A 57,671-nucleotide genomic window follows, 5' to 3' on the forward strand; every position below is an offset into this window, starting at 1 on the left:
CGCTAATCGCACCGCTGGTCTACGCGGTGCCTGTGCAATTGCTCGCCTACCATGTGGCGGTCGCAAAAGGCACCGATGTCGATCAACCCCGCAATCTCGCAAAATCGGTAACGGTGGAATAATCATGGCAACTAACCCCTCCCTCGTTTCCGTCGAGTCCGCCAGCGGCAAGTTCCAGCAGACCGTTAGGGTCGGCAAACATGTCTTTCTGGCTGATGAGCCCGAGTCCTTCGGTGGCACCGATAGCGGGCCTTCGCCTTATGATCTGCTGCTTGCGGCACTGGGAAGTTGCACGTCGATGACCATGAAAATGTACGCCGACCGCAAGGGCATCCCGCTCGAAGGCGTGCATATCGTTCTCGAGCATAGTCGGGAACATGTTGAAGACTGCGAAAGCTGTAACAATGATGACAACCGGATTGATGTAATTGATCGTTCGATCGTCCTTCGAGGCGACCTGACCGACGAGCAACGCGGAAAACTGCTCGAAATTGCGGAAAAATGCCCGGTTCACCGGACGCTGGAAAATCGCATCGATATTCACACGCTGGAAGTGCGCGAATGACTGATATTGCAGGCGGTTGCCACTGTGGCGCGGTGCGTTTCGAGGGGGCGGTTGAAAATGCGCCCGAGATGCTCGACTGCAATTGCTCGATCTGCGCCCGGACCGGCTTTCTGCATCTGATCGTGCCGCATCAGGATTTTACGCTGCTGAAAGGCGAGGGCGACCTTTCCAGCTACAGGTTCGGCAGCGGGCAGGCCGAGCATCTTTTTTGCAAACATTGCGGCGTCAAAAGCTTCTATCAACCGCGCTCCCATCCGGATGGCTGGAGCGTAAATTACCATTGTGTGGATGATGGTCATGACCTGAAGCCGACGATCAGAAAATTTGATGGCCGGAACTGGGAAAAATCCAAAGCCGGATTGTAGCGGCATCGCCGAAATGTAAAGGGCCCGCTGGTTTGTTCCAACGGGCCCTTTTCCAATCGGTCAAATCAATTTAGCCGAGATCGAAGCGACCCGCACTCATTACCTTCGTCCATGCCGCGACGAAATCTTCCACGAATTTCCGTTCATGGCCATCTTCGGCATAGACCTCGGCGACAGACCGTAGTTGCGAGTTCGATCCGAACACCAGATCGGTCCGCGTCGCGCGCCATTTTTCGTCGCCCTTCAAGCGGCATTTGCCGATGAACAACTCGTCGCCCGACTCGTCCACGACTTCCCAGACCGTGCCCATCTCGAGCAGATTGACGAAAAAGTCGTTGGTCAGCTGACCGGGGCGATCTGTGAAAATGCCTTCGGTCGGTGCGCTCGAATGGTTGGCTCCGAGTACACGCAGCCCGCCAACAAGAACCGTCATTTCGGGAATGGAAAGATCGAGCAGATTGGCACGATCGACCAGCATATCCTCGGTCTTCACGCTCGCCTTGGTCTGCAGATAATTGCGAAAACCATCGGCAAAGGGTTCAAGCGGTTCGAAGCTTTCGGCATCGGTATGCTCGTCCGTCGCATCGCCGCGACCGGTGGTGACCGGAACGCTGATGTCGAAGCCGGCATCCTGCGCGGCCTTCTCGACCGCAGCGCTACCCGCAATCACGATCGCATCGGCCATTGAAAGCGAGCCGCGCAGTTCGTCAATTTTTGACAATACCCGGGCCAGTTCTTCGGGATCATTGGCTTTCCAGTCCTTTTGCGGGGCCAGCCGAACCCGAGCACCATTGGCTCCGCCACGATGATCGCTCTTGCGATAGGTGGAGGCCGATGCCCAGGCTGCCTTGACCAGCTCAGGAACCGAAAGTCCGCTGTCGAGTATGTTGGACTTGAACGTAGAGACATCGCTGTCGGATGCCTGTGTTCCAGCCGGAACGGGGTCCTGCCAGATCAGGTCCTCGGCGGGCACCTCGGGGCCAAGATAACGGACCTTGGGTCCCATATCGCGATGGGTCAGTTTGAACCATGCGCGAGCGAAGGCATCGTCCAGCGCCGCCTGATCATCGCGGAAACGCTCGGAAATCTTGCGATAGTCCGGATCGCGCTTCAGCGCCATATCGGCGGTCGTCATCATCGTCGGAACCTTCTTGGACGGGTCACGGGCATCGGGCGCCATATCCTCGGGGTCCGGATTGACCGGCTGCCATTGCTTGGCGCCTGCAGGGCTTTCGACCAGCTCATAATCATATTTGAACAACAGCCGGAAATAGTCACCGCCCCATTGGGTCGGGTTCGGTGTCCAGGCCCCCTCGAGGCCAGAAGTGGTAATATGTCCCTCTCGGATCTGCTCGGGGTCGGTAGCCCAGCCAAAGCCCATCAGATGCAAGTCGCCGGATTCCGGGTCACCGCTCAACTGGTCGGGCGGGACCGCGCCGTGGCATTTGCCGAAAGCATGACCGCCGGCGGTCAGCGCGACGGTTTCCTCATCATTCATCGCCATGCGCAAGAAGGTTTCCTTCATATCGCGCGCCATGCCTTCTGGGTCGTGCGGATTGCCGCCTGGCCCTTCCGGGTTGACGTAGATCAGACCCATCTGAATCGCCGCTAGCGGGTTTTCCATTGCCTTGCCTTCGTCGGGATTGATGCGCGTCGGAACGCCTTCATTGACCCATTGTTCTTCCGAACCCCAGTAGACATCGGTTTCCGGAGCGTAGACGTCCTTACGACCACCACCGAAGCCGAACACCGGACCGCCCATCGACTCAATCGCGACATTACCGGTGAGGACGAACAGATCAGCCCAGCTGATGTTCTCGCCATATTTCTTCTTGATCGGCCAGAGCAGGCGCCTCGCCTTGTCGAGATTGCCGTTATCGGGCCAGCTGTTGAGCGGAGCAAAGCGCTGCTGTCCGCTGGATGCGCCGCCGCGACCGTCGCCAGTACGATAGGTGCCGGCCGCGTGCCACGCCATGCGGATGAAGAACGGACCATAATGGCCATAATCTGCTGGCCACCAGGGCTGGCTGTCGGTCATCAAGGCGGTGAGGTCATCTTTCAATGCCTGATAATCCAGTGACTTGAACGCCTGAACATAGTCGAAGTCGGGTCCCATCGGATCGGGGGACGCGCCATTTTGCGTGAGGATTTCGAGCTGGAGGGAATCTGGCCACCAATCGCGATTCTGCCTGCCGAGCAGGGCGCGAACCCCGCCACCAGAGCTCATCGGGCAACCTTCGGGGGAACCGGTTGTTTTCATGTCCATGTGAGTATCTCCTATGATTTTGCGTCATATCTTCCGTTGACGGCTGATATGCGCTTATAGCGGAGATCGGCGCGCGGATTAAACGAATTGTCCCTGTCTGTGTGATCACTATTGTCGATAATGCCCGACTATGCGGCGTGCTGCGCGCTACGCAGCACCACGATTGACCACCTTCATGAAGCGGCATATAAGACCATCCCAATGCGGAGGCGGCCAGTCGGGTCGCCTTTTCTATTTTGTTTAGGTCCAGTTGTTGGAAGGAAAGTAAAATGACGATTACCCCGCTCATGCCCGTATATCCCCGGTGTGGTTTTCGTCCGGTGCGAGGCGAGGGCGCCTGGCTCATTTCCGAAGACGGTAGCCGTGCGCTTGATTTCGCCAGCGGCATCGCGGTCAATCTGCTCGGGCACGGCCATCCGCATCTGACCAAGGCAATCCAGGATCAGGCCGCAACCCTGATGCATGTCTCTAATCTTTACGGCAGCCCGCAAGGCGAGAAATTCGCCCAGCGTCTGGTCGACACGACTTTTGCCGACACGGTGTTCTTCACCAACAGCGGCGCGGAAGCGGTTGAGTGCGCGATCAAGACCGCGCGCGCCTACCATCAATCGACAGGCAGTGACCGCTTCGAAATCATCACCTTCAAGAACGCCTTCCATGGCCGGACGATGGCGACGATCTCGGCTTCCAATCAGGAAAAGATGCACCACGGTTTCTCGCCGCTTCTCGCTGGCTTCAAATATGTCGAATTTGACGATCTGGCGGCTGCTGAAGCGGCGATCACCGACAAGACGGCTGCATTTCTCGTCGAACCGATTCAGGGCGAGGGCGGTGTCCGTCCTGCTTCGGACGCGTTTATGAAGGGTCTTCGCGATCTCGCCGACAAGCACGGCATATTGCTGGCACTGGACGAAGTGCAATGCGGTGTCGCGCGCACCGGCGCGCTCTATGCCTATGAACTCTATGGCATCAAGCCTGATATTGTCGCGACCGCCAAGGGTATCGGCGGCGGTTTTCCGCTTGGCGCCTGTTTGGCGACCGAGGATGCGGCCCGGGGCATGGTGCCGGGAACTCATGGCTCCACTTATGGCGGCAATCCGCTGGCAATGGCCGCCGGAAATGCGGTCTGGGACGTGGTCGCCAATGACGAATTTCTGGAAAATGTCCGGAAGACCGGCGAAAAACTGCGCGCAGCAATCGAACAATTTATCGGCAATTATCCCAATCTGTTCATCGGCGTTCGCGGCAAGGGCCTGATGCTCGGCATCATGATGACGCAGGAAGCGCGCAGCTTCGTCGCCCATCTCCGTGACAATCATGGTCTGCTGACCGTGGCAGCCGGGGACAATACATTGCGGATATTGCCGCCGCTGAATATTGAAGACAGCCACATTGCGACGTTCATCGAGAAACTGTCTGCCGCCGCGGCTGACTATGTGGCTCCAGCATCATGAGCCGGCATTTTCTGAACCTTTCTGACGCCGGTGGTGATGCTATCGCGGCGATGATTTCCGACGCAATTGACCGTAAGGCGGCTCGCGCCGGCTTTCCCAAGGGCAAGCCAGATACTGACAAGCCATTGGCCGATCATGTGCTGGCAATGATTTTCGAAAAGAGCAGTACCCGGACCCGGGTGTCGTTCGATATTGCCATCCGACAGCTTGGCGGTTCGAGCATCGTTATGGACAGCGGTGGTATGCAACTCGGTCGCGGTGAGACCGTTTCCGACACTGCCAAGGTTCTGTCCCGCATGTGCGACGCGATCATGATCCGTACCGACGACCACGGAAAAATCGAGGACATGGCCAAAAACGCCAGTGTTCCGGTGATCAACGGCCTGACCGATCTGTCGCATCCGTGCCAGATTGTCGCCGATCTCCTGACTTTGGTCGAGCACGGCAAATCACTGCCAGGCCTTGAAATCGCATGGCTGGGTGACGGCAACAATGTGCTCAACAGTATCGTCGAAGCCGCTGGACTGATGAAATATAATGTCCGGATCGGTTGTCCCGAGGGCTATGATCCAGATCCGAAATTTATCGAGAAGGCAAAGGCTGCCGGCGCGAGCATCTCGATTCATCGGGACGAAAATGAAGCTGTCGCGGGCGCGGACGTTGTCGTGGCCGATACGTGGGTGTCGATGGGCCAGGAGCATGTCGAAGCTAAGCTTGCGGCGATGATGCCTTATCAGGTCAATGATGTGATGATGGAGCAAGCCAAACCCGACGCCTTGTTCCTGCACTGTCTGCCCGCACATCGCGGTGAAGAAGTCATGCCTTCGGTCATTGATGGCCCGCAATCGGTGGTCTGGGACGAAGCGGAAAACCGAATTCATGCGCAGAAATCTGTTTTGCGCTGGTGTTTTGGCCAGATCTGATGGCGGAAATGGCACCAATCGACAGTATCTTGTCCTTCTCGATCCCTGCGAAACATTGTCGTGGGCGTGTCGTCCGGCTCGGCCCGGTCCTCGATGATATTCTCGGCGCGCATGATTACCCGCCAGCAATCCGCGATATTCTGGCGGAAGCGGTTTGTCTGACCGCGATGTTGGGCGCGTTGTTGAAGGATGAAGATGCACAACTGACCTTGCAGGCGCAAACCGAAGCCGGCGTGATCAATCTGCTGGCCTGTGACTATAAGGATGGCGCTCTGCGTGGCTATGTCGAGTTTGACCGGGAACGGCTTGCGTCGCAACCAGTGGAACCGAGCCTGATGGCATTGTTCGGGAAAGGCTATCTGGCAATTACCTTCGATCAGCCGGCACCGCGTGGCCGCAATCAGGGTATCGTGCCGCTGGAAGGAGCAAGCCTCGCTGAGGCAGTGCAAAATTATTTTTTCCAGTCAGAGCAGATTCCGACGCTGATCCGCGTTGCGATCGACGAGAGCGACGGCAAGGTCGTCGCTGGTGGTTTGTTGGTCCAACATCTCCCCGACGGTGAGGATGGCCGCGAACGGCTTCATGTCCGCCTCGACCACCCCGAATGGGAGCATGTCGAGATCATGGGTGGCAGCGTCAAGCCTACAGAACTGACCGAACCCGCGCTGCCTTTGGAAGAGATTTTATGGCGCCTGTTTAGCGAGAGCGACGAGGTGAGGCTTTTGAGCGGTAAACCGTGCGTTAAGGGATGCCGTTGTAATGAAGATCATATCCGGGACGTAATTGCTCGTTTCCCGAAAGAAGATAAGGACGATATGGTCGACGAACAGGGGAATATCGCAATAGACTGCGCTTTCTGCAGCAAGACATTCACGATTACGGGCGCTAGCCTGAATAATTGAGTGTTGTCGGAAATGTGGCAAATAGCCGCATTTGTCGAAAACTTCCTATCGGTTGCCATATTTCGTGACAATATGGGCCGTAATTCATAATTATTTCAGAACTGGCAGACGACTTTTAACGCAACCAATATGACAGGAGAATATCAATGAAAGGCTTGAAACTGATCAAAATCATCAGCGCAACAGCCGCCGTCCTGTCGGGGTTTGCGGTTGCCGCTCCCGCACAGACACCGGGCATGGCTTTGCTCGACGGGTTGATGCAGGGGGAATGGACCCTGAAAGAACGCGGTTCTCGCGCACCGGGTAAGAAAGTATGTCTGGGAAATCCCGAATTGCTGCTGCAGATCCAGCACGGCAATGCAAATTGTACACGCTATGTTATCGAAAATGGCCCGAAGAAGCTTCGCGTGAGCTATAAATGTGGCGGTGCCGGATATGGTGTTACCCAAATCAAACATGAATCCAGCAGCTTGGTGCAGATATCCACACAGGGCATCAGCAATGGCGATCCCTTTACAATCGAACTTGAGGGCCGCCGCACTGGCAGTTGCTAGGTTCGGACCCTAGCAGCGATTTGCGCGCAAAACTTGCACCGCGCCAGCAAGGCGATTAGCGGAGCGCATCATGACTTCCGAATCGAAAAAAGCGATCATATTATTGTCCGGTGGACTGGATTCGATGGTGTCTGCGGCAATCGCCGCAGAGCAGGGCTATCGGCTGATTGCGCTGACCGTGGACTATAACCAGCGCCATAAGATCGAGCTCGAATCCGCGCAGAAAATCGCAGAGAAGCTTGGCGTGGACGAACATATCATCCTGCCGCTTGATCTCAGCCGCTTCGGCGGATCGGCGCTGACCGCCGATATTGATGTACCAAAAACCGGTGTAGCCGATGACATCCCGGTGACTTATGTGCCGGCCCGTAACCTGATTTTCCTGTCGCTGACACTCGGCCTGGCGGAAGCAAGAGATGCACGGGATATTTTTATCGGGGTAAATGCACTGGATTATTCCGGTTATCCAGATTGCCGGCCTGAGTTTATCGAGGGGTTCGAGAGACTCGCCGATCTGGCGACCAAGGCTGGTGATCAAGGGAGCGGCTTCACCATCCAGACTCCGCTGCAGCACATGACCAAGGCGGATATTGCCAGAGAAGCGATTCGGCTCGATCTCGATCCCGCCTGGAGCTGGTCCTGTTATGACCCTGCGCCCGGAAATCTGCCGTGTGGTCTCTGTGACAGCTGTCGTTTGCGGCAAAAAGGCTTCGAAGAGGCCGGGATCGTCGATACCACCCGTTATGTGACTTTATGAGCTACGCGGTCAAAGAACGGTTTCTGACCCTTCAGGGCGAAGGCGTGCACGCCGGACGCCGGGCGGTCTTTGTCCGTTTCGCCGGATGCAATCTCTGGTCGGGGCTGGAACGGGATCGCGCGGCGGCAATCTGCCAGTTTTGCGACACTGATTTTGTCGGCATGGACGGCGAAGGCGGCGGTCGTTTCAAGACGGCGGACGCTCTTGCCAAGGCAGCGGCAGACACATGGGGTAGCGAGAGGGACTCCCGATTCATCGTTCTAACCGGCGGCGAGCCGATGTTGCAGGTCGATCAGCCTCTGATCGACGCGCTTCACGCCGAAGGTTTTTTCATTGCTATCGAATCGAACGGGACGCTGGCCGTTCCCCGTACGATCGACTGGATCTGTATCAGCCCGAAAGCGCAAAGCGAGACGGTTCAACATTCGGGTGATGAGCTGAAGCTCGTATGGCCGCAGGCCGATAGTAACTGGCGGGCGATGGAAAACTGGGACTTCGCCAATCTTCTGCTGCAGCCGATGGACGCGCGCGGCGATGACGATGTTAGCAAGGCCAATCTCGAACAGGCCATTGCATTTGTGCAGGCCCATCCGAAATGGCGCTTGTCATTACAGACTCACAAGATTCTCGGCCTGGCCTGAGCGGCCCGAACTTTTATTCGTCCGGTTCTTCCGTTGATTCTTCTCCGGCCGTCGATGTTTCGTCTGCTGCCTTGTCCGCCGAATCACCTTCTTCCTCTCCGGTAGCATCGGTGCTCTTGATCGTGTCGACATCAACCATTTCGTCGCTGATCGTACCGTCGATGACATCAACATCGTCCATCTGGGTCTCGGTGACTTCGCCCGCCTCAGGTGCTTCGTTGCCGGAACAGGCGGAAATGGTCAGCGCTACGGCCGAAACTGCGGCAAATTTGACGAATTTGGTCATGATAGATCCTCTTGTTTTCAATATATATAGCGACTTAGCATAGGCTCCAGTCAGGCCTGATCAATCGCTTTCAGGAAACCGCCGACCGTTTTTTGCAACGCTTCGTCAAACTCCTGAAGACTTACCGCGATACCCAGTTGGGCAAGGCTAGTTACCGGAAATTCACTGATCCCGCAGGGGATGATACCGCCAAAATGGCTGAGGTCGGGGTCAATATTGACCGAAAAACCATGCATTGTGACCCATTTGCGGATGCGGATGCCGATCGCGCCAATCTTGGCTTCCTGTCCATCCGGTGTATCGCACCAGATGCCGACGCGGCCTTCGACCGCTCGCGCGGCGACGCCGAATTCAGCCAGTGCTGCGATCACCCAGGCTTCCATTGCATGGACATATCCGCGAACGTCCGAATTGCGCTTCTTCAGATCGAGAATGACATAGCCGACCCGCTGACCCGGCCCGTGATAGGTATGTCGGCCTCCGCGGCCCGTATCATAGACCGGAAAGGACTGGCTGAGGAGTTCCGCCGGATCGGAGCTGGTGCCGGCGGTATATAGTGGAGGATGTTCGAGCAGCCAGATCAGTTCCTTGTCGTTTCCGGCCTGGACAGTCGCGTTGCGTCGTTCCATTTCGGCCAGGGCTTCGGGATATTCAACCTGTTCAGGCGAAATACGCCATTCGATATCAAGGGGAGCGTTCATAATATTTTCGTGCACTTTTGCTGACCTGGTGGCAAGGGCTGGTAATCGAGAAATGGACCCGGGAATGAAAATGACAAAGCTGAATTATATGCAATGCTGGAATGGTGCGATGGCTCTGCTCGGCGCGCATAAAGAAGCAATTCTCGCGATTGCCGGGGTGTTTCTGTTTCTCCCGACCTTTTTATTCGCCCAGTTTATCCAGCAGCCGGTTCTGACCGGCGACGAGGATGCCAATGCCTTGCTGGCCGTCTATTCGGTCTATTTCAGCGAGAATGCCCTGCCAATCATGTTGTCCAATCTGGTAATCAGCTTCGGCGGCCTGGCGATCTATTTCACCCTGGCGCCATCGCGCGACCACACCGTCGCCGACAACCTGATGGCGGCGTTGAAGGTCTTTTTAATCTATCTCGTCGCCAATCTACTGACTGGCTTGCTGACGTTGATGGGCTTTTTCTTCCTCATCCTGCCCGGTCTGTACCTAGCGAGCCGGTTCGCACTGGTGCCGATCGTGATCGTCGATCAGGCCGAGCGAAATCCGATCGAAGCGCTAAGGAAAAGCTGGTCATTGACCCAGAATAACGGCTTTTCCATTCTGCTCTTCATCCTGATCATCGCAATTGTGGGTACAATCGCCGTTGGCGCGCTTCAGGCGGTTACCGGTATCGTTACCGGGCTGGCGACCAGCGGCGCTGGCTGGCCATTCATCGAAAATCTGGTGGCTTCGCTAACCGGGACGGCTTTTCAGCTGGTGCTCGCGGTCGTCGTCATGTCCGTCTATCTTGAACTGGCCGGCAAGAAGCGTGACGTCCGGGAAATCTTCAACTGAGTATAGGCACATGCGGTGCAGCGGTTCTGGGCAAATGGCCGGTCAGTCGCGGATCCGGCATCAAATCGAACTGCTGCTTGAATACCCGGAAGCCATTTTGCCGGTAAAAGGGCAGGGCTCGCGGTGAATCCTGCGTGCAAGTGTGTAGCCAGACGCGTTTGATATCGTCTCGCCAGGCCATTCTCAGTGCCTGACCCATCATCCAGTGACCGTGCCCCTTGCCGTTCATCGAGGCAACCAGGCCAAAAAAGCCAATCTCGCATTGCCCTGTCACCCGGAAGTCGAGCTCGATAAAGCCGACCGGCGTGTCACCTTCTCGGACGATATGGATTTCGGTAGCCGGATGATGCAAGATTTCCTCAACTGTATCTGTGTCCATCAGCAATCGAGATGTCCACAGCCATGGTTCCCCGACCGCCCGAAATAATGCCAGATAATCCGCAACCGGTGGCTCGAACCACCGTTCCAGCGTAAGGCCTGAACCGGACGCAGTAAGGACCGGCTTGTCCAGCATTTCGAGATGGGTGATGATCGTCGGAACATGGCCCTTCGGAACATCCTGGGGCAGGTTGTCCGCGCTATCTACACCCATTTGGCTTCTGGCGGCAGGCTCATCAATATCGCATCGACATTGCCACCGGTCTTGAGGCCAAAGGCCGTGCCGCGATCGTAGACCAGATTAAACTCGGCATAGCGCCCGCGCCAGACCAGCTGTTCCTGCTTGTCTTCCTCGCTCCACTCCATGCCCATCCGCTTGCGCACCAGTTTCGGGAATATATCAAGAAACGCTCGCCCCACATCCTGGGTGAAGGCAAAATGCCGGTCGAAATCCTTTTCGTGGTCCAACTCGATATGATCGTAGAATATCCCGCCGACCCCGCGGTGAACCTGCCGGTGCGGAATGTAGAAATAGTCATCGGCCCATTTCTTGAACCGGGGATAATATTCCGGGTTATGCGCAGCGCAAGCCGAGCGCAACCGGGCGTGAAATTGCTCGGTATCTTCTTCATTGGGAATGGCGGGATTGAGATCCGCACCGCCGCCGAACCAGCGTTTGGTGGTGCACAGGAAGCGGGTGTTCATATGAACGTTGGGGACATGGGGATTCGCCATATGCGCGACCAGACTAACGCCGGTCGCAAAGAATCGTGGATCATCTTTCGCGCCGTTGATCTGTCCGGCAAATTCGTCGCTGAACACGCCGTCTACGGTGGAAATATTGACGCCGACCTTCTCGAAAATCTTGCCTTTCATCAATCCCTGCATGCCGCCGCCGCCGGGGCTACCGTCAGGATTTTGGCGATCCCAGGGAATATAATCAAAAGTGGCGTCGCTACCGGCTTCCACTTCGATCTTTTCGAATTCGGCACATATTTGGTCGCGCAGTTCCTTGAACCACGTCTGGGCTGCTAGTTGTTGGTCGTCCAATTTTGTCGTCATTTCGGAAATTGTCCTGTTTGTCTAAGAGCTTCCCCCAAGGCCATGCCAGCCGAAACCGCCAGATTCAAGCTGCGCATCCCGGCCTTCATCGGGATCGTGATTCGCCCATCGCATTGATCATGTATAGTCAGGGGAACTCCTGATCCTTCCGAACCGAACAATAATATATCGGATTTCCGATAGTCGAATCCGATATGCGGCTGCTCAGCCCTGCTGGAAAGCAGGATAATCCTAGCATTGCGGCTTTTTACGCTTTGATAAAATGCATCCCAGTCGGCATGGCGTGTATATTCAACATGCTCGAAATAATCCATTCCGGCACGTTTAAGACTGCGATCGCTAAACGGAAATCCACAGGGTTCAATTATATCGACGGGCACGTCTAAACATGCACAAGTCCTTAATATTGTTCCTAAATTTCCCGCAATCTCGGGCTGATATAATGCTATCCTCATCAAGCCCTCACCATGTGCGACAAGGGAATGTTAGGTCAATCGAAAATTCACTGTTGGCAAACCCTATCCTTCGCGGCTATCAGGCGCGCAATTCACTGCCTGTTCACGCTGTTGGTAAGCAGCATCGAACGTTCGGGCAGTCGGGGGTCATAATTATCAATAGGGCTTGTTTGCATGGCAACGGTTGAAACAGCTGAAACGGCAGTCGCAGAAGATGGCGGCGTTCGCCGCCGGGATTTTATCAATATCGCAGCGGTAAGCTTCGCGGGTGCGGGGGCTGTCGCCACCGTTTTTCCGCTGGTCAACCAGATGAACCCGAGCGCGGACGTTCTCGCTCTGGCATCGATCGAAGTCGATATTTCGGCCATTGAAACCGGTCAGTCGATCAAGACCAGTTGGCGCAAGCAACCGATTTTCATCCGCAATTTGACGGCAGAAGAAATTGCCGAAGCCAATGCGGTGAACGTTTCCGAACTGCGCGATCCACAGACACTGGCCGAGCGGACAACCGCTGGTAAAGAAAACTGGCTGATTACTCTGGGTGTTTGCACCCACCTCGGTTGTGTGCCGCTCGGCGCCGCTCAAGGGGAAGTAAAGGGTGAGTATGGCGGATATTTCTGCCCTTGCCACGGTTCGCATTATGATACGGCCGCACGCATTCGCAAAGGCCCGGCACCAAGCAATCTTGAAGTGCCGTTGCATGAATTCCTATCAGACACCGTCGTGAAAATCGGCTAAAGGACAGATAAAAATGAGCTTTCCTTGGGCAAAACAATATACACCAACAACCGAATTCGGTCAGTGGATGGACAAGCAGCTTCCGCTGCCCCGTTTCGTTTATAATAGCGTAGGCGCTGGTTATCCCGCGCCACGCAATTTGAACTATATGTGGAACTTCGGTTCGTTGGCCGGCCTGTTCCTGGTCATCCAGATCGTTACCGGTATCATTTTGGCCATGCATTATGCGGCCAATTCCGAAATCGCTTTTGACTCGGTCGAGCATATCATGCGCGACGTGAACAGCGGTTGGATGATCCGCTATGCCCATGCCAATGGCGCAAGCTTCTTCTTCATCGCTCTCTATATGCATATCGCTCGCGGCCTCTATTACGGTTCGTACAAGGCCCCCCGCGAAATGCTGTGGCTGCTCGGCGTCGTGATCTATCTGTTGGCTATGGCCACCGGATTTCTGGGCTATGTGCTTCCATGGGGACAAATGAGCTTCTGGGGGGCCAAGGTGATTACCGGCCTGTTTGAAGCCATTCCGTTCATCGGCAAGCCTATACAAGAGCTGCTGCTCGGTGGTTTTGCACCTGATAATGCCGCATTGAACCGCTTTTTCTCGCTGCACTATCTGTTGCCATTCGTGATTGTTGGTGTCGTCATCATGCACATCTGGGCATTGCACATTCCGGGTTCCAACAACCCGACCGGTGTCGATATCAAGGGACCGCAGGATACGGTTCCATTCCACCCTTATTATACCGCGAAAGATGGTTGGACAGCTGGTCTTGCTTTGATCTTCTTCACCATATTGATGTTCTTCATGCCAAACGCACTTGGGCATGCGGACAACTATATCCCCGCCAACCCGCTTTCCACTCCGGCGCATATCGTTCCGGAATGGTATTTCTGGCCCTGGTACGCCATCCTGCGCGCCTTCACCTTCGACTTCCTCTTCATTCCTGCGAAATTGCTCGGTGTGTTGGCGATGTTCTCCGCAATCCTGGTATGGTTCTTCCTGCCTTGGCTGGACAAATCTCCCGTACGGTCGGGCAGCTTCCGGCCGAAGTTCAAGGTGTTTTACATCATCCTTGTGATTGACGTCTTGATACTCGGATATTGTGGCGGTGCACCGGCTGCAGAGCCATTCGTAATGATCAGCCAATTGGCAGCGGCTTATTATTTCGCGCATTTCCTTATCATTTTGCCACTGTTGTCGCGGTTGGAAAAACCTGAGCCGTTGCCGAACAGTATCACTGAATCGGTGACCGGCAAGCCACTCACAACTGCCAGTTAAGTATTAGGGACCCGTCGCAATGGTAAGAATTATCGGAATCTTGATTGGCTTGTTTTTCTCAGGCTGGCTCTTGGTCTCATTCGGAATGGGGGCAGTAGAATATGTCACTAACCCACCCGTCGAAACTGCCGAGCATGAGTTTCACAAAGAAGCGAAGGATATCTCCTTCACATCCGACGGCCCGCTAGGTAAATTTGATCGCCAGCAACTGCAGCGCGGCTTTCAGGTGTACAAGGAAGTTTGTGCAGCTTGTCACTCGCTCCGTCTGGTAGCCTTCCGCAATCTGGAAGAAATTGGCTATAATGAAGACGAAGTGAAGGCGATTGCAGCCAATTGGGCGATCCAGACTCCGGATATCGATCCGGCGACCGGTGAAATGTCGAGCCGTCCGCCACTGGCTGCAGACAAATTCCCCAAGCCTTTCGCTAATAATGTTGCTGCCGGCGCTGCGAATAACAACGCCATTCCACCTGACCTGTCCTTGATCACCAAGGCACGGGAAGGCGGAGCACCATATGTCTATTCCTTGCTGACCGGCTATCAGGCTCCACCAGCGAACCTGCCCAAGGCCAACCAGCCGGGACCAGGTCTGCATTATAATCCTTATTTCGCGAACCTGAACCTTGCGATGGCACCACCACTGGCGGCTGCGGATATGGTTAGCTACTCCGATGGCACCAAGGCCAGTATCGAACAGATGGCAGAAGATGTTTCCGCCTTCCTGATCTGGAGCGCCGAACCCAAGCTGGAAGAACGCCATCAAGCTGGCTGGGCGGTTCTCGCATTCCTGCTGATCGCAACCATCCTGGCCTATCTGTCCTACCGGACGATCTGGGCTGATGTGAAAGCCGAAAAGAAAAAGAAATCATCTGAAGCCTAGTTTCGGCAGGTTCCACTAAATTGAAAAAGCCCGCTTCATGCGGGCTTTTTCATGTCTGAACTCTGCTAGTGCGCCAAAACCGAATTGATCGCCTTCTTCCAGCCTTTAAGGCGACTACGTCTGGTTTTTAGATCGATATCCGGTTCGTGGACATCCAGCCCCGATATCATCACCGAAGCTGCTTCGAGTGACTCGTAGATTCCGCAGCCCACAGCCGCAAGCATTGCTGCGCCCAGCGCCGTGGTCTCGAAGAACCCTGGTCGTTCGACCGAAATATTCAGTATATCTGCCAGATCCTGGACCATCCAGTCATTGGCAACCATTCCGCCATCGATCCTGAGGTTTTGCCAGTCGACGCCGTCGGCGGAAAATGCGGTTTTCAGATCATGACATTGATAGGCCATTGATTCGAGCGCAGCGCGCGCAATATGCGCCTTTTTGGACGAGAAGCTGAGGCCGGAGATGGTTGCGGTAGCCTCTGCCCGCCAATGGGGTGCGCCGAGGCCAGACAGGGCAGGAACCAAATAGACCCCGCCATTATCGTCGACCGAGCGGGCCAGTTCCTCGCTCTCGCCGGCATATTTGAGCAAGCCGACATCGTCGCGCAGCCATTGCATCAGGCTCCCTGCTACAAATACCGAGCCCTCGAGCGCGTAGATACGTTTACCCTGATGCTGATATAATATCGTCGATAAGAGTCGATTTTCCGACCGGGGTGCTGTGTCTCCGCTGTTGGTCAAGATGAAGGCGCCGGTTCCGAATGTGGCTTTTGTCTGACCCACTTCCAGGCAGGCCTGACCGATGGTGGCCGCCTGTTGATCGCCAGCCGAACCGCAAATGGCGATCGAACCACCGAACAGGTCCACCGCAGTGGTCCCGAGATCTCCGGCACAGTCGACAATCTGCGGGAGCGCCTGCCGCGGGATGTCGAATAGCGCGAGCAGCTCGTCATCCCAGTCCTCCCCGTCCAGCGCCATCAGCATGGTTCTGCTGGCATTGCTGGCGTCGGTCAGATGCTGTCCACCGGTCAACCGGTAGATAAGATAGGATTCGATAGTGCCGAACGCCAGATTATCCCCCGCCGCGCGTATTTCTGGCCAGTTTTCCAGCATCCAGCCGATTTTGCTACCCGAGAAATAGGGATCGAGCAGCAAGCCGGTCTTTTGCTGGATCATCGGTTCGAGGCCCTCGGCTTTCAGAGCGTCACATTTGCCAGCCGTCCGGCGATCCTGCCAGACGATCGCCCTGGCTAGCGGCTCGCCACTCCTTTTATCCCAAGCAACGACGGTTTCGCGCTGATTGGTGATTCCGATCGCCGCAATTTTGTCGGCACCACCGGCCTTCTCGATCATTTTTTGACAGCAGCTCAGGGTTTTTTCCCAGATTTCAGCGGCATCATGCTCGACCAAGCCCGGAGCCGGATAATACTGCTGCAACGCCTCCTGCTGTGACCCGTGCAATTTCCCGTCGGCACCAAACAGCATCGCTCGCGTCGAAGTCGTTCCTTCATCGATCACCAAAATCTGCTGTGGCACCATCATTCGCTCCCTTATTTCGAACCTTGCTATAAGCTGGCCTGCAAAAGGCAAGCGAAAGCCATGCAAAACTCTGCGATGTTGCGATGCAACATTGCACGAATCTCAGGTTTCTCTATGACTGGCGTGATGTATGATCTGGCTATTATTGGCGGCGGCATAAACGGCGTCGGGATTGCGCGCGACGCAGCGGGCAGGGGACTGAAGGTCTTGCTGGTCGAGCGCGACGACCTCGCCTCGCACACTTCGTCGGCGAGCACGAAACTGGTCCACGGCGGCCTGCGCTATCTCGAGCATTACGAGTTCAATCTCGTCCGCAAGGCGCTGAAGGAGCGGGAGGTTCTGCTCCGCGCCGCTCCCCATATCATCTGGCCGATGCGCTTTGTACTACCGGTTGACAAGGGCATGCGGCCCGCCTGGTTGCTGCGCCTTGGCCTGTTTCTCTACGACCATCTCGGCGGTCGCGACATCTTGCCGGGCACCAAGGGTGTGAACCTGCACAGGGACCATCGCGGTGATCCGCTGCAAAAGCGGCTCAAGAAAGGATTCGCTTATTCTGACTGCTGGGTAGAGGACGCGCGTCTGGTATCGCTCACTGCCCGTGATGCAGCCGAACGGGGTGCCGACATCCGGACCCTGGCGGAATGCGTCGCTCTGGATCGTGGAGCCGATCACTGGAATCTGGACATCCGTCAAAATGGTGCGGTTAAAGCCGAGCAGGCCAGGGTACTGGTCAACGCAGCCGGCCCGTGGGTCGATCCGGTAACCACCATGTATGACCAGAGTGCCAATGCGGCGAAGCTACGCTTGGTCAAGGGCAGCCATATTGTCGTCAAACGCAAATATGAAGGCGACCACAGCTATATCTTCCAGAACCGTGATGGCCGGATCATTTTCGCCATTCCCTACGAGGGCGACTACACTCTGGTCGGCACCACAGACCAGCCGTGGAGTTATGCCGAGGGCCCGGCCAAGATCAGCGATAGCGAAATCGACTATCTATGTGCCGCCGCCAGCGAATATTTCGAGGATCCGGTGGCACGCGATGACATCGTCTGGACCTATTCCGGTGTCCGCCCGCTGTTCGACGATCACAGCCGGACAGCTGCAACCGTCACCCGGGATTTTGTGTTTGACTATGACAATGAAAATGGAGCTCCGGTGCTCTCGATCTTTGGCGGCAAGATAACCACCTATCGCGTACTCGCCCTGCAAGCGATCCGGACCTTGTCGGAAGCCCTGGATGTAGACGGGGACGACTGGACCGAGGAATCGCATTTGCCCGGCGGCGATTTTGCCCCGGATCGTTTTGAAGCGCTGGTCGATCAATATGCTAGCCAGTGGGATTTTCTCGAGCGGTCGGTCTTGCGCCGCCTGGTCAGAGCCTATGGCACAGACACCGCTTTGATTCTCGACGGCGTCAAAGGCGCGGAAGGTCTGGGCCAGGAATTTGGTTCGGGTCTTTACGAAATCGAAGTCCAGTGGCTGATCGACCGTGAATTTGCCTGCTCGGCAGATGACGTGCTGTGGCGGCGGTCGAAACTCGGATTGCATATGAGCGAGACCGAGAAGCAGGGCGTTGCACTCTGGTTTGATCAACGGAAGCAGCGAGCAAAGCCCGAAATCAACCTTTCCTGATTGACGCACCACAAAAGCGGTGGCAATAGCGGGCCATCCGGTTGATCCGGACATGCGGGTGTAGCTCAATGGTAGAGCAGAAGCCTTCCAAGCTTACGACGAGGGTTCGATTCCCTTCACCCGCTCCAATATTTCTTCATAAAAAATCTGATATTTTTCCCTTAATCATATGATTTATAAGGAAGTTTTTGCGCACTCTCTTTCTGGAGAGGTCATAACCTAATATAGTAAATTAAAAATAGCTCTTAAATTTATGTTTTTAAATAATTATATTGCTAAATATTTCGGGCCGAATATTCAAAACGGAGCGTGTTGACCGTGTTGATGGTGGGAGTCTGGGATTTTGCAGCCACCAATATCCGCGATCGTGGGCTCAAAAAATTGAAACCCTGAAAAATGTTGGACCGCATTAGGCTGACCGCTGGAAAATCATGCCATGGTCGATTGTACGGCTGAGTCAGCTTTCAGCGTATCCGGTTACAGTTTTCTGCATCTACGTTGAACTAAATGGCGTTTTTCTGGGAAAAACCCGCATTATTGCGCCAATAACCCTGACATATCGCCCGATCTAAGCTCTATGGGCTAGGCTTGGCGAGGGGCCAGAAAAGACTATTTCGAACAATATCTATGCTGTCTTTGACGATATTGTCGGAAGTGCAATCTTCTTGTCACCGAATCGAACAGTGAATATCCGGCTAAATCCGGCTAAATCCGGAAATTTGGAATATCTATCGTTTCAGTCAGAACGCTAGATTTCAGCTAGATATAGATCGTTTATAGCGCTGATCAAAGTTGCAGTTAGCAAATCGCCCCGGTCGTCCCTGACCCCGGCTATATGTCTCCAATTTCTACTCGCGTCATCCCGTGATCATCGCCTCACACCGCCGATTTAGCCTCGATCGAGCCTAACCATAAACTTATGTTTTCAGACAATGGGATTATTGTTTTCAATATATATGTTTCTTGTCCCGATTTTGACCGGTTGTAGTCGAACTTGACGACGTTAAAGCCAAATCGTCGAAACTGGCGGTTTCTGAGATTGGATGTTCGACCGAAATATCGTAAATGTACCACCGAAAATGAATATTAATGAGAACATTGCATTTCATTCCCGCCACATCGATGTCAGTTCCTTCCGATGATTTTTCCGGTTCGTGCAGACCGGCAAAATAGCTCGGTTCTGCTCACGAGCAGAATGTTATTGTTTGCAGTTTTCCCTGCTTTTTAGCCAAAAGTAGGACCCATAACCAACTCGAAAGATCAAGACCATTTGTGCAGAATGTTATTGTCTGACGCGCGCTAAACGGCCTAAATATAAAGTTGCTGTTTGCATCTGAAGGCATCTGTAACGGTAGGTGCTCTGTAAAACGTCACATTAGGGGCATTCTGGGCGAAGTCGCTCTCCAGCTAAGCATAATGTTATTGTTCATCGCGCTATTTGCCGACCGAATTGAGCAAAAAGGTGGGCAAACCTGATCATATCGCAAATTTCGAGGGGCGGCGCACTGGATGCGTTCCGAAATTGGGGAGTTTTGCCGGAATTGCCGGTTCATCTTGCGCCCGGATGAACGGTGATCAGCTTTCGTTACAATTTGCGACAATTTTTGTCTGTTCTGACAAAGTTCAGCGACAAGTGTCTATTAGAAAGACATTCATGACGGAAAGACAGACCGTCTCCCTGAACTGGAATATGAGGAACATGAATATGAAAAAAGCAATTTTGATCTCGAGCGCTACCGCTTTGTTGATGGCCGGCGGAATCGCCGTTGCTGCTCCGGGTGACCGCGGCATGCGCGCAGATACCGATGGCGACGGCGCGATAAGCCGGGCGGAGATGACCGCATCGCTGAACGCCCGTTTCACCAAAATGGATGTCAATGGCGACGGCCAGCTTTCCAAGGAAGATCGTGATGCCAAAAAAGCCGAGCGTTTTGCCAAAATGGACGCCAATGGCGACGGTGAACTGACCGAAGCGGAAATGACCGCAGCTCGTGCGGCACGCAAGTCCGAGCGCTTTGCCCGGGCCGATACCGATGGCAACGGCAAGTTGAGCCAGGCGGAAGCCCAGGCAAAGCACGGCAAGCGCGGCGGTAAAGACATGCGCGGAAAACGTGGCGGTCGTGGTGGCATGGGAATGATGCGCGGTGCCGATACCAATGGTGATCAGATGATCAGCAAGGCAGAATTTACCGCGGCTGCAATCGCCCGCTTTGACAGGGCCGATGTCAATAATGATGGCAAGGTCACCAAAGAAGAGCGCCAGGCAGCTCACAAGGCCAATAAAGGTCAACGGAATAAAAGAGGCGGTTAATCCCTGAACCACTCTTTTGCGAACGGATCGTCAGCCATCTCCCCCTTCTCCCCCAAATTGGCTGGCGGTCCGTTCCTTTTTGCATTTCCTGTGATAGGCTGATCCGATGGTGAACAAGACACATATATTGCTAGTCGACGATGAAGCATCGTTGCGGGAACCTTTGGCAGAATATCTGGTCAAACAGGGCTACAAGATACAGCAGGCGGCCGATGCCAGCATCGCGCGATCGCTGCTCAATGCTTATGACTTCGACATAATATTGCTCGATATCATGATGCCCGGGGAAGACGGGCTCAGTTTGTGCCGCTATGTCACCGACAAAACCGACGTGCCGGTCATCTTCATCAGTGCAAAGACCGAAGAGACCGAGCGGATTATCGGCCTTGAGCTCGGTGCTGACGACTATATCACCAAGCCGTTCAGCCCGCGGGAACTGGTGGCACGGATCAAGGTCATTTTGCGCCGCGCCGAGAAGGGCGGAGCAAGGAATAACGGCACGACCGGAGGAGCCTATCAATTTTCGGGATGGACGCTCAAATGCGACAAGCGCAGTCTGATCGATGCAGAAGGCGTGAATGTTTCGCTTTCGACCGGTGAATATCAGATGCTTCTGGCGCTGGTCTCGCGCGCAGGCCAGATACTCAACCGCGACCAGTTGCTGGACATCACCCAAGGTCGTGAGGCCCATGCCTTCGATCGCGCGGTTGATAACCAGATCAGCCGGCTCCGGCGCAAGATCGAAGCCGACCCCAAAAACCCGGAAATCATCAAGACCGTATGGGGTGGCGGTTATATGCTCGCCGGTGAGGTGAAATCGCTGTGAGGCGTCTTTGGCCCAATAGTCTGGTCGGTCAGCTGCTGCTGATCGTCGCGTTGATGCTGCTGGTTGCACAGGGCGTAAACAGCTATCTTCTCTATCGCGGAGCGCAAAATCAGAATCTGGCTGAAGCCTCGACGTCAGCAGTCACCCGGATTGCATTTGCTCTCGAGCGGCAATCGATGAATCGTCGCGATGATCGAGGCGGAGCAATGGCTGGGCGGCGTGGAGGGCGACTGAAATATAGTCCGGAAAGTGCGGTTACCGAGGATATGAAGCGCTTGCCGGAACTCGAAGCGCGGGCAGGTCAGGCCTTTGCCAATATGGGAATCGGATTCTCCGATATTCGCGCATCGGCGGTCAGGCAGTTGACGACAGACATGACCGGCTATGCGATCGGATCAAATCGCGGAAAGTGGCGCGACAACCCGATCAACAGATCAATGGGGGGCAGGGCACTGCCACTCGAAACGAAGGGTTTTGTCATTATCTCTGCCCAGCAGGACGATGGTCAATGGATCAGCGTCGCTTCCGCCGTTCACGAGCGTAAACCCCTGCTGATCAGAACCTTGCTGTTTCAGACGATGATTATCTATCTGCTGATGATGATTCCGCTGATCCTCCTGGGACGATACATCTCGCGACCCTTGAAAACGCTCACCGCAAAGGCGCGTTCTTTTCAACCCGGCGAAACGCAGGCTTTGGCCGAGCAGGGGCCACCGGACACCCGGGAATTGATTCGCGCTTTCAATGACATGAGTGGTCGTGTCAGCAATATGCTCAACGAAAAAAATGTCATGCTCGGAGCTATCGGTCACGATCTGCGGACGCCGCTGGCTGCGCTGCGGGTCAGGGTTGAAAATGTCGATGATGACATCGAGCGCGGAAGGATGGTCGCAGGCATCGAAGATATGGATCAGATGTTGGACGATATCCTCTCGCTTGCACGGCTCGGCAGGTCGACGGAACCGTCGGATCCGGTCGATATCCGGTCGCTGATTGAAACCGTGGTCGATGAGTTCACCGATCTTGGTCATGACGTTCATTATCAACGCGGCGAGAGGCAAATCGCGGCTGTAAGGGAGACGCTGATTCGCCGAGCGCTGCGAAATCTGATCGGAAATTCGATTCTCTACGGCAAAGCTGCGGATATCTCTGTGGAAAAGTCTGGCAATAAGCTGATGATAATTGTCGATGACGATGGGCCGGGCATCCCCGAAGAAAAAATAGATGCGATGTTTGAACCGTTCCTGCGTGGCGAAGAATCGCGCAATCGCGCAACCGGTGGATCGGGTCTGGGTCTGACGCTGGCGCGGGCCATCGCCCGGGATCATGGCGGTGATATCATCCTGTCAAATCGGCAAGAAGGTGGTTTGAGGGCGACGCTGTCCTTGCCGGTCTGATCTTTTCGTCATTCCTGACCGGCGTCGGTCAGGGCGGCCTATATCCTAGTTTTCAGTGTCTTTCGGCAATGGCTTGGGCTCGGCCCCATCTATGCCGTCTGCGGCCAGTTCAGCGTCAATATCTTCCGCCAGCGCCTTGACTGCCTCATCAGCTGCTTCTTCCAGAGACTGGGCGTCTTCCTCGATGCTGTTTTCCCGCTCTGCAATCGCCGCTTCACCCTGATCCTCGATTGGGCTTTCAGAGCAGGCCGCCAGCATCAGCATGGCCGGCACAAGGGCATTGCGCGCTCTCATTTTTTCACCGGCATGGTGAAGTCCGCATCACTGTTGGCGATGATCGAAAGCACAGTGGTCCAGGCAGCGACATTTTGGCGCAATTGTTTTGGATCGATCTTGTCCAGCGTATCATCAGGCGTATGATGAAGGTCAAAATAACGGGTTCCATCCTGCTGCAAGTCAATGATTGCCAGATTGCTGTCGGCAATGATCGGTCCGACATCGGCGCCACCCCCGGCCTGACCGCCAGACCGACCAACACCAAGATTTAGGAGGCTGGCCGCAATCTCGTCCGCCACAGTCTTGGCGGAGTCGGGCATTGTGAATTCAACCCGCCAGACATTGTCGGCGCCGAAGTCCGATTCCATCGCGATCGCGTGTTTCTTGTCGCGATGGGCATCGCGATAGGCCTTGCCGCCCCAGATGCCGACCTCCTCTGCACCTGCCCACAATAATCTAATAGTTCTAAGTGGTTGTCCGTGATCCTTAATATTCTTTGCCGCTGCTGTGATGATCCCGCAGCCGGCTGCATCATCAAATGCGCCGGTAGCCAGATCCCAGCTGTCTAGGTGGCAAGCGATCAATATCATCGGCAGGCTCGGGTCGCGGCCGACGACTTCAGCGATGACGTTACCCGATTCCTGCTGACCGACATTCTTGGGCGTCAGAACCAGGTTCATAGTTACCGGCTTGCCCGATTTCTGGTCAAGTTTGACCATCCGCTCGAGATTGTCGGCATCGGGGAGCGACAAGGCGCCCGCCGGGATCGCCTTGATTCCTTCACCAAAACCGGTGCTGCCTGTGTGCGGGTTGCGGTGATTATCGGTGCCGATCGATTTGATGACATAGGCCGCCGCGCCTTTTTGCGAGGCTATCGAGGGGCCAAACCAGCGAACCGGGCCGAAGGCGCTATAGCTGGAGCCATCCTGAGTCCGGTGCATGTTGTGGGTCACAAAGGCGATCTTGCCGGTCAGACTGCCATCGGGAACCGCCTTCATCGCTTCGAGAGAATCGAAATAGGCGACTTCTGCGGTAATTCCCTTGTCGTCGGTGCTGGCGCTATTGCCCAATGCGGTCACCATCAGCTTCTGCGGGTAGGGCGCTACTACCGACGCCGTCTCGTCGCCACGTACCCAGGTCGGCATCATGAAGCTTTCGCTGCGGACATTCTGGAACCCCAGCGATTTCAGCTTGGCGACCGACCAGACCCGCGCCCGCGCTTCCTGTTCGGTGCCCGCCTGCCGTGGCCCGACCTCGGTGGTCATGCCTTCGATAATGTCATAAGCGACATCATCCTGCAGCGCCTTGGCCTGCAAGTCTTGGACGCCGTGATTGTCAGCGAGAGCAGCGGTGGACAGAATCAGCGCGGATGCGCCAGCGAGCAGGGTGGTTATGTTTCTCATGACCGGTGACTAACCCGCCTTTTGCGGTTTGCCAATAGGCTCGGCAATGGTCCCTTGCGACTGGCGGGCGGAATAGCTACATGGACCATCAAACAAGCCCCATTTCCCGTTAATGCTGCGCTTCTCGAACCCTGGTGCGCGATCTGCGCCCTTCGACTGGCTCCGCGCTGACGATCTAGATTGAGAAAGAATAAATATGGCCGTTCAATATAGCTATGTCATGAAGGGTCTGACCAAGACCTTCCCCGGAGCCCCCAAGCCGGTGCTCGACAATATCCATCTGCAATTCCTGCCGGGCACGAAAATCGCCATCATCGGTAAGAATGGCGCGGGTAAGTCGACCCTGATGAAGATCATGTCCGGCCAGGATGACGAGTTTCAAGGCGAAGCCTGGGCTGGCGAAAATATCCGCGTCGGTTATCTGGCGCAGGAACCGCAGCTTGACGAGAGCAAGACGGTCAAGGAAAATGTCATGGACGGCGTCCGCGAAGTCGCGGATCTGGTCGGACGGTTCAACGAAATTTCCAATATCATGGGCGACCCGCCGGAAGATGCGGATTTTGACGCGCTGATGGAAGAAATGGGAGATCTCCAGGAAAAAATCGACGCGGTCGATGGCTGGACCCTCGACAATCAGCTCGAAATCGCGATGGAAGCGTTGCGTTGCCCTCCCGGTGACAGTCCGGTGACCGATCTCTCCGGTGGTGAAAAGCGCCGCGTCGCGCTCTGCCGCCTGCTCCTCGACAAGCCGGAAATCCTTATGCTTGACGAGCCTACCAACCATCTCGATGCCGAAAGCGTCGCCTGGCTGGAAAAGCATCTGATCGACTATCCCGGAAACGTCATTCTCGTTACCCATGACCGCTATTTCCTCGACAATGTCGTGAACTGGGTTCTCGAACTGGATCGCGGCAAGGGTTATCCGTTCGAAGGTAATTATTCCAGCTGGCTGGAGAACAAGTCGAAACGTCTGGCGCAGGAAGAACGCGAAGACAAAAGCCGCCAGAAAGCGATCGACAACGAATTGCAATGGATGCGACAGAGCCCCAAGGCACGGCAAACCAAATCCAAGGCGCGTATCAAGTCGTTTGACGATCTGGTTGCTTCGCAGGAAAACCGCGTGATCGGCAAAGCACAGATCCTGATCCAGACCCCCGAACGGCTCGGCTCCAAGGTCATCGAGGCCAAGGGGCTGACCAAGGCTTATGGCGACAAATTACTGTTCGAGAACCTCGAATTCTCTTTGCCACCGGGCGGTATTGTCGGCATTATTGGCCCCAACGGCGCGGGTAAGACAACCTTGTTCCGGATCATCACCGGTCAGGAAACTCCGGATAGCGGCACGCTCGAACTCGGCGAGACGGTGAAGCTCGGCTATGTCGACCAAAGCCGCGATACGCTCGATGCGTCGAAAAACATCTGGGAAGAAATTTCCGGCGGCCACGACTTTTTCACCTTCGGCAAGAATGAAGTCCAGACCCGCGCCTATGTCGGCGCGTTCAACTTCAAGGGTGTCGACCAGCAGAAGAAAGTCGGCCAGCTATCCGGCGGTGAACGCAACCGCGTCCATCTCGCCAAGATGCTCAAAGAAGGCGGCAACGTGCTGCTGCTCGATGAGCCAACCAACGATCTCGACGTCGAAACCTTGCGCGCGCTCGAAGACGCGCTGGAAACCTTCGCCGGCTGCGCCGTGGTCATCTCGCATGACCGCTTCTTCCTCGATCGCCTCGCGACCCACATATTGGCGTTTGAAGGCGACAGCCATGTGGAATGGTTTGAAGGAAACTTCGAGAGCTATGAGGAAGACAAGCGGCGGAGATTGGGCGATGCGGCTGATCGGCCTACGCGAGTGGCCTATAAGAAATTGACGCGATGATAGTGCTCCTTCTCCCGTGAGGGAGAAGGATATGCAGGCTTATGAGCGTAGCGAATTAGCCGGAATTGGATGAGGGTGTACGGACGGTTGTTTTGCAGGCAACTCTGGCGGCAGTAAACCCTCACCCAGCTACGACTAGCAATCAAGTTTGCAAGTATTCGCATCCTTCTCCCTCACGGGAGAAGGAGAGCGCAACCTCTTCAGATAAAAATGACCGGCAGTATCAAGCGGTAGCCGTCGGCTTCCCTGCCAGACTAACCCCGACGATAGCCGCCATCGCAGCAGCAAAGCCGGGAATAATCTCATAAACCCCCGGACCACCCAGAAACTCCTTGTTCCAGCCCATGGCGATCCACAGGATCACCGTGCCAGCACCAATCACCAGTCCGGACACAGCTCCAGCGCCGGTCATCCGTTTCCAGGTGAGCGACAGAAGGATCAACGGTCCGAATGCCGCGCCGAAGCCGGCCCAGGCGTTGCTGACCAGTCCGAGCACCTTGCTGTCGGGATCGCGGGCGATGTAGATCGCGACCAGCGCGACCAAGGCCACCGCCAGCCGTCCGACATTGACCGTTTCCCGTTCGCTGGCGTTCTTGCGCAGGAACAGGCGGTAGAAATCCTCGGTCAGAGAGCTGGACGAGACCAGCAGTTGCGAGCTAATCGTGCTCATTATCGCGGCGAGCAGGGCTGCGAGCAAAAATCCGGTAATTAGCGGATGAAACAATGTGTTGGCCAGCAATATGAAGATGGTTTCCGGATCATCGAGCACAAGCCCGTTCATCTCGACATAGGCGCGTCCGGTGATGCCGACGCCGATCGCGCCGAGCAATGCCACGCCCATCCAGCTCATGCCGATGGTCCGAGCCTTGGCCACGTCGGGGATCGAGCGGATCGCCATGAACCGCACGATGATATGCGGCTGGCCGAAATAGCCGAGACCCCATGTTATCGCGGACAGGAATCCGATGAAGGACAGTCCGGCGGTCAGGCTGAGGAAATTGGGATCGACCCCGGCAAGAGTGGCGGAAACGGAGCTCAGCCCGCCATCATTGGTCAGCACGACCAGCGGCATCAGCACCAGCGCGACGACCATGATGCAGCCCTGGACAAAATCGGTCAGACTGACCGCGAGAAATCCGCCGACCATCGTATAAGCGAGGACCACGCCAGCGGTCATCCAGATACCGGTCATATAGTCGCTCATGCCGGTATTGCCGAACAAGCCGGCAAAGCTGGTTTCGAACAATTTGCCACCGCCGACGAGGCCCGCTGCGGTATAGACGGCGAAGAACAACACGATGATGATTGCCGAGATTACCCGCAAAGCCAGCGCTTTGTCGGGGAAACGGTTGGCGAGAAATTCGGGGATGGTGAGAGCGTTGCCCATGCGTTCGGTCTGCTCGCGCAGCCGCGGCGCGACCACGATCCAGTTGACCAGAGCGCCGGCAAAAAGCCCGATCCCGATCCACACTTCAACCAGTCCTGCTGCATAAAGCGCACCGGGCAAGCCGAGCAGCAGCCAGCCCGACATGTCGGAGGCACCGGCTGACAGCGCGGCTACGGCCGGATGGAGGTTTCGCCCGCCGAGCAAATAGCCTTCGCTGCTATCGGTGGATTTGCGCCAAGCATAAAATCCGATGGCCAACATACCAACGAAATAAAGGGCGAGTGTGATCAGAGCTCCGGTTTGCATCAGACGGTCATAACGATTTTGACCCGCAAGTCACCCGTTGCGTTTTTGAGGAGAGCGAGCCTTCTCCGATGAGGGAGAAGGCTGTGGGAACTTGGCAGCTTGCTGTCTAGTCGGAGCTGGATGAGGATGTACTGCGCTTCGGATGGAAGAACACCCTCATCCAACGCCACCTGATTCGCTTCGCTCATAAGGCTGTATATCATTCTCCCTCACGGGAGAAGGTGCGCTTACCGCAACCGTTTCACAAATAACTGCCCATTATCATCACGTTTTGTCTGAAAGTTGGGAACTGATTCGAACATTTCCGACAGCCGTGAAAAGCCATAGTTTCGCACGTCGAAACTTGATCGGTTCCCGGCAATCTTGCCGACTTCGCTCAAGCTGGCATAGCCTTCGGCATCGCGTTTGGTCGCCATATAGGCGTCGATCAGCAAGTCGAGGAGTTCGTCATCCACTTTGCGGCTGCTTTCGCTGGCGCCGCTGACGACTTCCGGTTTTGGCTGTGCCTTGATGTCGTTCCTGGTGCCGCCACGATGGCGCTTGTCTGCCTTGATCAGTGCATCGACATCGATAAACCGGCTGCACGCCTGCTTGAACGCTTCCGGGGTCTTGGCGCTGCCAAAGCCGTAGACCGGCAGGCCCTCCTGCCGGATACGCATAGCTAGCGGCATGAAGTCGCTGTCGCTGCTCATGATCCCGAAACCGGTCACATTACCGCGGAACAGCAGGTCCATCGCATCGATGGTCATCTTCATATCGGTGGCATTCTTGCCTTTGGTCATATCGAACTGCTGTTGTGGTTCGATGCCATATTTGTGGAGGATATCGACCCAGCCCTTGAGCGACTGCTTGCGCCAGTTCCCGTATGCCCGGCGGATATTGACCGTGCCCAGTTCGGCCAGCGCGGTGAGCACCGGATCGAGGCCATTGTGGCTGGCATTGTCCGAGTCGATCAGGAGGGCGATATTGTCATTATGTTGGTTCATCATGCCAAGATGGACCGCGAGGGGAGGGCGTTCAAGCGGAAAAAAATTCTGTCCTACACGATACCCGATGGATTATGCTCTCCGCGGCTCTTTGACATATTTGCTGTCCCGATCGCGCGATCATCGTTTCGCGCGCGCGATGGTCTTTAGCCCGAACGCGGAAGCAGCCATTTTCTTTATGACAGTGTAAAGTGTGTAAAGTTCATCGGTCGGTTTTGGGGAAGCCCCGAAAGTATGCGGATCGCGTTAGAATTCATTCATTCGACCGCAGAAAACTCTCCCGATCCCTCGTCGAGCGTGAATAATTTCGCCTCGCCAATCGCATACCAAGTTCCGTGGAGCTTCAATTCCCCGCGCTTCTCGCGTTCGGCGATAAAAGGAAAAGTGCGCAGATTAGCCAGGCTGGTCTTGATCGCTTCCCATTCCAGCTCGCGTTGCGGATCGGCAGGAGATCTCGCAAGGACCTGCGCTTTGGCCTCGGATATGATGCCCATCCATTTGTCGACGAAGCTATGGCCGGTCACGCCCAGGTCTTCGCCCTTCAATGCTGCGTTGATTCCGCCGCACTGACCATGGCCCATGACAATTATGTGGCTGACGTTGAGCCCGGTGACGCCAAATTCAATCGCCGCCGAAGCACCGTGGATGCCGCCGGCGTCATCATAAGGCGGGACCAGATTCGCGACATTGCGCAACGCAAACATCTGTCCTGGCCCGGTATCAAATATAGTCGCCGGATCAACCCGGCTGTCGCAGCAGGAAATCACCATCACTGGAGGATTCTGACCACCTGACAGCTCGTCATAGCGGGCCTTCTGACGGGGATAACTATATTCCTTGAACCGGTGGTAGCCCTGGAGCAGGGCATTGAATTCAGGCATTAGAATCGATCTCCGCGAACCACTTCGACATTGCCGATGGTGATCAGCAAGCCGTGGCTTTCTAACAAGGGGGCAACTTTATCGACCAGAAGATTTGCCTTTTCCTGATTGGCAATCATCAGCACAATGGATTTGGAGGCAGCGCCCGTAACTTCGTCATGGTCCCAACGGCCTTCACGATTACCGCCGGAGATGATTTTGATCACGCTCCAGCCGGATATATCGACATCCTTCACCAGCTTGATTATCTTCGGGATAAGCGGCGTGTCCACCAGTATCTCGATCCGTTTTCGCTGTACGGTTTTGACCATGATTACCCCAAAGCCTTGGCAATTGCTGTGAACAACGAGATACCGAAAATGATGTTGAAAGGGAAGGTTATACCGAGCGACATCGACAGATATATGCCGGGATCAGCCTGGGGCAGGGCGAGGCGCATCGCTGCAGGGACCGCAATATAGGAAGCGCTGGCCGCGAGCACGCCCATGATCGCCGCTGAGGCGATGTCGAGACCGATAAATGTGCCGAGCAGCGTTCCGATCACGCCGTTGATGATCGGCATTGCTACCCCAAGAACCGCCAGTAAGAAGGTGATTTTTCTGCTTTGTAAAAGCCGTCGTGCTGCCAATAATCCCATATCGAGCAGGAACAGGCAGAGCACGCCTTTGAAACCGACATCAAACAGCGGCTTAACCGGAGCAAAGCCTTCTTCTCCGGCAATCATGCCGATCAGAAAGGCACCGATCAGCAGGACGACAGAGCCATTGGTCAAAACCTCGTGCGCGAGATTTCTGGCGCTATTATCTGCGCTTGCAGTTTTCGGGCTGGCAGCCCGGACGAGCAGCAGCCCGGTGATAATGGCCGGCGTTTCCATCAACGCCATGACGGCGACCATGAAGCCATCCGGTTTCAGGCCCTGATTTGTCAGCAGTTCCATAGCGGTCACAAAGGTTACCACACTTACCGAGCCATAATGCGCGGAGACCGCCCCGGCATCAATCGGCCCCAGCTTCCCAATGGTTTTCAACAAATAAAAGGCGATGACCGGCAACGTGAAACTCAATGCAAGTCCGGCCGCAGCAGCTGTTGCCAATTCGGTTGTAAATCCTGTCGATGCAACCTCGACTCCGCCCTTTAAACCAATGGCGGCCATCAGGTAGATCGACATGGCTTTGGCGAACGGTTCGGGAATGGTCAGGTCAGACCGGATGACCGCGGCCAGAAATCCCAATATGAAAAACAGGATGACGGGCGATGTGAGTGTCTCGACAATCATGATACCCCCGATCTTCCATTGCATGAAACAAATTGATTGGATGGGGATTAGCAACCAAATGCCGGTTGGCAAGCGGGATGTGCATCGCTATCTGATAGAAATGAACGAAATCACCAAAATCGCAACGCCCGACAGTCCCCCGCAGCGGCTGCGCAAGCCCGACTGGATCCGCGTCAAGGCCCCGATGGGCGCTGAATTTGAAAAAACCCGTGCGCTGATGCGCGAGCATAAGCTGAACACAGTGTGCGAAGAAGCGGCCTGTCCGAATATCGGCGAATGCTGGACCAAGAAACACGCAACAGTGATGATCCTCGGTGATGTCTGCACCCGGGCCTGTGCTTTCTGCAACGTCAAGACCGGCATGCCGATGGCGGTCGACGCTCTCGAGCCTCAGCATACTGCCGATGCCGCCGCCAAACTCGGGCTGCAGCATATCGTGGTGACCTCGGTCGATCGCGATGATCTTGCCGACGGCGGCGCGAGCCAGTTCGTCAAGGTGATCGAGGCCTTGCGCCGGACGACGCCTGAAACCACAATCGAAATATTGACGCCGGACTTCCGCAACAAGACGGAAGCTGCGGTCGAAGCGATCGTTGCCGCGCGTCCCGATGTCTATAACCACAATCTGGAGACCGTCCCGCGGCTCTACCCGACGATCCGGCCCGGCGCGCGCTATTATGCTTCGTTGCGGCTACTCGAGCAGGTGAAGCGGCTTGATCCTTCGATCTTCACGAAATCGGGCGTCATGCTCGGACTGAGCGAACAGCGACTGGAAGTCCATCAGGTGATGGATGATATGCGAAGCGCCGGTGTCGATTTTCTGACGATGGGCCAATATCTCCAACCAACCACCAAGCATGTGAAGGTCAGCGAATTTGTCACGCCGCAGGCTTTCGATGCTTATGCATCGGTTGCCCGCGCCAAGGGCTTCCTGCTGGTCGCCTCGAGCCCGCTGACTCGCTCAAGCTATCATGCCGGAGATGATTTTGCCAAGATGCGCCAGGCTCGCGAGGAGAAACTGGCGCGTTCCGGTGCTTCGAATGCCCGTTCATAGAGAAACCCGTGATCTGCCTTATAGCGCCGCGCAAATGTATGCGCTGGTCGCCGATGTCGGACGTTATCAGGAATTTCTGCCGTGGGTAGTAGGAACGCGGATCAGGTCAGACAGCGAAACCGAAATGCTGGCCGATGTTCTGGTCGGGTTCAAAGGGATGCGCGAGCAATTTTCATCACGGGTGATCAAATCGCATAATCAGGCGATCGATGTGGACTATCTCGACGGACCGTTAAAGCAGCTCCATAATGAGTGGCGCTTCAGGCCGCGAGTTGAGGGTGGATGCCATGTAGATTTCTATGTTGAATTTACGTTCAAAAATCGCATTTTCCAGAAACTGGCGGGACAAATGTTCGCCAAGGCACTGCACAAGATGACCAGCGCCTTTGTCGATCGTGCCGGCGAAGTCTATGGCAGCAGCTATTCCTTGTCGTCGGGTAACAACAGCTCAAGTGCGACCAGTACCGCCTGAAGTCGGATATCGGCGCGGCTCTTGTCCTCGCCAAAATTCTTCCGGTCGGCGATCACATCGTCCGTATCCCGGCCTTTTTCAGCCTTGGCAAAGACCACAGTGCCAACCGGCTTTTTCTCGGTACCGCCGCCTGGGCCCGCCACACCGGTAATCGCCACCGCTACATCACAATCGGAATGTTTGAGCGCGCCCTGAGCCATTTCCCAAGCCACTGCGATTGAAACAGCACCGAAGGTTTCCAGCAAATCGCTGCTCACCCCGAGCATCTTTTGCTTCGCTTCGTTGGAATAGGTATTGAAACCGCAGTCAAACACATCGCTGCTACCTGGCACTTCGGTCAGTGCAGCCGCAACCAGACCGCCGGTGCAGCTTTCTGCGACCGTGATCCGTCGCCCAGCGGCGCGATTCTTCTCGATGACTGTTGTCGCCAGTGCAACAAGTTCGGGGGGGAGGAGGTTTTCCATAGACCGGCGCCGTTAGACCATCATGCCGGTGCTTTGCAAATGGGAATATCCTGCTTCTTGTCGTCTTTGCTTGCGGCCTGCACAATCGAGATAGCCAGACTCGCCAGATTTGATGAAGGCATCGGCTCCAGATCATGATAAATCTTGGCGATCAAATTGCAGTCCTTGGGTTTAATTTCTTCGCTGATAAGGCTGGTGAACATGGCATCGGTAATCGGTCGTAACAGTGTATCGTCGATTCCGGCTGGAAGCTTCTCGCCTGCCATCACTGTGACTGCACTTTTGGCTTGCGGCCAAGCTCCTTCGGCGGCCGCACGATATTTCGCGAGTTGTTCGGAATTTTCCTTCAGTAACGGCGCGGTCGCAGGCAGGCTGGCGGAGCATTTATCCCGACTGGCCTGCACCGCGGATGGTAAAAGATAAGTCACAAGTGCCTCGGCTTGCGCGATGCTCAAGCATTTCGGCGGCGGGGCTGTTTGCGCGGATACGGATTGTGCAAGGCCCGACAGAGCCAGTCCAGCGATGAGTTTCTTGTGCATCAATTTTTCTCCAATGAAATAGTGGCGATAGCCTGCGCGGCGATTCCTTCCTGGCGCCCGGTAAAGCCGAGACCTTCGGTGGTGGTCGCTTTTATGCTAACCTGATCGATTCCGAGCGACAATAATTTTGCGATATTGCGTCTTATGGTTTCGCGATGCGGCTTTATCTTGGGAGCTTCGCAGATGATGGTCATGTCCACATTGTGGATGATGCCACCTTTCTCGGCGATTAGCGAAGCGGCATGTTCGACAAACCGAGCAGACGCCGCGCCACGCCATTGCGGATCTGAAGGAGGAAAATGGTCACCAATGTCACCTGCTGCCGCGGCCCCGAGCAAGGCATCGGTTAGAGCATGGAGTAAAACATCCGCATCACTGTGTCCTACAAGGCCCTTGTCATGATCGATTTTAACCCCGCCCAGCCACAAATCCTCGCCACTGGCCAACCGGTGGACATCATAACCCATACCGGTACGAGTCTGGCGCATATGCTGGTTCCTATCCCCGGCGAAATCGGCCGGTAACGTGTATTTTTTCAAAGCTTCGTCGCCGTTGATGACGGTTACGATATGACCGGCCGCTCTAAAAATCTGTGCATCATCACTGGCATTCTGATCGACGGCAAACCTTTCGTGCGCAGCCATGAGTTTCGCAAAGTGAAATGCTTGCGGTGTTTGAACCCGCCATAAACTGCTTCGGTCTACCGTCCGGTCTAATTGCCCTTCAGCCAATTGCACCATCGTATCGACGCTGGGCAATATCGGGATCGCAGCCGTTGCTGTCTCGAGGCGATCAAGCAGATCATCGATCACCCGAGCCGGAACAAAAGGACGCGCGGCGTCATGTACGAGAATATTCTCGGCGCCACCACCATCCCGGATGGCTGTCAGGCCATTGAAAACCGATTGCTGGCGCGTTTCGCCGCCGATAACGAGCCTATATTCGGCAAGAGGGGATAGTGCCTCTTTGAGCTGTTCCTCCTGACCCTCCCCTACGACGATCCAGACATGATCAATGGCAGGGTGCGATAAAAATCTCTCCACGCTGTGGCGAACCATTGGTTTGCCATCGATCAGTTCAAATTGCTTGGGAAAGTCCAATCCGGCCCGTGCGCCGACGCCGGCGGCCACGATCAGTGTATGGGTTCTCTCGGAAGGATCTCTGGCTTCAACCATGGGTTGCGATCTACTCGCACAATTCGCCCGAAGCAATTCTTGCCTCAAAATAGATTTAACGATAAGGGGTGCTTAAAATTTAGGCAGTGCTAATGAAACTTTCCCCGATCTCGATAGGTAATATCAAAATAGAAAGCCCGGTAATTCTGGCGCCCATGACCGGTGTCACCGATTTGCCCTTTCGCAAACTGGTGCGCCGCTTCGGCTCCGGGCTCAATGTCACCGAAATGATCGCAAGCCAGGCGATGATCCGGGAAACCCGGCAATCCTTGCAGAAATGTGCTTGGGATCCGACCGAGGAGCCGGTCTCGATGCAGCTTGCCGGTTGTGATCCTGTTGTAATGGCCGATGCCGCTAGGCTCAATGCGGATCGCGGCGCGCAGATTATCGACATCAATATGGGTTGCCCCGTTAAAAAGGTCGTCAATGGCGATGCCGGGTCTGCTCTGATGCGCGATCTTCCGTTAGCAGCATCGCTGATCAAGGCGACGGTGGAGGCGGTCAATGTACCGGTGACCGTCAAGATGCGGATGGGCTGGGATCATCAAAGCCTGAACGCGCCGGAACTTGCGCATATAGCGGAGGATCTTGGCGCGAAAATGATCGTAGTGCACGGAAGGACCCGTTGCCAGATGTACCGGGACAGCGCCGACTGGACATTTGTAAGCAAAGTCAAGCAGGCCGTTTCCCTTCCGGTAATCGTCAACGGCGACATCTGCACGATTGAAGACGGTCAGTCTGCACTCGAACAAAGTGGCGCGGATGGCGTGATGATCGGTCGCGGCGCCTACGGGAAACCCTGGTTGTTGGGTCAGTTCATGCACTGGTTCAAGACCGGAGAGACAATAGCGGATCCTGATATTGCCACTCAATATGCGATTCTGGATGAGCATTATCGCGACATGTTGACGCTCTATGGTGAAGAGGTCGGTGCCAAAGTCGCTCGGAAGCATATCGGTTGGTATACGAAAGGATTGCCCGGTTCTGCGGAATTCCGGAATCAGGCGAATAAAGAGCCCAACCCCCATATCGTTCTGAAAATGCTGGAGGAATTTTATACTCCTTGGCTTAACAAAGCTGCAGCTTGATGGCCGAATGTCCGTCCGGAGAACAAATCTTGGCGGGAATCAACCATGCGCTAATGGTAGTGGATTCCGGCCATCAGATTACCCGGATCAATCCCGCTGGCGAAGCGTTGTTCGGGACCAGTGCCAAACATCTGATTGGCCGCAAGATTAATGATATACTGCACTTCTCGGACACGAGGCTCGATGCGGCTTTGATCGAGCAGGAAATCAGTCTTACTGCTCGCAGTGTCATGGTGTCGAGCGACGAGCGCAAATTGGGAATTGTCGATTTTGATATTCATCCTCTGGCATCCGGGTCCGACTGGCGATTAATATCTTTGTCCCTGATGCCGCAGGACGGCCCGATTCTCGAGAGTGAAAATAACGATCCGTCAAATCTGGCGATCCGCGCTCCGGACATCCTCAGTCACGAAATCAAAAATCCTCTCGCCGCGATAAGAGGTGCCGCTCAACTCTTGGATCGGCAAATGGATCAATCCCAAAAAACCCTTACCCAGATGATCATTGCCGAGGTCGAGCGGGTGGTCAGCCTGCTCAATAGAATGCAAACCTTGTCGTCCAACCAGCCCGCCCAGACGAAAGCGGTCAATATTCATACGCTGATAGATCGTGCGCGGCGATCGATCGAGGCGGCAACGGGCCAAGTCGTGAAGATCAAGGACAAATTTGATCCGTCTCTCCCCGATGCACTGGTTGATCCGGAGGCCATGATGCAAGTTTTGACAAACCTGCTCGCCAATGCCGTGGACGCCACCAAACATCTGCCAGACCCGGAGATTAGGATCGTAACGCGTTACAGTTTTGGCGCCTCCTTATCTGCACACGGAGATACCGAGGCGATTCGCTTGCCCATTCAAATCATGGTGTGTGACAATGGTCCCGGCGTGCCGCCGGAACTCGAACGGGAAATATTTTCGGCTTTTGTCTCGACCAAGAAGGAGGGGCAGGGGCTTGGCCTCGCTCTGGTAAAGAAACTCATGCGCGATATGAACGGACGGATTCGCTACGATCGTGAAAACCATGACGAAATGAGCCGATTCACCCTGTTTCTTCCCGTCGCTCCCAAAAACTGACGTCAGGACATTTTATGGCAAATGAAAAAATCATATTGGTTGAAGACGATTTGTCAGTCAGTCACGTCATTATCACAGCCCTGCGGGCAGATGGCTATGAAGTCGAAAGCTGCAAATCGATAGCCGAGCGTGACGCGCTAATGGCCAGCAGCAGCTATGATCTGTTGCTGACCGACGTCGGACTGGGTGAGGGCGACGGGATTTCATCTCTTGATACGGTGAAAGCCTCTCATCCGGATATTCCGATCATAATCATTTCTGCCCAGAATACCCTCAATACCGCAGTGCGGGCTTCGGAAACCGGGGCGTTCGAATATTTGCCCAAGCCGTTTGATCTTGATGAACTGGTTGAAGTCGTGGGCCAGGCATTGAAGCCGAAAAATATCCTGCCGATAGCCCCTTCGATGGAAGAAGAAAGCCTGCCGCTCGTCGGTCGAAGCCCGGCTATGCAGGAAGTATATCGGATGATCGCCCGGCTGCTAAAAAACGATTTGTCGGTTCTCGTCTTGGGGGAATCCGGCACCGGCAAGGAATTGGTCGCGGAAGCCATTCACGGCCTCGGACACCGGAAGTCGGGCCCCTTCATCGCGGTGAATATGGCGGCGATTCCATCGGAATTGATCGAGGCAGAGTTATTCGGGCATGAAAAAGGAGCCTTTACCGGCGCTGTTGCAAGCGCTTCTGGCAAATTTGAACAGGCTCAGGGTGGGACTCTTTTTCTGGACGAAATTGGCGATATGCCGATGCATGCCCAAACCCGGCTTTTGCGGGCCCTTCAGTCGGGAGAAATCAATCGGGTTGGCGGCAAGGGGCTGGTCAAGTTGAACGTCCGGATCATCGCCGCTACCAACCACAATTTTCTAGAATTGATCCAGCAGGGCAAATTTCGGGAGGATTTATATTACCGGATCAATGTCGTGCCGATCGAATTGCCCCCTCTCAGGGAGCGGGCCAGTGATATTCCGGCGCTGGCAACCCATTTCCTCAAGCTGGCGGTGACCGAAGGCTTGCCCCACAAGCAGATTTCGCAAGAAGGGATGAACTTGCTCTGCCATCATTATTGGCGGGGTAATGTTCGCGAACTCAAAAATGTTATCTATCGCCTAGTAGTAACCGGGAGAGAGGACACTCTGTCGGAAGATGCCGTTCGTCAGATTCTTGCAGCAGAGCGCGGCGAGGGCCGGGTTGAATCCGAGGGGCTGGAATTTGAAGGCCACATCAAATCGATCGTGCTGGAGTTGATGGCTAGTCCAGAAAAAGAGAACCTCTATACCAAGGCGTTGGAAAAATTTGAAAAACCATTGTTAACCGAAATGATGCACCACGCCCATGGAAATCAAATCAAGGCAGCAAAAATATTGGGTATAAATCGCAACACTTTGCGTAAGAAACTCAACGAATATCAGATTGATCCGAGCGAATCAAAATAGAGAGCTACGACGAAGTGACCGTTTCAATCGCTGAACCGTGATATTTTTGCAATATAAGTGCTTTTACTGCAACGAAACTGTTGTATTGAAAGCACAATGACGGTTTCAAACCATTCTCAGGAGAAGCGCGTGGCTTATTGGCTACGGCGCCTCTCGCTCATGGCGGAGCGGGAAGCCGTGATGAGACGAGTCGAATGGATTGTTTTGCTGCTGTTTGGCGCAATAATGGTCGCCACCTATTTGTTGCTAAGTCGGCAGTCGGATCAAACCGATTTCATTTCACCTCCGTTGACCGCCGCACTGCTGGTCGCAAATTTGATTCCGGCAATGACCTTGCTGGTCCTGTTTGGTCGAAGGATTGCAAAGGGTAGGGCCTCCAAATCCTCGATCGGAAGCAAGGGCCGGCTGCACGTCCGGCTGGTAGCCCTATTCTCTCTGGTCGCGAGCATCCCAATGTTGCTTGTGGTCATTTTTGCTTCGCTGCTTTTTCAATATGGTGTGGAATTCTGGTTTTCCGATCGCGCAAGGGGCATGCTGGAAAATGCCAATGATCTGGCGCGAGGTTATTATGAGCAAAATCAGCGCGAAGTCGGCGAAGAAACCATCACCATGGCCAATGATTTGCGCAATTATTTACAGCAAGCAGATCTTGAAAGTCCCGAATTCGCTGAAGGCTATGTCTTTCAGGTGTTGTCGCGAAAGTTAAATGAATCGGCCATTATCGAATATGGGGAGGATGGTGTCGCGCGGACCGCAGCTGCCGTTGATCCCGATGACGGAGATCAAAATCCCAAGATAACGGACGCGGTGCTCAAGCAGCTCCAGCAGGGAAAGAGCTATGTTGTGACCGCCCGGCCTGATAAGATTGAAGCAGTGACCGCGCTCGACCTGAAATCACGGATATTCCTATATGCTGCCCGGGATTCGGATATGCTGGCCTTGAGCCAGTGGGAACGGGCGCAATCTGTTTTGGCAGATTATGAAGAGCTCTTCTCGCGATCGCGAAGCCTGCAATTGCAGTTCAATATTGCCCTGTTTGTTATATCCTTGCTCATCGTAGGCTTGGTGTTGTGGATTGCACTGGTCGTCGCCGACCGGATGGTCAAACCGGTCAGCGACCTGGTTCATGCGGCGAAGCGGGTCACCGAAGGCGATCTGGCTACCCGGGTGCCGGGAGCTTTTGATAATGACGAGATCGGGACATTGGGACGGGCGTTTAACCGGATGACCGAGCGATTGGAAACACAAACAACGGCGCTGATAACGGCTAATGAACAACTAGGCAGTCGACGGGCGTTTATCGAAGCCGTGCTAGAATCGGTCACGGCAGGTATCATCAGTCTCGACGAGAAGGGCGAGATCAAGCTGGTCAACTCTCAAGCGCAATCACTATTATCTAAAAGTGTAGATGATCTGCTCGATGTCGATATCGCGGAAGCAGCGCCTCAATTTGCAGAACTAATTCAGGATGGTGTGGAGAATAGCATCATCGAATTTGCCTCCGATTCCGACATCCGGACGTTGGCGGTTAAAATAGTTGGCGGACCGACCGGACATGTGATTACATTCGAAGACATAACCCAGCAGTTGCTGGATCAACGACGAGCTGCCTGGTCCGATGTCGCTCGTCGGATTGCCCATGAAATCAAAAACCCTCTGACCCCCATTCAATTGGCCGCCGAACGGCTTCAACGTAGATTTGGGGCGCATATAAAGGACGATGCAGCCATATTCGACAATCTTACAAATACGATTGTCCGGCAGGTCGGAGATTTGAGGAATATCGTTGATGAATTCTCTTCGTTTGCGCGAATGCCGAAACCGGTCTTCCGTGAGGAAAATCTCGATGACATCCTGAAACAGGCCTTGTTCATGCAAGGTGTGGCCTACCCAAGCATGGCGTTTAACTTTCTATCCGATGATCAGCCGATAGCGCTTGTTTGTGATCGTCGGCAATTGGGTCAGGCATTGACCAATATTATAAAAAATGCGGCGGAAGCCATTCAGCAAAAAGCTGAATCCAGCGCAGATTTTCAGATATCCGATGGTGAGATAGAGCTTGCTGCTCGGATGGAAAACCAGATGGTCGTCGTCGAACTGACCGACAATGGTATAGGCCTACCGATCGAACGGGACCGGATCGTCGAACCTTATATGACGACCCGCGCTAGCGGGACCGGATTGGGATTGGCGATCGTGAAGAAGATAGTCGAGGAGCATTTCGGAGAAATGAAATTCGACGATGCGCCAGGTGGCGGAACGAAAGTGGCAATCAGGTTCAGTCCGTCCAAACTGGCAAGATTATCTCATGGGGCCGCAGAGGCCCCGAGCGGGGAACAGTCCGGCTCCGCTGAAAGTGACGGCCATATGGCAGAAATCGAGAAATAGGGATCAGAGGTTCAGCATGGCGTTAGATATTTTAGTTGTCGACGACGAGCCCGATATTCGAGACTTGATATCCGGTGTCTTGGAAGATGAAGGCTATACTACGCGGGTGGCCGCTGACAGCGATGCTGCGCTGGCTGCGGTAAACGAGCGCAGGCCTTCGCTGGTTTTACTCGATGTATGGCTGAGAGGCTCAAGACTGGATGGTCTGGAGTTATTGAGCGAGCTGAAACAACTTGATCCCAAATTGCCGATTATCGTGATCTCGGGCCATGGTAACATCGACACCGCCGTCGCCGCTATTTCTCAGGGCGCTGTCGATTTTATCGAAAAGCCTTTTGAAGCCGAACATCTCCTGCATTTGGTGGCAAGAGCGACCGAAACAGAGCGGCTCCGCCGGGAGAATGAAATTCTCAAGGCTCGTGTGGGTTTCGCAGATGAATTGACCGGTAATTCCGCCGCCGTGAACAATGTGAGAGCCACATTGAAACGGGTAGCCGGTACTGGAAGCCGGCTGTTAATCTCGGGGCCGGCGGGCGTGGGTAAAGAAGTCGCGGCGCGCTTGATGCACAATTGGAGTTCTCGGTCCAACGCCGCCTTTGTCACCATCAGCGCAGCGAGGCTTTCCCCGGAAAGCGTTGAAGAGGAGCTTTTCGGCACCGAACGTAACGGGAAAATCGAAAAAACCGGATTGATGGAAGAGGCTCATGGCGGTACCTTGTTCATCGATGAAGTCGCAGACATGCCACTCGACACGCAGGGCAAGATTTTGCGGGTTCTGACCGAACAGAGTTTCAACCGCCTTGGCGGCTCCCAAAAAGTGAATGTCGACGTTCGGGTCGTGTCTGCAACCTCACGCGATCTTGACGTAGAGATACGTGAAAAACGGTTCCGCGAGGATCTATTCTATCGCCTCAATGTAGTTCCCGTCATATTGCCGCCACTGAACCAGCGGCGGGAGGATATTCCGGTTTTGGTGGAACATTATGCTGCACGCTTTGCTGCAGACCAGCGCTTGCATCCGCCCGAAATTTCGGAGGAAGCAATGGCCGCACTCCAGGCCTGTGACTGGCCGGGCAATGTAAGACAATTGCGCAATGTGATTGAACGAACGATCATTTTGGCGCCCAAAGACAAGTTCACAAAAATCGAAGTCGAAATGCTCCCGCCAGAGGTTCTGGGCAATGATGATGATCTTGACCAGGGAGTAGCTTCGCTGATGGGATCGCCGTTGAGAGAAGCACGTGAGAGCTTTGAACGGGAATATTTGAAGGTTCAAATCAGGCGCTTTTCCGGAAATATCTCCAAAACCGCGAATTTCATCGGTATGGAACGTTCTGCTTTGCATCGAAAATTGAAGATATTGGGCCTTGCTTCCCGCAAGAAAACGGACCTCGAGTGATCGGAGCGGTTAAGCGGTTGTCGTGACGGCATGAATCCCATATATGAAATATTATGGTCCCCCGATAATATAAATTATCGCCGTAAATTTAATAAAATGCCATCACAAAGATGGCCAATAATTGGAGTCAAAAATGACCGATAAGTCCAATAACTTGCAAGATTTATTTCTAAACTCCCTGCGAAAATCTAAAACCCCTGTGACTATGTTTTTGGTCAAAGGCGTCAAACTCCAAGGTATCGTGACCTGGTTTGACAATTTCTCGGTTTTGCTCCGTCGCGACGGTCAATCCCAGTTGGTATATAAACATGCCATATCGACGATCATGCCGTCCGAAGCGCTTGATACGAAACAATTCGTTGAACTTATGGAAAATACCAAAGCCAGGGCAGGGGTGCTCCAAGAGGTGTTTCTCACGGCCGTACGGGACAGCAATGATCCGGTGACAATGTTTCTTGTCAACGGCGTAATGTTGCAGGGTGAAGTCTCCGCTTATGATCTGTTTTGTATCTTGCTGGAGCGGGAAGGGCTGTCACAACTGGTCTACAAACATGCGATTTCCACTGTGCAGCCAGGCGGGCCACTCAATCTGGCCGACTATAACCAATCAGACGATGGTGCGCATTGATACCATTTGAGAAGGAAAGTATCGACAGTAAGAGCCATCGGGCGCTTGTCGTACACCCTGATATGGCGTCGCTTTCCCAGACGGCATTAGAGCACAGGCTTGTTGAGGCGGTTGGTTTGGCCGCGGCGATCGGATTAACTGCTACGGCTTCTCACTATTTTTCGGTGCGCAAGGCCAAGCCGGCAACCTTATTCGGATCGGGTCAGGTTGACCAGATTGGTGCAATGATGACCGAACAGGAAGCCAGCATTTTGATTGTGGATGGCAGTCTGAGCGCGATCCAGCAGCGCAATCTGGAAGAGAAGCTCGACGTAAAAGTTATCGACCGGACCGGACTCATTCTCGAAATCTTTGGTGCGCGCGCAGCCACGGCAGAAGGCCGCTTGCAGGTTGAACTCGCGCATCTGGACTATCAGGCGGGTCGCCTGGTGCGTAGCTGGACCCACCTTGAACGCCAACGTGGTGGTTTCGGATTTCTGGGAGGCCCAGGCGAGACCCAGATCGAATCTGATCGCCGGATGATCCGCGACCGGATGGCGAAACTACGCAAAGACCTGGCTCACTTGCGCAAAACCCGCGCTCTGCACAGAGATCGCCGGCAGCGCGCTCCTTGGCCGGTGATAGCGCTGGTTGGCTATACAAATGCCGGAAAATCAACATTGTTCAACCGGTTGACCGGCGCCGATGTTTTTGCCGAGGACTTGCTGTTTGCAACGCTGGACCCGACGATGCGCGAATTTCCGTTGCCGGGTTATGATAAAGCGATATTGTCGGACACGGTTGGCTTTGTGTCGGATTTGCCGACGCAATTGGTCGCGGCGTTCCGTGCTACGCTCGAAGAAGTAAGCGCCGCCGATATCGTCGTCCATGTTCGCGATATTTCTCATGAAGCCAGTGACGCCCAAGCCCATGATGTCAGGCAAATATTGGCCGATCTTGGAGTTTCGGAGGATGCTGGAGAAGGACCTCCGGTAATCGAAGCATGGAACAAGATCGACAAGATCGGTCCGGAGGATCCGCAATATGCGCGGATTTCAGCGCCACTGCCGGAAAATGTTTGCACAATCTCGGCAGAAACCGGGGCTGGTGTAGACATATTGGTCGACTTGATCGCGAAGACTCTGTCCGAAGGTTATAAGTCCGAACAGATAACAGTCGCTGTTTCCGATGGAAAACGGATGGCTTGGCTGCACGAAAATGGCCGGATTCTAAGCAGCGAACAGGATTCAGACAATTTGATTTTATCGGTTGAAATGTCGCCACGAAACTGGGGCCGATATCACGCGCTTCATTAAACCGTCAGGCCGCGGCCAGACTTGCCTTGGCTTTCTGCCATTCAGCTTCCAGTTCATCTAGCGTCATTTCCTGCATATCTTTATCAAGATTGGATTCTACCAGGTTGAACCTTTTGGTAAATTTCGCTGTCGCGTCAGATAATGCGCGCTCGGCATCGACATTGTAATGACGAGCAAGATTGACAGCTGAAAAGAGCAAATCTCCGATTTCTTCATGCACTTCTTCATCTGTGCTCGCAGTCGCGACCTCTTCCAATTCTTCGAGCAACTTGTCCTTCACCGGCGCCTTGTCGGGCCAGTCAAATCCGACGCGGGCCGCACGTTTCTGGATTTTCTGCGCCCTCAGCAAAGCGGGCAGGGCCAGGGCAACGCCATCAAGCGCGCTGGACTGACCTGATTCATCGCGCTCGTCGGCCTTGAGTTGTTCCCATCCTGGGCTCTCATCTGCTTCGCCGAATATATGGGGATGACGACGGGTCATCTTGTCACAAATCGTATTAACAACATCGTGGAAATCAAATTTGTTATCATCTGCAGCAATCTGGCTGTGGAATACCACTTGGAGCAGCAGATCGCCTAGTTCATCTTTCAGAGCATCCATATCATCACGTTCGATAGCATCTGCGACTTCATAGGCTTCCTCGATCGTATAAGGCGCAACCGTTTTGAAGGTCTGCACCTTGTCCCATTCGCAACCGTCCGACGGGTCACGTAAACGGCGCATGATTTCTAGCAGGGGGTCGATCAATTCTAGTTCCGTTCTATGCCATCATTATGATTGATAATATATATTATGTTAAATAATATATTAGTTGAGGGAGCTTATCGACGGCGGTTCCAATATCATCTCTCTGCCTTCAACCCGCCAACTTTTGAGCTCTGAAAGAAAATTCATCCCTATCACATTGGCATCACCGAACTCTTCGGCGACTACGACCGGTAGATCTTTCGCGACCATCGAACCGATTCGCAGCGACTGGATCTGTCCGCGTTGGGCTTCAACAGATCCGTTCGCTGTCGATAATATGATTGGAAACGGACTGTCGCTGATTTCGATCCCAGCGTTCTGAGCCGTTCGCAACGTCATCGCGGTCGTGGTTGCGCCACTGTCGATCAGAAACCGCACCGGCAATTGATTAACCGTGGCATTGGCCCAGAAATGGCCGTCGGCCGATTGTCGGATCCGCAACGTATCGCCGATGACGATCTGTTGATGGGAACCGGTGACTTCGCCGGAAACCCGGTTCCAGACCGCCCGAATCTCGTGCTGGTAGGAAAATCCGACTATGAAGACAGCGAATATCGCCACCCACGCCAATGTCGATCGCACGATCTCGCCGAAACCCATCCGTCTCGAGAATAAAGCGCTAGCGACCAGCACCAGCGCTCCGATCGCGAAAACAAGATTGATATTTTGATCTTCGGTCAACGTCAGATTTCTTTCATATAGCCATCATAAGCGGGCCGGACATGTTCCGGCAATATGCTTACAAGATGGTTATAGTCCATCGAGTTGTCCATATGTGTCAGCAAACTCAATTCCGGCTGTACTTCATCAACGAGAGTCAGTGTCATATCGAGATGCGCATGGGTAGGATGCGGCTTGTCGCGCAAGGCATCCACGACAAACAGATCACATTTGCGATATAATTCCCGCATTTCCGCCGTTACCTCGCCAAAATCGGTCGCGTAACAAATGGAATTCCCCTGATGCTCGAACCGCAAACCCGCCGAGGTTATGCCACCATGAGGCTGATCGACATAGCTGAGCGAAATATCGCCTATCGCAACGGGGTTTTCGAGTGCAATTCCCTCGCAGATCGACGGATAATAGTTATGTCTTTGAAAAGCGTAGGCAAAACGCCGCTTGAGGCTCTCCAGCGCAAAGGGCCGTGCGTAGCTCGCGATCGGCTTGCGGGTTTTCTGGAACAGCGCCCGCAGATCATCAATACCGTGGCAATGGTCGGCGTGATCATGCGTCCAGATTACCGCATCAATCTGGTCAATGCGATTGTCGAGAAACTGGTTGCGCAAATCGGGCGAGGTATCGACCAATATCCGGGTGGTTGGGCTTTCGACCAATATCGAGACCCGGCTTCTCCGGTTTTTCGGTTCATTCGGGTCGCAATTGCCCCAGTCATTGCCGATGCGGGGGACGCCTGACGACGTCCCACATCCCAATATTGTTAGCTTTAAAGCCACATTCAGGGCCGCGCCTTGGTGAATAGCTGATAGAAATTTCGAGCGGTTGTTTCACAAAGCTCAGCATATTCCTCACCGCGGAGTTCTGCCAGATAGCGAGCCGTATCAGCAACAAACGCAGGCTCTCCGGTCTTTCCGCGATGCGGAACCGGAGCAAGAAACGGTGCATCTGTTTCAACCAGCAGACGGTCTGCCGGGAGTTTCGCCGCGGTTTCCTTCAGATCCTTGGCATTTTTGAAAGTCACGATGCCCGAAATCGAAATATAGAGCCCCATAGCCAGCGCTTTTTGAGCGAAATCTTCGCTTGCGGTGAAACAATGGATTACACCGGAATAGGCGCCCTGCTCCATTTCTTCAGCCATGATCTCGGCCGTATCTGCTTCCGCATCGCGTGTGTGGACAATGATTGGTAGGCCGGTTTCGCGCGCTGCGTGGATATGGGTGCGAAAACTCTGCCGCTGGCGCTCCCGGTCACTATGGTCATAAAAATAGTCCAGCCCGGTTTCGCCGATCGCGACAACCCTCGGATGAGCCGCCTCTTCGACCAGCTTGGCAAGATCGACATCAGGATGAGAATCTGCCTCATGCGGGTGTATTCCGATACTCGCCCAAACATCTGGTTCGCGTTCAGCGGTCGCGACGATATCCCGCCATTCGCTTTCGCGGGTGGAAATATTCAGCATCGCGGTTACGCCACTCTGGCGAGCGCGCTCGAGGACATCGGGTTGCTCCTCGACGAGGCCCTTATAGTTCAGATGACAGTGGCTATCGACGAGCATATCAAGCCTCGGCTTCATCTATTAGCAGCTCGAGGCGCGGAAAAACCCCTTGGGGCGCTGGCAAGGTGAGCCCTGGTTCAATCGCGGCGCTCAGATGTTCAAAATCCCGAGATTCCGGCGTTTGAGCCAGCAGGTCCAGCATCTTGTCGCAGCTTTCCGGCATCGCCCAGCGCAGCATGATCGCCAGCCGCCGGATCGCCTCTGCCGTATAATAGAGCACCGTATCGGCCCTTGCAGGATCGGTTTTGCGCAAAGCCCATGGCGCCTGATCGGCGAAATATGTGTTGGTCGCGCTAAGCCGTTCGCGAATGATATCAATTGCCTGGTCAATTTTGAACAAGCCGCCGGTCATTGCCGTTTTCACATCTTCAAAACATTGATCCAGATCGGCTAACAATTGTTTTTCTGCCTCGGTAGGGTCCCCGGCAGCCGGAACCTTGCCATCACAGTTTTTGGCGATCATCGACAGACTGCGTTGCGCCAGATTACCAAAATTATTGGCTAGATCGGCATTCGTCTTGGTAACGATGGCATCTGCGGAATAAGTACCATCCTTGCCAAACACGACATCCGCCAACAGAAAATAGCGCAACTGGTCAACGCCGAAGCGCTGCGCCAATTCCATCGGATCGACGACATTGCCTACCGATTTCGACATTTTCTCGCCGCGGTTGAGCAGAAAACCGTGGCCAAAAACCTGTTTTGGTAACGGCAAGCTGGCACTCATCAGAAAGGCGGGCCAGTAAACGGCGTGAAAACGCACGATATCTTTGCCGATCAGATGTAAATCTGCGGGCCAATATTTGGCGAACAGACCCTCTTTATCCGGATAGCCGACACCGGTCATATAGGTTGTGAGTGCATCAACCCAGACATACATTACATGTCCGGGGGAACCTGGCACGGGGACACCCCAATCGAAACTGGTCCGTGAAACGCTGAGATCTCTCAGGCCGCCTTCGACGAAGCGCATGACTTCATTGCGGCGGCTTTCGGGCTGAATGAATTCGGGATGCTCTTCATAGAGTTTGAGCAATTTTTCTTGATATTCCGAAAGTTTGAAGAACCATGTCTCTTCAGCGGTCCACTCGACCGGAGTGCCCTGTGGGGAGAGTTTTTCACCACCCTCGCCTGTTTCCAGTTCGTCCTCGGCGTAAAAGGCTTCGTCGCGCACCGAATACCAGCCTTCATAGCGGTCGAGATAGAGATCACCATTGGCCTCCATCCCTTTCCACAAAGCCTTACTGGCTTCGTGATGAGCGGATTCGCTGGTCCTTCGAAACCCATCATGTCGAATATTAAGTATATCGCACATCTCTATGAAATAAGATGACATTTCATTCGCCAGATCAATAGTATCACGGCCAGCTTCACGGGCCGTCTGTACCATTTTCAAGCCATGTTCATCGGTTCCGGTAATCAAGCGGACGTCGCGGCCACTCAACCGGTAAAACCGTGCTATGGCATCAGCGCAGATCGCCTCATAGGCATGGCCGATGTGGGGACGACCATTTGGATAGCTGATCGCGGTGGTAATATAAAAAGGTTCTGACATGGCCATCTCTCTTGATGGATTGGCGGCGCTTGTAAACAGCCAAAATCTCTATTTTTATTGCCCAGTCGATACCAGATCGCCCATCAGACACCCCAGCCGGAAGATTACGGCCTGATTATCCAGTGCTTTTGGGATTGCTACCGTAGCTAGTTCACTGGCTTCGTGCCATTTTTCGATAGATTTCATGGACCGTGGTAATTGTGCCGTTTTGATTTGCTCGGCGATCAGGCTCGGAGCGCGTTCGAGAAATGCGCGATAGCGAGGCGTTGCTGCCTTCAAGGCAAGTTTCCGCGCCAATTCGCTCTTCAACCTATTGTCCCTGTCACCAGTCTTGATGATCTCACGTGCGATCGCCTCCAGTTCGGCAAGCCCGATTTCGCTATATTGCAAGGCGCGCCCTGGGGACCCCTCGCCAGCGATAACCAGCGCTTCGAGGTCCGCTTCGTTCAATTTTGGAGCTGCTTTTTTCAGTAAAGCGCGCATGTCAACATCGGCAAGAGGGTCGAAGCGCAGCATCTGGCACCGCGAGCGGATCGTGGGCAACAGCCGGTCGGGCATATGGCTGATCAGAAAGAAAATAGTCTTTTTGGGCGGTTCTTCGAGATTTTTCAAAATGGCATTGGCGCCGCCGCGTTCGAGATCGTCGGCTGCGTCTATAATGACAACCCGATATTCCGAAATAGACGCCTGGTTTTGGAACAGGGGCTGCAAGGCGCGGATCTGATCGACCTTTATATTGCGGGCCAGTTCGTGCTCTTCAAGAGAATCGAGGCCATTGTCCCGGGCTTTTTTTTCTTCTTTGTCGGCCTTTGGTCCGCGGCGGAGCAGTCGAAAGTCGGGGTGCGAGCCGGCTGCGAGAAGATGGCCAGCCTCGTCATCTTGTGCGTCGGAAAATACTGTCGGTCGATTGCGGGAGTTAAGCAAAAAATGAGCCGCTTGTTGAGCAAAAGTCGCTTTTCCCAAACCCTTGTCCCCGGCCAAAATCCAGGCGTGATGAAGTTTGTCTCTGGCAAAGGATTGACAGAAAATCTCGCGGGGTCTGTCGTGGCCGTAATATGACGTCATGCCATCATATCGCCGAGATTATTCAACAACAATTCGGTAATGGATTCCACAGGTTGCGACGCGTCGATCAGCCGGATACGATCCGGCTCATCTTCAGCGAATTGGCGAAAACGCGCCATCACAGTGCGATGATAGCCGCTATCTCTCCCGCCAATCCGGTCACTATCTCCCCGGTCTCTGGCTTCGGCTCTTTTTGCCGCAACCACTTCCGGCAGATCGAGAACAAATGTCCTGTCCGGCATCAGAGAGCCACTTCCAACGCTATGCAATGTCATGATTTCCTGATCAGTGAGCTCACCGCTGCCGGCTTGGTAAGCGCGACTGCTGTCAATGAACCGGTCACTGATCACCCATTCTCCGCGCTCCAGAGCCGGCCCGATCAGTTTCGCGCAATGTTCGGCGCGCGCTGCAGCAAATAGCAACGCTTCAGTGCGCATATGCCATTTTTCATCCGCGCCGCTCAACAACATTTCGCGAATGACTTCTGCGCCGGGTGTGCCTCCTGGCTCGCGCGTCCGATTGACTTTATAGCCCATTGTCTCAAGCGCATTGGCCAGCGCCTTGACCTGAGTGGATTTTCCAGTCCCTTCGCCGCCTTCAAGGCTGATGAAGCAGCCCCTGATCACGCCAATCCAAGCAACGATTTCAAGCCGGCCCAGACCCTGTCAAAGAAGCCCGCCTCATCGATGTCTTCACCAGCAACCAGTGGAACTCTCTGCTGACCGGCATCTTCGGAGGTAACAATCAAAGTAGCGATCGACTGACCTTTGACGATGGGCGCCTTGATCGGCCCATCATATGCCACTTTCATCGATATTTTTCCGTCGGACCCTTTCGGCAATGTGGCATACAGATCTTTGGCGGCAACGAGAGACACGGTAGAACTGTCGCCCAACTGGACCTCAGCGCTCTGAACCTTCGTGCCTTTGTCGAACAGCTTCTTGGGCTCCCAGGCATTGAAGCCCCAATTCATGAACTTGACCGATTCTTCGACGCGGCCGCCATAGCTATCGAGTCCTGCAAGCACTGATACCAGGCGCCGGCCTTTTTGCTCGGCGGAACCGGTAAATCCGTAGCCGGCTTCTTCGGTATGACCTGTCTTCAATCCGTCAGACCCGGCAACCTTGCCCATCAGAGGGTTGCGGTTCGTTTGCATGATACCATTCCAGGCAAATTCGTCCTGACCGTAGAAATCATCATATAGTTTCGGGAAATTGTTCACTGTGGCAGATCCCAAAGCGGCCAAATCCCTGGCTGTGACCATGGTCCGGCCTTCATCCGGCCAGCCGTTGCTGTTGCCAAAGCGGCTCTTCGACATGCCCAATTCTTTGGCGCGCTTGTTCATCAGTCCGACAAAAGCTTCTTCGCTGCCAGCAATGCCCTCGGCCAGAACCACACAAGCATCATTGCCAGATAGAGTCACGATACCGTGCAGCAAGTCGCTGACAGTGACTTCACTGCCCACAGCAAGAAACATCGTCGAGCCTTGGTTATTCCATTTCTTCCAGGTGGCCTCGTTGACGCGGAACTTGTCGTCCAGCTTGAGCTTGCCTTTTCCGATCAGGTCGAACGCGACATAAACGGTCATCATCTTCGCCATCGAAGCCGGTGGTATCTGCTTGTCCGCATTTTTTTGGTAAAGCACGGCGCCGGAGGACAGATCGGTCATATAGGCGATAGGCGCCTTCGTATCGAAGCTGGGGGCCGCGATTACGACCGATGAGAAGGCGATGAGGGGCAGAGACGCCAGCAGAAATTTGTTCATTGAGGCCAGGATTCCCGATTAAAAATTTAGCGATACAAAGGCTATTTGTCCGCCCGCAAGATTCGAGCTCCGCTATAGCCGCGCTGCTGCGCCTGTGCCAGTCCTGCTTGTGCATCTTTTTCGCTGGAATATGGCCCGTAGCGTACACGCCAGATGGACCGCGTTCCGTCCGTCATCACCTTTGCGCCAATCTTTCTGGCCAGCGTATCTGCTCGCGATTTGTCGCTGAATGCGGCAACCTGCACAACATAGGAACCGGGCAAGTCGCCGACATAATTGTTTCCGATGCTATTTTCTGCCGCAACTGGAGGTCCGCCGCCTTCAATGATGAAGCGTCCATCGCGGGTTCCTTCACCTTTTCCAGGACGATAGGTCGGGCGACTGGAGGAGCTAGCGGTGGCTTTACCGGAGGTTTGAGGCGAATAAGCCGGAGTAGCGGCCTGCCTGACCGGTGTTGCGGGACGAGGAAGCTTGGCAAGATTTTTCCGCAATATGGAAAGAAGCGAATCCGGCGTTTCGATTCTCTCTGTGGCAGGCGCGCCCATGCGAAGTACGGCGCGTTCCTGCTCGTTCGGATTGACTTTGCGGACGCGGACCCCTGAAACGCCGTTCTGGTCTATGCCAAGCTGTTTTGCCGCTCCATGCGATAAGTCCAGCAGCCGGTCGTTGGCAAAGGGTCCACGATCATTGATCCGTACCAAGATCGTCCGTCCGGTATCGAGAGCGGTGACCTCGACATAAGAAGGCAGCGGCAATGTCTTGTGCGCGGCCGAGATGCCCTGAGGATTGAAAGTTTCGCCATTGGCGGTCTGATTTCCCGATAATTCTTCACCATACCAACTCGCATATCCCACTTCATCATAGCTTGGGACATCCTCGGGCGTGTAGGTATTTCCACCCACTTTATAGGGTTCGCCAATTTTTTGAGGATAGTCAGAAACGCTGGCTGATCCTGTCGGCACCCCCACGGCAGCAGGAGGAGGAGAGCCATCCGGAAAACTACCAAAATCGCGAGATCCGCTACAACCCGCCAATGCAAGGGTTGCAGACGAAAGTATTCCAAGCTTAACTGCGTATTTCATCCGCCAATAACCCCACTGCTAGTCCGTAAAAATTCGAACAATTATAATCGAGAATGACGCGGTAATTGCCGGTCAATAGATAGGCCGTGTTTCCGGCGCCATCTGGTTCGAGCAGAGTTGCCATTGTGCTGGAATCGAGCGACGCTCCGGTCGCAGGCAAAACACCCAATGCGCGCCATTCCGCCATGCTCTTCCACTGACTATGGCGATTGAAAACCCTTGGACAGCGGGTCGGCGTAATTTGGCTTTTCACTGCTGAACGATCAAGTGAAGACGGAACGTTGACCGCGATTCCCCACGGCTCCCCCCTGCGCCATCCCGAGTTTACGAAATAATTGGCGATCGAAGCCACCGCATCATATTCGCTTCCCCAGATATCTGCATATCCGTCGCCGCTTCCGTCTTTCGCCAGCCGTAGATAGACCGACGGTAAGAATTGCGGCTTGCCCATGGCCCCTGCCCAGCTGCCCTTGAGCGCCGATTGCGGCACGCCCTGATCAATCAGTTTTAACACGGCGAGCAACTCGCCTTCGAACAGCGATCGCCGCCGGCCTTCGTAAGCAAGTGTCGCCAGTGACCGGGGAATATCGAAATCACCGGTGTAGGAACCGTAATTTGTCTCTTTTCCATAGATCGCCATGATGATCGGCCCAGGCACGCCGGTTTCACGCTCAACATCGATAAGCTTTGCCATCAGACGGCTATAGGCAGCCTTCCCATTGGCAATCCGTTCGCTGGTTATGTGCCGCCTCTGATATGGGGCGAAGGGCGGTATTGCGCTGCTCGGGCTTCCGCCCGGCTGAGACTGATCGAGCTCGATAACCCTTGGATTATAGGTAAGGCCGGGAAGGACCTGATCGAGAGTCTGTGCGCGCACCCCTTCCCGCAAGGCTTTTTCGCGCACTTGCTGAAGATAAGATTCGAAACTCTGGCTGCTGCTTTGTGCTTGGGCATTTTCCATCGGTGTTGCCGCGCTAATACTCAAAATTGCAATAGCGCTGCAGGCGATGGCGGTCATGATACGCATGAATACTTCCTTTTCGTCGCTGCATTGTCGCACAAAGCGACTCTCAGGGGAATCCCTAAATGTCCCATAGATGCAACAGCTCGACCCGAAAGCTCTTCAGTGCCGGAAATTTGCCTATGAGTTGCAGTCGCTTGCAAAATGTTTTGCGCTTTCAAATCGAGGGCGCTAGGACGCGGTCGACCAAGCCGTAAGGGCTATGCGGACAGGTGGCAGAGTGGTCGAATGCAGCGGTCTTGAAAACCGCCGAGGGTGCAAGCTCTCCGTGGGTTCGAATCCCACCCTGTCCGCCATCTATTTCTCTATTTTCAGTAACTTGTGGCGAGTGTTCAGGCTGTACCAAGTGGCACAGAGTTTTCTGGATCAGTTAATCTCTGCCGTTGGTCTAATTCTTGATTGTCGACGCTGATATTCGAGTTTGCGTCGCTCAAAAATAAAATGTCATTGCGTTGCCAACGTCACGAAAACGAAAATGTTGGTCATCAACATTATTACTCCGGTAATCGCAGGAGGCGCTGTCGGGGCGTTAGGCGAAAAAAGTGCATCAACAACGGCCGAGAGAAGTTTTATATTTAGGAGAGCGGCGGCTTCAGCGATCAATCGAACGCCGATATCATGTTTCAACCTGGATGCATATTATCGGAGGGCCGTCATCGCGGCATGCAACGATGAAAAGTTTGCTTGCGAGTGATAATTTTCTTCGAACAAACGGTCCTCTTCCGTCCCAATCGCAGCCAGTCTCATATGCACCCAATTCTGCCGATTGAACTGCTTCCAGCTCAATTTCAAAAGCGGTCATAAACTTCGATGCTAGCGATTGCGTTCGGTTGCCAAAGGGCTACATTTCAACCCAGAGATTCATTAAGTGTGATGTCTCCAAGCCACCCTCACCCAAAATAACAACGATGTAGTTCATAATGTAACCCGTTGCGTATTTCGCCAGTTATCGGGAGATAATCTCACCATTTAATTCCAGGGTATGCCTCGATGCCAGTTAGCGTAATGGACCACTCCAAGAAATCGTTCCGCAAAATAGCTGCTATTTTTGACAACGGTTTGCAATTCAAAGCGCAAACGCTGAATTTGCAACCATGTTAAAGGCCGCGCTTCGATGCGCCGCAAAGCAGCAAGAGAAAAAATATGGCAATCCGATCGCTCCATCATGTTTCATTCACAGTCCCAGACATTGAGAAGACGCGGCAATTTGCAGAAGATTTTGGTCTTTTGACGGTGGAGAAGAGTGACGACCATTTCGTCATGAAAACCGGCGGCGGCGACGCATGGTGTTACAAAGCCGAACGAGGTGAACGCGGTTTTAGCGCTCTCGGGTTTCTGGTTGATGATGAAAGCGATTTGGAGAATGCTGTAAAGCAACACGGCGCAAGCGGAGTTCGCAAGCTCGATACGCCGGGCGGAGGTCTGGGAGTCACGCTGACGAACGCAGAAGGCCTGAAGGTCGACCTGGTCTATGGCATTGAAGGCGATATTCCGCAGGAGGTCCAACCCGAACTCCGCTTGAATACGCCTGCCTTACGCACACGTTTCGCGGATCCGCAGAGCACCCGGCCGCTCGGTCCGGCTTCGCTGTACCGTCTGGGGCATCTCGGATTGTATGTGAAGGACTATAAGGCAAGCGCAGAATGGTTTGAAAAAATCCTCGGCCTGAAGATTAGCGATTCAATGCACGTACCCGGCAATCCCGACCATACGGTTGTGGCATTCCTCAGGATCGATCGCGGGGAGGAATGGGTCGACCACCATTCTGTCTTTCTTGCCCAATCGGATAAGACCGATCTCCATCATATTTCCTTTGAAGCGCAAGATTTTGAGGCTCAGGCACGGGCTCACCGGTGGCTTTTGTCGAGAGGTTGGGAGCCCAACTGGGGCATAGGTCGGCATCCACTGGGTTGCCATGTATTCGACGTCTGGTTCGACCCTGATCGCTACCGGTTCGAGACCTTCACCGATACAGACCTTTTGAACGACAAGCATGAGACCGGGCATCACGACATTTCCACGCATGAGATGGACGCTTGGAGTTCGGAACCAGCGGAGGCCTATTTTGCAGACTAGGACTGATGAGGCGCCAAAGACAGGATCAGCGCCTGCGCGGTATTCGCGGGTTGCCGTCTCGCCGCATTTGTTATTCTTCACATTGCCGCGGCCTTACAACGCCAATTTATCAATTGGGACGACATCCGTTCGCGGATGGCCATCCGGTAACGCGACTATCTGTCGCATCTCTCAACCCAAAAGGATAACTCGATGACAAATTTCAATGCTGCTACCGGCCTTGCCGAAGGAAGCTTCGGAATAGGAACATATGAAGCCGCAGACGGAAAGCAATTTCCCGGCTTGGTCCTTCCGGACGGAACCGTATTCGACCTTTCCGAAACATATTATGATACCCACGCCATATTTGCTGACTGGGATCGGGTCGTTGACGGCCTGAACGATCTGGCGACCAAGAAGGGCAAGCCGGAGCTGCGGTTCGAGAATTTGAAGGCGCTGCCGGTTGTCGCGCATCCGAACATGTTGTGTGCCGGATCAAATTATCGTGCCCACGTCGCCGAGATGATGACGCACAACAAATTCAACCAAGACAAGCGGGAAGCCGGCGAAAGCGATGAATCTTTCTACGCGCGAAATCTGGCCGAAGTGGATCGGCGGGCCACCGAAGGAATGCCGTTTTTCTGGACCGGTCTGCACTCGTCCCTCTGCGGCGCAAACGATGACATCATCCTGCCGCTGATCGGAGAACATCCCGACTGGGAACTTGAGTTCGGCGTAATCACAAAAAACACAGGACGATATCTAAAGCCTGAAGAGGCTGACGATGTTATCGCGGCATATGTGATGTGCAACGATATCGGTACTGTAGACGAATTCCGGCGCGCCGACATAAAATTCGGCTATGACTGGGTCAGCAAGCATCAACCGAATTTCAAGACATTGGGCCCCTTTGCCGTGCCCAAGGAATTCGTCGATCGTAGCAAAGTCCAGATCAAGCTGAAACTGAGTGGGCAAACCATGCAGGACTGGCCGATCAGCGACATGATTTTTCCGCCAGAAAAAATTCTATCTTATGCTTCGGAACGGATCAGGCTCACGCCTGGTGATTTGTTGATCACCGGTTCGCCTCCCGGCAATGGTGCTTCCCACGGTAACAGGTGGATGCGCCCTGGGGACGTTGTCGAAAGTGAAATCACTTATCTTGGCAGGCAGGTGAACAATGTTGTCGCCGAAGAAACCGGTGGAAGAAAGCCCACCTTTGGTCCCTTCATAACCGATTGGTAAAGCTGCAGAATGCAAGCTAATCCAATAAGATTACACTCGGGCGTTTCGTGATTGCTGCATTCCAACTTGAGTGCTAGCTTTCCACCGCTATGCGGTTTGAAAAACTTGATCTCAATCTACTGGTCGTTCTGGATGCATTGCTCGAGGAGCAGAGCGTTTCGCAGGCTGCTGAACGACTGCATCTGAGCCAGTCTGGTGCCAGTGCGGCCCTAAGCAGGTTGCGTGAATTTTTTGAAGATGATCTGCTCGTGCCATCCGGCCGGACAATGGCATGTACTCCTCGCGGAGAAGCTTTGATCAAGCCGGTAAAGGATGCGCTTGCGCTGATCCGCGAAACCATATTGACGCCGGATGAGTTCGACCCTGCTGTGTCCGACCGAGGCATATCGATTGCGTCGATTGACGTTGTCGCGCACGTCTTATTGACTGAAGCTGTCGGGCGCTTCTCGAAAGAAGCTCCCAATATGCGCTTCACCGTGCTTCCGCTGACAGAAGATCCCGTCGCTATGCTGCAGCGCGGCCAAACCGACATAATCATCGCGCTTGATTATCTAATCGATGCCAATCTACCCAGCGAGTTTCTGTACGATGAAGACTTTGTCGCCATCAGCTGGAAAGAGAATTCGCACGTCAAAGGGGAATTGACAAGCGAGCTGTACGAACAATTGGGGCACGTCTCAGTACGACTGAATCATAACGCCCGAGGCTTTGACGAAACCGCCTTGCGCCGAATCGGAATCCATCGGAACATCGAAACCTTCGCA

The 57,671-nt window shown here is 54.3% G+C and carries 56 protein-coding genes and 2 tRNA genes (1 of these 58 running past the window's edge); 31 read left to right on the forward strand and 27 right to left on the reverse strand.

The features are described from left to right. The first annotated feature begins 124 nt into the window (after positions 1-124). Both V7680_RS01870 and V7680_RS01875 read left to right on the forward strand, forming a co-directional pair. Entirely contained in the window at positions 125-565 is a 441-nt protein-coding gene (locus tag V7680_RS01870) for an OsmC family protein (protein WP_335651589.1), read from the forward strand. Next, positions 562-930, forward strand: coding sequence for a GFA family protein (locus V7680_RS01875; RefSeq protein WP_335651590.1), 369 nt, complete (start codon positions 562-564; stop codon positions 928-930). Before V7680_RS01870 ends, V7680_RS01875 begins: the two co-directional genes overlap by 4 nt. A gap of 70 nt (positions 931-1,000) precedes the next feature. On the opposite strand, the gene katG is transcribed toward V7680_RS01875, so the two are convergent. Continuing rightward, positions 1,001-3,196: a catalase/peroxidase HPI gene (gene katG / locus V7680_RS01880; protein WP_335651591.1), complete on the reverse strand. Its 2,196-nt coding sequence runs from the start codon at positions 3,194-3,196 to the stop codon at positions 1,001-1,003. A gap of 269 nt (positions 3,197-3,465) precedes the next feature. Here katG and V7680_RS01885 point away from each other — a divergent pair, with 269 nt between their 5' ends. The 6 genes from V7680_RS01885 to queE all read left to right on the forward strand — a co-directional run bounded on the left by V7680_RS01885 (position 3,466) and on the right by queE (position 8,427). Then, positions 3,466-4,650: an aspartate aminotransferase family protein gene (locus V7680_RS01885; RefSeq protein WP_335651592.1), complete on the forward strand. Its 1,185-nt coding sequence runs from the start codon at positions 3,466-3,468 to the stop codon at positions 4,648-4,650. Continuing rightward, complete coding sequence (argF, locus tag V7680_RS01890; protein WP_335651593.1) at positions 4,647-5,573, forward strand: ornithine carbamoyltransferase; 927 nt, start codon at positions 4,647-4,649, stop codon at positions 5,571-5,573. Before V7680_RS01885 ends, argF begins: the two co-directional genes overlap by 4 nt. Next, positions 5,573-6,475: an Hsp33 family molecular chaperone HslO gene (gene hslO, locus V7680_RS01895; RefSeq protein ID WP_335651594.1), complete on the forward strand. Its 903-nt coding sequence runs from the start codon at positions 5,573-5,575 to the stop codon at positions 6,473-6,475. The genes argF and hslO overlap by 1 nt, the downstream gene beginning before the upstream one ends. Before the next feature lie 146 nt (positions 6,476-6,621). Then, positions 6,622-7,029 carry a DUF3617 domain-containing protein gene (locus tag V7680_RS01900; protein ID WP_335651595.1) on the forward strand — a complete coding sequence of 136 codons (408 nt, stop codon included), beginning with the start codon at positions 6,622-6,624 and terminating at the stop codon, positions 7,027-7,029. 67 nt (positions 7,030-7,096) lie between these two features. Next, positions 7,097-7,786: a 7-cyano-7-deazaguanine synthase QueC gene (gene queC / locus V7680_RS01905; protein ID WP_335651662.1), complete on the forward strand. Its 690-nt coding sequence runs from the start codon at positions 7,097-7,099 to the stop codon at positions 7,784-7,786. Then, the gene (gene queE, locus V7680_RS01910) at positions 7,783-8,427 is read left to right on the forward strand and encodes a 7-carboxy-7-deazaguanine synthase (RefSeq protein WP_335651596.1); all 645 of its coding nucleotides are present in this window, start codon (positions 7,783-7,785) and stop codon (positions 8,425-8,427) included. The genes queC and queE overlap by 4 nt, the downstream gene beginning before the upstream one ends. A 13-nt stretch (positions 8,428-8,440) precedes the next feature. Here the strand turns inward: queE and V7680_RS01915 are convergent, their stop codons facing one another. Both V7680_RS01915 and lipB read right to left on the reverse strand, forming a co-directional pair. Continuing rightward, on the reverse strand, positions 8,441-8,713 hold the full coding sequence (locus V7680_RS01915; protein ID WP_335651597.1) for a hypothetical protein: 273 nt from the start codon (positions 8,711-8,713) through the stop codon (positions 8,441-8,443). 50 nt (positions 8,714-8,763) lie between these two features. Beyond that, entirely contained in the window at positions 8,764-9,414 is a 651-nt protein-coding gene (gene lipB, locus V7680_RS01920) for a lipoyl(octanoyl) transferase LipB (protein WP_335651598.1), read from the reverse strand. 70 nt (positions 9,415-9,484) lie between these two features. Here lipB and V7680_RS01925 point away from each other — a divergent pair, with 70 nt between their 5' ends. Then, positions 9,485-10,240 (forward strand): hypothetical protein, encoded by a 756-nt coding sequence (locus V7680_RS01925; protein ID WP_335651599.1) that lies wholly within the window; start codon positions 9,485-9,487, stop codon positions 10,238-10,240. Here the strand turns inward: V7680_RS01925 and V7680_RS01930 are convergent. Genes V7680_RS01930 through V7680_RS01940 form a run of 3 tightly spaced genes read right to left on the reverse strand, consistent with a single transcriptional unit; the run spans position 10,233 to position 12,135 of the window. After that, positions 10,233-10,832 carry a GNAT family N-acetyltransferase gene (locus tag V7680_RS01930; protein ID WP_335651600.1) on the reverse strand — a complete coding sequence of 200 codons (600 nt, stop codon included), beginning with the start codon at positions 10,830-10,832 and terminating at the stop codon, positions 10,233-10,235. The two genes, V7680_RS01925 and V7680_RS01930, sit on opposite strands and share 8 nt — an antisense overlap. Then, entirely contained in the window at positions 10,823-11,680 is an 858-nt protein-coding gene (hemF, locus tag V7680_RS01935; RefSeq protein ID WP_335651601.1) for an oxygen-dependent coproporphyrinogen oxidase, read from the reverse strand. The genes V7680_RS01930 and hemF overlap by 10 nt, the downstream gene beginning before the upstream one ends. Further along, positions 11,677-12,135, reverse strand: a complete 459-nt coding sequence (locus V7680_RS01940; RefSeq protein WP_335651602.1) for a tRNA (cytidine(34)-2'-O)-methyltransferase — start codon at positions 12,133-12,135, stop codon at positions 11,677-11,679. Before V7680_RS01940 ends, hemF begins: the two co-directional genes overlap by 4 nt. 174 nt (positions 12,136-12,309) lie before the next feature. Here V7680_RS01940 and petA point away from each other — a divergent pair, with 174 nt between their 5' ends. From petA to V7680_RS01955, 3 genes are read left to right on the forward strand one after another with little or no spacing between them, the layout of a single operon-like run. Then, positions 12,310-12,873 (forward strand): ubiquinol-cytochrome c reductase iron-sulfur subunit, encoded by a 564-nt coding sequence (petA, locus tag V7680_RS01945; RefSeq protein ID WP_335651603.1) that lies wholly within the window; start codon positions 12,310-12,312, stop codon positions 12,871-12,873. Positions 12,874-12,886: 13 nt separating this feature from the next. Beyond that, positions 12,887-14,155 (forward strand): cytochrome b, encoded by a 1,269-nt coding sequence (locus V7680_RS01950; protein WP_335651604.1) that lies wholly within the window; start codon positions 12,887-12,889, stop codon positions 14,153-14,155. Between the two features lie 19 nt (positions 14,156-14,174). Further along, positions 14,175-15,035 (forward strand): cytochrome c1, encoded by an 861-nt coding sequence (locus V7680_RS01955; protein ID WP_335651605.1) that lies wholly within the window; start codon positions 14,175-14,177, stop codon positions 15,033-15,035. 65 nt (positions 15,036-15,100) lie between these two features. Here the strand turns inward: V7680_RS01955 and V7680_RS01960 are convergent, their stop codons facing one another. After that, positions 15,101-16,570, reverse strand: a complete 1,470-nt coding sequence (locus V7680_RS01960) for an FGGY family carbohydrate kinase (protein ID WP_335651663.1) — start codon at positions 16,568-16,570, stop codon at positions 15,101-15,103. A gap of 117 nt (positions 16,571-16,687) precedes the next feature. Here V7680_RS01960 and glpD point away from each other — a divergent pair, with 117 nt between their 5' ends. From glpD to V7680_RS01985, 5 genes are all read left to right on the forward strand, one after another. Then, positions 16,688-18,208, forward strand: a complete 1,521-nt coding sequence (gene glpD / locus V7680_RS01965; RefSeq protein WP_335651606.1) for a glycerol-3-phosphate dehydrogenase — start codon at positions 16,688-16,690, stop codon at positions 18,206-18,208. A gap of 54 nt (positions 18,209-18,262) precedes the next feature. Next, positions 18,263-18,336: transfer RNA gene (locus V7680_RS01970), tRNA-Gly, on the forward strand. Positions 18,337-19,913: 1,577 nt separating this feature from the next. Beyond that, positions 19,914-20,519: a hypothetical protein gene (locus V7680_RS01975; RefSeq protein ID WP_335651607.1), complete on the forward strand. Its 606-nt coding sequence runs from the start codon at positions 19,914-19,916 to the stop codon at positions 20,517-20,519. Positions 20,520-20,625: 106 nt separating this feature from the next. Then, the gene (locus V7680_RS01980) at positions 20,626-21,345 is read left to right on the forward strand and encodes a response regulator transcription factor (RefSeq protein ID WP_335651608.1); all 720 of its coding nucleotides are present in this window, start codon (positions 20,626-20,628) and stop codon (positions 21,343-21,345) included. Then, a complete protein-coding gene (locus V7680_RS01985; RefSeq protein WP_335651609.1) occupies positions 21,342-22,742 on the forward strand; it encodes a sensor histidine kinase in 1,401 nt (466 codons plus the stop codon). Before V7680_RS01980 ends, V7680_RS01985 begins: the two co-directional genes overlap by 4 nt. 45 nt (positions 22,743-22,787) lie before the next feature. Here V7680_RS01985 and V7680_RS01990 read toward each other — a convergent pair whose 3' ends face one another. Continuing rightward, entirely contained in the window at positions 22,788-23,036 is a 249-nt protein-coding gene (locus V7680_RS01990; RefSeq protein ID WP_335651610.1) for a hypothetical protein, read from the reverse strand. Then, complete coding sequence (locus V7680_RS01995; protein ID WP_335651611.1) at positions 23,033-24,421, reverse strand: M28 family peptidase; 1,389 nt, start codon at positions 24,419-24,421, stop codon at positions 23,033-23,035. The genes V7680_RS01990 and V7680_RS01995 overlap by 4 nt, the downstream gene beginning before the upstream one ends. A gap of 196 nt (positions 24,422-24,617) precedes the next feature. On the opposite strand from V7680_RS01995, the gene ettA reads away from it, so the two are divergent. Further along, positions 24,618-26,297, forward strand: coding sequence for an energy-dependent translational throttle protein EttA (gene ettA / locus V7680_RS02000; protein WP_335651612.1), 1,680 nt, complete (start codon positions 24,618-24,620; stop codon positions 26,295-26,297). Positions 26,298-26,520: 223 nt separating this feature from the next. Here the strand turns inward: ettA and putP are convergent, their stop codons facing one another. From putP to V7680_RS02025, 5 genes are all read right to left on the reverse strand, one after another. Further along, on the reverse strand, positions 26,521-27,990 hold the full coding sequence (gene putP, locus V7680_RS02005; RefSeq protein ID WP_335651613.1) for a sodium/proline symporter PutP: 1,470 nt from the start codon (positions 27,988-27,990) through the stop codon (positions 26,521-26,523). Between the two features lie 227 nt (positions 27,991-28,217). Continuing rightward, positions 28,218-28,976, reverse strand: coding sequence for an NYN domain-containing protein (locus V7680_RS02010; protein WP_442954957.1), 759 nt, complete (start codon positions 28,974-28,976; stop codon positions 28,218-28,220). Positions 28,977-29,233: 257 nt separating this feature from the next. Next, a complete protein-coding gene (locus V7680_RS02015) occupies positions 29,234-29,857 on the reverse strand; it encodes a carbonic anhydrase (RefSeq protein ID WP_335651615.1) in 624 nt (207 codons plus the stop codon). Continuing rightward, positions 29,857-30,168 carry a P-II family nitrogen regulator gene (locus tag V7680_RS02020; protein WP_335651616.1) on the reverse strand — a complete coding sequence of 104 codons (312 nt, stop codon included), beginning with the start codon at positions 30,166-30,168 and terminating at the stop codon, positions 29,857-29,859. The genes V7680_RS02015 and V7680_RS02020 overlap by 1 nt, the downstream gene beginning before the upstream one ends. A gap of 2 nt (positions 30,169-30,170) precedes the next feature. Further along, positions 30,171-31,133, reverse strand: coding sequence for a sodium-dependent bicarbonate transport family permease (locus V7680_RS02025; RefSeq protein ID WP_335651617.1), 963 nt, complete (start codon positions 31,131-31,133; stop codon positions 30,171-30,173). 100 nt (positions 31,134-31,233) lie between these two features. On the opposite strand from V7680_RS02025, the gene lipA reads away from it, so the two are divergent. Continuing rightward, positions 31,234-32,187, forward strand: coding sequence for a lipoyl synthase (gene lipA, locus V7680_RS02030; protein ID WP_335651664.1), 954 nt, complete (start codon positions 31,234-31,236; stop codon positions 32,185-32,187). Next, positions 32,174-32,659 carry a type II toxin-antitoxin system RatA family toxin gene (locus tag V7680_RS02035; protein ID WP_335651618.1) on the forward strand — a complete coding sequence of 162 codons (486 nt, stop codon included), beginning with the start codon at positions 32,174-32,176 and terminating at the stop codon, positions 32,657-32,659. The genes lipA and V7680_RS02035 overlap by 14 nt, the downstream gene beginning before the upstream one ends. Here the strand turns inward: V7680_RS02035 and V7680_RS02040 are convergent. The 3 genes from V7680_RS02040 to V7680_RS02050 are packed head-to-tail and all read right to left on the reverse strand — an operon-like array spanning position 32,608 to position 34,837. Beyond that, positions 32,608-33,123, reverse strand: a complete 516-nt coding sequence (locus V7680_RS02040; RefSeq protein ID WP_335651619.1) for a CinA family protein — start codon at positions 33,121-33,123, stop codon at positions 32,608-32,610. The genes V7680_RS02035 and V7680_RS02040 overlap by 52 nt on opposite strands. 20 nt (positions 33,124-33,143) lie before the next feature. Beyond that, entirely contained in the window at positions 33,144-33,662 is a 519-nt protein-coding gene (locus V7680_RS02045) for a hypothetical protein (protein ID WP_335651620.1), read from the reverse strand. After that, positions 33,662-34,837, reverse strand: coding sequence for a bifunctional 2-C-methyl-D-erythritol 4-phosphate cytidylyltransferase/2-C-methyl-D-erythritol 2,4-cyclodiphosphate synthase (locus tag V7680_RS02050; RefSeq protein ID WP_335651621.1), 1,176 nt, complete (start codon positions 34,835-34,837; stop codon positions 33,662-33,664). Before V7680_RS02050 ends, V7680_RS02045 begins: the two co-directional genes overlap by 1 nt. A 92-nt stretch (positions 34,838-34,929) precedes the next feature. On the opposite strand from V7680_RS02050, the gene dusB reads away from it, so the two are divergent. The 7 genes from dusB (at position 34,930) to hflX (ending at position 44,138) form a co-directional block, all read left to right on the forward strand. Beyond that, complete coding sequence (gene dusB, locus V7680_RS02055; RefSeq protein ID WP_335651622.1) at positions 34,930-35,925, forward strand: tRNA dihydrouridine synthase DusB; 996 nt, start codon at positions 34,930-34,932, stop codon at positions 35,923-35,925. Between the two features lie 29 nt (positions 35,926-35,954). Then, a complete protein-coding gene (locus V7680_RS02060) occupies positions 35,955-36,998 on the forward strand; it encodes a two-component system sensor histidine kinase NtrB (protein WP_335651623.1) in 1,044 nt (347 codons plus the stop codon). A 14-nt stretch (positions 36,999-37,012) separates the two neighbouring features. Further along, the gene (locus tag V7680_RS02065; protein ID WP_335651624.1) at positions 37,013-38,428 is read left to right on the forward strand and encodes a sigma 54-interacting transcriptional regulator; all 1,416 of its coding nucleotides are present in this window, start codon (positions 37,013-37,015) and stop codon (positions 38,426-38,428) included. Positions 38,429-38,587: 159 nt separating this feature from the next. Next, positions 38,588-40,816 (forward strand): sensor histidine kinase, encoded by a 2,229-nt coding sequence (locus V7680_RS02070; protein WP_442954958.1) that lies wholly within the window; start codon positions 38,588-38,590, stop codon positions 40,814-40,816. A 16-nt stretch (positions 40,817-40,832) separates the two neighbouring features. Then, a complete protein-coding gene (ntrX, locus tag V7680_RS02075; RefSeq protein WP_335651626.1) occupies positions 40,833-42,215 on the forward strand; it encodes a nitrogen assimilation response regulator NtrX in 1,383 nt (460 codons plus the stop codon). Positions 42,216-42,348: 133 nt separating this feature from the next. Then, the gene (hfq, locus tag V7680_RS02080; protein ID WP_335651627.1) at positions 42,349-42,843 is read left to right on the forward strand and encodes an RNA chaperone Hfq; all 495 of its coding nucleotides are present in this window, start codon (positions 42,349-42,351) and stop codon (positions 42,841-42,843) included. Next, positions 42,840-44,138: a GTPase HflX gene (gene hflX / locus V7680_RS02085; protein WP_335651628.1), complete on the forward strand. Its 1,299-nt coding sequence runs from the start codon at positions 42,840-42,842 to the stop codon at positions 44,136-44,138. Before hfq ends, hflX begins: the two co-directional genes overlap by 4 nt. 4 nt (positions 44,139-44,142) lie before the next feature. On the opposite strand, the gene mazG is transcribed toward hflX, so the two are convergent. From mazG to V7680_RS02135, 10 genes are read right to left on the reverse strand one after another with little or no spacing between them, the layout of a single operon-like run. Continuing rightward, positions 44,143-44,886, reverse strand: a complete 744-nt coding sequence (mazG, locus tag V7680_RS02090; protein WP_335651629.1) for a nucleoside triphosphate pyrophosphohydrolase — start codon at positions 44,884-44,886, stop codon at positions 44,143-44,145. Positions 44,887-44,946: 60 nt separating this feature from the next. Next, the gene (locus V7680_RS02095; protein ID WP_335651630.1) at positions 44,947-45,567 is read right to left on the reverse strand and encodes a retropepsin-like aspartic protease family protein; all 621 of its coding nucleotides are present in this window, start codon (positions 45,565-45,567) and stop codon (positions 44,947-44,949) included. A gap of 2 nt (positions 45,568-45,569) precedes the next feature. Continuing rightward, complete coding sequence (locus V7680_RS02100; protein ID WP_335651631.1) at positions 45,570-46,340, reverse strand: MBL fold metallo-hydrolase; 771 nt, start codon at positions 46,338-46,340, stop codon at positions 45,570-45,572. A gap of 2 nt (positions 46,341-46,342) precedes the next feature. Next, on the reverse strand, positions 46,343-47,119 hold the full coding sequence (locus V7680_RS02105; protein ID WP_335651632.1) for a TatD family hydrolase: 777 nt from the start codon (positions 47,117-47,119) through the stop codon (positions 46,343-46,345). 1 nt (position 47,120) lies between these two features. Continuing rightward, entirely contained in the window at positions 47,121-48,674 is a 1,554-nt protein-coding gene (gene metG, locus V7680_RS02110) for a methionine--tRNA ligase (RefSeq protein WP_335651633.1), read from the reverse strand. Positions 48,675-48,728: 54 nt separating this feature from the next. After that, entirely contained in the window at positions 48,729-49,739 is a 1,011-nt protein-coding gene (locus V7680_RS02115) for a DNA polymerase III subunit delta' (protein ID WP_335651634.1), read from the reverse strand. After that, a complete protein-coding gene (gene tmk / locus V7680_RS02120; protein ID WP_335651635.1) occupies positions 49,736-50,365 on the reverse strand; it encodes a dTMP kinase in 630 nt (209 codons plus the stop codon). The genes V7680_RS02115 and tmk overlap by 4 nt, the downstream gene beginning before the upstream one ends. Beyond that, positions 50,362-51,504 (reverse strand): D-alanyl-D-alanine carboxypeptidase family protein, encoded by a 1,143-nt coding sequence (locus tag V7680_RS02125; RefSeq protein ID WP_335651636.1) that lies wholly within the window; start codon positions 51,502-51,504, stop codon positions 50,362-50,364. Before V7680_RS02125 ends, tmk begins: the two co-directional genes overlap by 4 nt. A gap of 41 nt (positions 51,505-51,545) precedes the next feature. Beyond that, positions 51,546-52,586, reverse strand: coding sequence for a septal ring lytic transglycosylase RlpA family protein (locus V7680_RS02130; protein WP_335651637.1), 1,041 nt, complete (start codon positions 52,584-52,586; stop codon positions 51,546-51,548). Next, entirely contained in the window at positions 52,570-53,547 is a 978-nt protein-coding gene (locus V7680_RS02135) for a lytic murein transglycosylase (RefSeq protein ID WP_335651665.1), read from the reverse strand. Before V7680_RS02135 ends, V7680_RS02130 begins: the two co-directional genes overlap by 17 nt. 266 nt (positions 53,548-53,813) lie before the next feature. On the opposite strand from V7680_RS02135, the gene V7680_RS02140 reads away from it, so the two are divergent. The 4 genes from V7680_RS02140 to V7680_RS02155 form a co-directional block, all read left to right on the forward strand. Continuing rightward, positions 53,814-53,903 (forward strand) — tRNA-Ser (locus V7680_RS02140). Between the two features lie 937 nt (positions 53,904-54,840). Next, on the forward strand, positions 54,841-55,683 hold the full coding sequence (locus V7680_RS02145; RefSeq protein WP_335651666.1) for a VOC family protein: 843 nt from the start codon (positions 54,841-54,843) through the stop codon (positions 55,681-55,683). Positions 55,684-55,875: 192 nt separating this feature from the next. Beyond that, entirely contained in the window at positions 55,876-56,907 is a 1,032-nt protein-coding gene (locus V7680_RS02150) for a fumarylacetoacetate hydrolase family protein (protein ID WP_335651638.1), read from the forward strand. A gap of 89 nt (positions 56,908-56,996) precedes the next feature. Then, positions 56,997-57,671 carry the 5' portion of a LysR family transcriptional regulator gene (locus tag V7680_RS02155; protein ID WP_335651639.1) on the forward strand. 234 nt of this gene lie beyond the right edge of the window, so the window shows 675 of its 909 coding nt (coding positions 1-675); it begins with the start codon at positions 56,997-56,999; the stop codon falls past the right edge of the window.

The sequence above is a fragment of the Parasphingorhabdus sp. genome (assembly GCF_036963705.1).
Lineage (GTDB): Bacteria > Pseudomonadota > Alphaproteobacteria > Sphingomonadales > Sphingomonadaceae > Parasphingorhabdus.

Bases quoted from the DNA above. Each gene is read 5' to 3' on its own strand.
- V7680_RS01940 (WP_335651602.1), bottom strand. From the start codon at position 12,135: ATGAGGATAGCATTATATCAGCCCGAGATTGCGGGAAATTTAGGAACA.
- katG (WP_335651591.1), bottom strand. From the start codon at position 3,196: ATGGACATGAAAACAACCGGTTCCCCCGAAGGTTGCCCGATGAGCTCT.
- V7680_RS02105 (WP_335651632.1), bottom strand. From the start codon at position 47,119: ATGCTCGTCGATAGCCACTGTCATCTGAACTATAAGGGCCTCGTCGAG.
- lipA (WP_335651664.1), top strand. From the start codon at position 31,234: ATGAACGAAATCACCAAAATCGCAACGCCCGACAGTCCCCCGCAGCGG.
- argF (WP_335651593.1), top strand. From the start codon at position 4,647: ATGAGCCGGCATTTTCTGAACCTTTCTGACGCCGGTGGTGATGCTATC.
- V7680_RS01995 (WP_335651611.1), bottom strand. From the start codon at position 24,421: ATGAGAAACATAACCACCCTGCTCGCTGGCGCATCCGCGCTGATTCTG.
- V7680_RS02070 (WP_442954958.1), top strand. From the start codon at position 38,588: ATGGCGGAGCGGGAAGCCGTGATGAGACGAGTCGAATGGATTGTTTTG.
- V7680_RS01980 (WP_335651608.1), top strand. From the start codon at position 20,626: ATGGTGAACAAGACACATATATTGCTAGTCGACGATGAAGCATCGTTG.
- V7680_RS01925 (WP_335651599.1), top strand. From the start codon at position 9,485: ATGACAAAGCTGAATTATATGCAATGCTGGAATGGTGCGATGGCTCTG.
- hfq (WP_335651627.1), top strand. From the start codon at position 42,349: ATGACCGATAAGTCCAATAACTTGCAAGATTTATTTCTAAACTCCCTG.
- V7680_RS02150 (WP_335651638.1), top strand. From the start codon at position 55,876: ATGACAAATTTCAATGCTGCTACCGGCCTTGCCGAAGGAAGCTTCGGA.
- queE (WP_335651596.1), top strand. From the start codon at position 7,783: ATGAGCTACGCGGTCAAAGAACGGTTTCTGACCCTTCAGGGCGAAGGC.
- V7680_RS01930 (WP_335651600.1), bottom strand. From the start codon at position 10,832: ATGGGTGTAGATAGCGCGGACAACCTGCCCCAGGATGTTCCGAAGGGC.
- V7680_RS02135 (WP_335651665.1), bottom strand. From the start codon at position 53,547: ATGGAAAATGCCCAAGCACAAAGCAGCAGCCAGAGTTTCGAATCTTAT.
- lipB (WP_335651598.1), bottom strand. From the start codon at position 9,414: ATGAACGCTCCCCTTGATATCGAATGGCGTATTTCGCCTGAACAGGTT.
- V7680_RS02035 (WP_335651618.1), top strand. From the start codon at position 32,174: ATGCCCGTTCATAGAGAAACCCGTGATCTGCCTTATAGCGCCGCGCAA.
- V7680_RS02130 (WP_335651637.1), bottom strand. From the start codon at position 52,586: ATGAAATACGCAGTTAAGCTTGGAATACTTTCGTCTGCAACCCTTGCA.
- ettA (WP_335651612.1), top strand. From the start codon at position 24,618: ATGGCCGTTCAATATAGCTATGTCATGAAGGGTCTGACCAAGACCTTC.
- V7680_RS01915 (WP_335651597.1), bottom strand. From the start codon at position 8,713: ATGACCAAATTCGTCAAATTTGCCGCAGTTTCGGCCGTAGCGCTGACC.
- V7680_RS01955 (WP_335651605.1), top strand. From the start codon at position 14,175: ATGGTAAGAATTATCGGAATCTTGATTGGCTTGTTTTTCTCAGGCTGG.
- V7680_RS02025 (WP_335651617.1), bottom strand. From the start codon at position 31,133: ATGATTGTCGAGACACTCACATCGCCCGTCATCCTGTTTTTCATATTG.
- V7680_RS01990 (WP_335651610.1), bottom strand. From the start codon at position 23,036: ATGAGAGCGCGCAATGCCCTTGTGCCGGCCATGCTGATGCTGGCGGCC.
- V7680_RS01885 (WP_335651592.1), top strand. From the start codon at position 3,466: ATGACGATTACCCCGCTCATGCCCGTATATCCCCGGTGTGGTTTTCGT.
- V7680_RS02050 (WP_335651621.1), bottom strand. From the start codon at position 34,837: ATGGTTGAAGCCAGAGATCCTTCCGAGAGAACCCATACACTGATCGTG.
- V7680_RS02065 (WP_335651624.1), top strand. From the start codon at position 37,013: ATGGCAAATGAAAAAATCATATTGGTTGAAGACGATTTGTCAGTCAGT.
- V7680_RS02020 (WP_335651616.1), bottom strand. From the start codon at position 30,168: ATGGTCAAAACCGTACAGCGAAAACGGATCGAGATACTGGTGGACACG.
- putP (WP_335651613.1), bottom strand. From the start codon at position 27,990: ATGCAAACCGGAGCTCTGATCACACTCGCCCTTTATTTCGTTGGTATG.
- V7680_RS02125 (WP_335651636.1), bottom strand. From the start codon at position 51,504: ATGAACAAATTTCTGCTGGCGTCTCTGCCCCTCATCGCCTTCTCATCG.
- ntrX (WP_335651626.1), top strand. From the start codon at position 40,833: ATGGCGTTAGATATTTTAGTTGTCGACGACGAGCCCGATATTCGAGAC.
- metG (WP_335651633.1), bottom strand. From the start codon at position 48,674: ATGTCAGAACCTTTTTATATTACCACCGCGATCAGCTATCCAAATGGT.
- V7680_RS02045 (WP_335651620.1), bottom strand. From the start codon at position 33,662: ATGCACAAGAAACTCATCGCTGGACTGGCTCTGTCGGGCCTTGCACAA.
- V7680_RS02015 (WP_335651615.1), bottom strand. From the start codon at position 29,857: ATGCCTGAATTCAATGCCCTGCTCCAGGGCTACCACCGGTTCAAGGAA.
- V7680_RS01950 (WP_335651604.1), top strand. From the start codon at position 12,887: ATGAGCTTTCCTTGGGCAAAACAATATACACCAACAACCGAATTCGGT.
- V7680_RS02115 (WP_335651634.1), bottom strand. From the start codon at position 49,739: ATGACGTCATATTACGGCCACGACAGACCCCGCGAGATTTTCTGTCAA.
- hemF (WP_335651601.1), bottom strand. From the start codon at position 11,680: ATGACGACAAAATTGGACGACCAACAACTAGCAGCCCAGACGTGGTTC.
- V7680_RS01975 (WP_335651607.1), top strand. From the start codon at position 19,914: ATGAAAAAAGCAATTTTGATCTCGAGCGCTACCGCTTTGTTGATGGCC.
- V7680_RS02040 (WP_335651619.1), bottom strand. From the start codon at position 33,123: ATGGAAAACCTCCTCCCCCCCGAACTTGTTGCACTGGCGACAACAGTC.
- petA (WP_335651603.1), top strand. From the start codon at position 12,310: ATGGCAACGGTTGAAACAGCTGAAACGGCAGTCGCAGAAGATGGCGGC.
- V7680_RS01900 (WP_335651595.1), top strand. From the start codon at position 6,622: ATGAAAGGCTTGAAACTGATCAAAATCATCAGCGCAACAGCCGCCGTC.
- V7680_RS02010 (WP_442954957.1), bottom strand. From the start codon at position 28,976: ATGAACCAACATAATGACAATATCGCCCTCCTGATCGACTCGGACAAT.
- glpD (WP_335651606.1), top strand. From the start codon at position 16,688: ATGACTGGCGTGATGTATGATCTGGCTATTATTGGCGGCGGCATAAAC.
- hslO (WP_335651594.1), top strand. From the start codon at position 5,573: ATGGCGGAAATGGCACCAATCGACAGTATCTTGTCCTTCTCGATCCCT.
- V7680_RS01875 (WP_335651590.1), top strand. From the start codon at position 562: ATGACTGATATTGCAGGCGGTTGCCACTGTGGCGCGGTGCGTTTCGAG.
- V7680_RS01870 (WP_335651589.1), top strand. From the start codon at position 125: ATGGCAACTAACCCCTCCCTCGTTTCCGTCGAGTCCGCCAGCGGCAAG.
- dusB (WP_335651622.1), top strand. From the start codon at position 34,930: ATGAAACTTTCCCCGATCTCGATAGGTAATATCAAAATAGAAAGCCCG.